The sequence below is a fragment of the Streptomyces sp. AV19 genome, from assembly GCF_015999245.1.
Classification (GTDB): Bacteria; Actinomycetota; Actinomycetes; order Streptomycetales; family Streptomycetaceae; genus Streptomyces.
In genome coordinates this window covers 56,616-113,588 of sequence record NZ_JAEAMR010000016.1, presented here as the reverse complement: position 1 = coordinate 113,588, position 56,973 = coordinate 56,616, and the positions used below count along the sequence as shown (strand labels likewise).

The window sequence follows — 56,973 nt, the reverse complement described above, 5'->3', positions numbered from 1 at the left end:
CGTCGGCTCACCGAACGGATCGAGGACCTGACCGCGCGCCGCGACACGCTGCACCGACTCGCCCACGGCGACCGGGTCCTGCTGCCCGACCGGGCCTGCGCGGTCCTGGACCGAATCGCCGGTCTCGGCTTCGGTCCCGGCTACCTGGCCACTCAACGGGAGGCCCTGGTGCTGGCCCGGGCGCTGGTTCCGGAGATCTTCGACAGCTTCCTGACCCGGCTCGAACATCTCCTCGACGATCCCGGGCACGTCGAGCTGACCAAGCGCGGTTGGGACGCGAGGACTTGGGATCCGGACGACCCGCGGATCGAGGAGCTGGCGTCCGCGCTGGCCGACAAGCTGCTGGCCGACCGCGCGCTGCTGGCGATGCCGACCGGGTTCGAGAACCGGTCCGACGCCGCCTCCCGGTACGGACTGGTCAACCACCACCGGGAAGACCAGGAGCCGTCCATCGCCCGGTTGAACGCGCTGGTCGAGGCGAACCTGCGCGCGGCCGGCATCGACGTCCCGTATCAGTGACGGCCGAGCGCCTCACGCGCTGTCCAGCAGTTGCGTGATGTCGAGCGGTAGCAGCTGTGACAGCTCGGTGCCGACGGCGGTCATGGCGGCGGCGTAGCAGGAGTTGCCGAGGAGGGACGTCATGGCGTCGGCGATCTCGCCGCGCTTCGCGGTGAGTTCCAGCGGCCGGCCGAGGCCGCGCCGGGCGAACGCGGCGACATTGTCGGGCTGGTCGGCGAGAACGCCCATGCCCAGGACGGGCGCGTTGCGCCCTGCACCGCGTCGAGCAGGGACGCCCGGCCCCCGTGTGTCACGAACAGGTCGGCATGACGCAGGAGCGCGGGCTGCGGTACGTGCTCGACGACCTTGACGCGGGGGTCCGTGCTGCGCAGGTCCTGCGCGAGGCCTCCCGCGGACACGATCGCGTCGCAGCCGATTTTCGGCGAGCGCGGCACAGTTCCCTGATCCGTCCGGGGCCGGGGCCGAAGAACCGTCCGAGGCCGGTGTGACCTCTCGGCTTGATGTGAAGGGTGTTGTGCGGGATCGGGTACGCGCCGCCGTGCGATGTGGTGACCGGTTCTGAACGGCGCGGGTGAGGATGCGTACAACCCCTTCCGGGTGTGGAGTGTCTGTGGGGGCACGGAGACGGCCGTCCCGTGTGCGTCCATCAACCGGCACCATGCGACTCGTCCACGGAGGAGAATGTGAAGCGTGCTGTAGGTACCCGTGCCGCGGGAGCCGCGCTGCTCGCCGCCACCACCGTCACCGGGCTGGTGGCGGGCACCGGGACGGCCGTCGCCGCTCCGGCCCGCGCCGCCGCCACGTACGGCAAGGAGTGCGGCACCGGATACGCGAAGGTCAACGAGATCCCGATCCCGGGCCGCGGGACGGTCTTCCTGGCCTACAACGCGGCCACCGGCAAGAACTGCGTGGTCACCAAGCGGAACAGCTCGGCCGGCGCGCCGCTGTGGGTGGGCTCCTGGCTTCAGCGCAACAAGGAACTGAAGTCGAAGCAGGAGCAGTACGGCTTCTTCACCTCGTACGCGGGGCCGGTCCACCTGGACGCCAAGGGCAAGTGCGTCGACTGGGGCGGCGAGATCGACGGCTATGTCGTGGCCCGCTACAAGACGAACTGCGGCGCCCTCGCCCGGACCGGGGCGCAGGCCGGCTGACCTGGAGGCAGCAGCGGTGGGCGGAACGGCCGCGGGACCTCCTCCCCGGGGAGCAGGTCCCGTGGCGGTCTTTTGAGAGGCCGGCCGACGCGAGCCGAAGACCGCCGACTCGCCGACGCCAGGAAACGGCGGGCACATGCCGTCGTCGGCCCGACGGCAGGATCAACGCCAAGACGTCATCGTCACCGACCGCGAGAGTACGGAGAACCGGCGAGCGGTCACGGACGTGCCGCATCCGCGCCGACGGCCTGCGTCGCCGCGTACGCGTCCTGCGGCCCCGACACCGCCCCCGCGGCGACGAGTTCCTCGAACAGGCCGTCCCCGAGGGACTCGCGCAGCACTCCCGCGATCCGTTCGACATCGCCCCGCTCCGCGACCGGCAACGGCGCCCCCGCCTCCCGCCGGGCCGCGTCCGCCGCGCCCAGCAGGGGCGCCGCCCGGCGCGCCTCGCCGGCCAGGGCCAGGGCGCCCGCGAGGCCCTCCAGGGCCAGGGCCACGGCGCGCGGGTCGCCGGTCGTGCGGGCGACGGCGAGGCCCTCCTCCTGGCGGGCGAGGGCGGCTGCCGCGTCGCCGCGGAGTTCGGCGACGAAGCCGAGTTCGGCCAGGACCAGCGCGTTGGCGCCGTCCAGGCCGACGTGGCGGTGCCAGGCCAGGACCTCCAGGAGGCCGGCCTCGGCCGTGCCGAGGTCGCCGGCGCGGCGGGCGGTCAGGGCCAGGCCGAGGTCCGCGTTGACCTGGCCGGCGCGGAACCCCTGGGCGCCGGCGAGATCGCGGGCGCGCAGGTGCAGGCCGCGCGAGGCGGCCGGGTCGCCCTCCAGGAGGGCGACCCGGCCCAGGCCCGCCGTCAGGTCGGCCGCCATGCTGGACAGGCCCAACTCCTCGGCCGTGCACAGCCCTTCGCGCAGGATCCGGCCGGCCGCGGCGTAGTCGCCGAGGATCTCGGCGTGGGCCGCGCGCACGGCCGCGGTCTGCGCCTGCCCCCACCGGTCGCCCAGCTCCGCGAACATCGCCGCGCTGAGCTCCCCTTCGCGCGCCACCCGGTCCAGTTCGCCGAAGGACAGGGCCTGGACCGCCCGGTCGGCCAGGGCCGCCGCCTCGCCCCAACGGTCCCCGAGAGCACGGAAATCGGCCAGCGCCGCATCCGTCAGCTCCCGGGCCCCCGCCATGTCGCCGATCCGGCACAGGGCATGGCCCAGGACGTACCGGGCCTCGGCCCGGCCGGCGGAGTCCCGCGCGTCGAAGTGCCGCAGCGCCAGGGCGATCCGTTCCGCCCGGTCGGTGCCGTCCCCCTCCAGCACGGTCACGGCCGTGTGCCAGGCCCCGGCGCGGGCGCGCGGCGCGGCCGGGGTGCCGTCGGCGACGGCCAGGGCCGAGGCCAGGGACCGGCGCGCGTGGCCCAGACGGCCGCGCAGCACCCAGTACCGGGCGAGCGCGCCCGCCAGATGGAGCGCCTCGGCGCCCCGGCGGGCGTCCACCAGCCCGTCGAGAGCCGCCCGCAGATTCGCGGACTCCGTGTCCAGCCGGGCCAGCAGCGCTCCCTGCTCCGGTCCGCGCAGCCCTTCGGCGGCGCGGACCGCGAAGTCGACGGCGTGCGCCGCGTGCCGGGCCCGGGCGGCGTCCGTCTCGCCCGCCTCGGCCAGCCGGACCGCGCCGTACGCCGCGACCGACTCCAGCATCCGGTAGCGCGGCTCGCCGTGGGCCTCGCCGGCCGACACCAGCGAGCGCTCCACCAGGCGGGCCAGCACGTCCAGGACGTCGTCCCGCACGACGGCGCCCCAGCCCGCCACGGCCTCGGCCGACGCCAGGTCCCACCCGTCCGCGTGCACCGACAGGCGGCGCAGCACCGTGCGCTGGTCCGCCGTCAGCAGGTCCCAGCTCCAGTCGATCGTCGCCCTGAGCGTCCGCTGCCGCTCCGGCATGCCCCGCCGCACCCCCGCCAGCAGCCGGAGCCGGTCGTCGAGCCGGGCGAGCAGCCCCGGCAGGCCCAGTGCCCGGACCCGCCCGGCGGCCAGCTCGAGCGCGAGCGGAATGCCGTCCAGGCGGCGGACGAGCTCGGCGACGGCCGGCGCGTTGCCGGGCCCTACGGCGAAACCCGGGGTGGCGGCGGCCGCCCGCGCGGCGAACAGCCGGACGGCGGCCTCGCCGTCCAACGGCCGTACCTCCCGGAGCCGTTCACCGGGCAGGGCCAGCGGCTCCTGGCTGGTCGCCAGGACGCGCAGCCCCGGTACCGCGCGCAGCAGCCGTCCTGCGGTCTCGGCCGCGGGGTCCACGAGATGTTCGCAGTTGTCCAGGACGAGCAGGAGTTCCCGGCCGCGCAGCGCCTCGGCCAGTGTGGCCGGCGCGTCCGGGACGGCGGCGCGCGGCCCCCAGGCGCCGTCGTCCCGGACGCCCAGGACGGACGCGATCTCCTCGGCGAGGCCGGCGGCGTCCACCCGGGGCCGGAGCCCGGCCAGTTCGACGAGCCAGACGCCGCCGGGATACGTACCGGACAGGCGGGACGCGGCAGCCAGGGCCAGGCGCGTCTTGCCCACCCCGCCCGGGCCGGTCAGCGTCACGAGGCGGTGCTCGCGCAGCAGCGCCAGGACGGCCTCGGTGTCGGCGCGGCGGCCGATCACCTCGTCGAGCGGGGCCGGCAGATTGGTGGGCGGGGCCGCCGGTGGTGCGAGGCCCGGATCCTGGCGCAGGACCGCGCGGTGGAGTGCGACGAGCTCGGGGCCGGGGTCCAGGCCCAACTCCTCGGCCAGCGTGGTGCGCAGCTCCTCGAACGCGGCGAGCGCCTCGCTCTGGCGGCCGGCGCCGTGCAGGGCCCGGATGTGCGCGGCGCGGAGCCGCTCACGGAGGGGGTGGCGGGCGGTCAGGTCCGCCAACTCGCCGAGGAGTGCGCGGTGTTCGCCGGACGAGAGGAGGACCTCGGCGCGGTCCTCGACGGCGGTGAGCCGCTCCTCCTCCAGGCGGTCCGCCGCCGCCCGCACGACCGGTATCCCGGTGAATCCCGCGAAGGCCGGGCCGCGCCAGAGGGCGAGGGCGTCCGTCAGCAGGGCGGCTTTGGAACGGGTGCCGGGCGTGGCGCGGGCCTCGGCCGCGAGGGCGGTGAACCGGGCCGCGTCCACGGCGGCGTCACCGTCGTCCGGGATCCGCAGCGCGTAGCCGGGCGACTGGGCGACGACCCACGACCGGGCGCCGGGCCGCACCCGGTCCAGGGCGGCGCGCAGTTGGGACACCTTCGCCTGGAGCGCCCGGTGCGGGGCGGAGGGGAGCGGGACGCCGTCCCAGAGCGCGTCGACGAGCACGTCGGCGGCGACGGTGGTCCCGGCGCGGGCGAGCAGTACGGCGAGCAGGGTGCGCACCTTCGCCTCGGGGACGGGGGCGGACCCTCCTTGCGCGGATATCACTTCGAGCGGACCGAGTACCCCGAATCTCATGGCCGCACCTTAATTGACCTGTGGATCCTTGCGACTCGTTACCCACACGGATGAACTTGCCGCCGGCCCCCTGCCCAAGAGGGGCGAATGTCGCCGATTCTTGCGCTATGGCCTGAAAGGGCCGCAGGAGCGGGAAGGGGGCAACAGCCATGGGCAAGAGGAATTCGAAGGGCTTGCGGTCGACGGCGGTGGCGGGCCTGAGCGCCGCCCTGCTCGCTTTCACTCAGGGAACGGCGTTCGCTGCCAGTGATTGGGGGGTCGGACCGGACAGCGCGCTCGAGGCCGGGAGTTCGTTCACCCTTTATCCCCGGGCGCTTTGCGGTTCAGGCCCCTGTGACTACGACAAGACTTGGGTGCTGAGCGTCCGGGCGCATGACGACGCCTTCTTCACCAATGAGAAAGGTTCGTCATTCGCACTGGTCAGGGGCGACTTCGGCAGCCAGGTCGGTACGTGCGAGGTGACCGGCTCGACGTTCATTTTCTGTCAGGTCGACGAAGGCGGCACGGTCGAAACGGACGACAGCCTGACCACCGGGAGCGCGGTCACCGGGATGGTCTCGCAGTCCACTTGCACGCTGTCGGTGGACGTCACCTGGGCCAACCTCGAATCCGAGGAGTCCTACACACAGCAGTTCACCACGCTCGGGCAGGGCTGCGAAGGGAGTTCCCACTCTCCCGGCGGAACGGGTAATTAGCGACGGCGCGGTCGTCAATGCGGGCCCTGCCGCCCGAAGAAGCCGTCGGAGGAGCACGCGGAAATCCACCGGGCGCTCCGGGAACAGCCGGGCCCGGGCAGATCCCCGAACATCACCCGAACCATTCCCGAACACCCGCCCACCACAGTGGAGGCAGCAACGAACGAAGCCACCCACCAGGAGTCCCCGTGACCGCCAACACCCCCCTCACCTCCCACGAGATCCACCTCGCCTCCCGCCCCACCGGCACCCCCACCCCCGAGAACTTCCGCCTCGTGCGGGCCGAGGTGCCCGAGCCCGGGCCGGGGCAGATCCTGGTGCGCAACACCTGGATGTCCGTGGACCCGTACATGCGCGGCCGCATGGACGACGCCGAGTCGTACATCCCGCCGTTCGCACTGGACGCCCCGCTGGAGGGCGGAGCCGTCGGCGAGGTCGTGGCCTCGCGGGCCGGCTCCGTCCCGGTGGGCGCCACCGTCTCGCACTTCCTGGGGTGGCGCGAGTACGCGGTGCTGGACGCCGACTCGGCCACGGTCGTCGACACGCGGCGGGTTCCCGCCCGGGCCCACCTCGGAATCCTGGGCACGCCGGGCCTGACCGCCTACGTCGCGCTCACGGAGACCGCCCCGGTGCGGCCGGGCGACACCGTCTACGTCTCGGCCGCCGCCGGGGCGGTCGGCAGCGCGGCAGGGCAGATCGCCCGCCGGCTGGGCGCCACGACCGTCATCGGTTCGGCGGGCGGAGCCGCCAAGACGCACGCGCTCACCGAGGACTTCGGCTTCGACACCGCACTCGACTACAGGACCGCCCCGATCGGCGAACAACTGGCCAAGGCCGCGCCCGACGGCATCGACGTCTACGTCGACAACGTCGGCGGCGACCACCTGGAGGCCGCGCTCGACGCGCTGCGCGTCAACGGCCGCGTCGCGGCCGTCGGGGCGATCAGCGGCTACAACGCCGTCGAACCCGCGCCCGGGCCGCGCAACCTCTACCACGTCGTGACCAAGCGGCTGTCGCTGCGCGGCGTGCTCGTCAGCGACCACTACCACCGCTTCCCCGAGTACCTCGACCGGGCGTCCGGCTGGCTCGCCGACGGCACGCTGCGCACCCGCGAGACCGTGCTCGACGGCATCGAACGCGCCCCGGAGGCGCTGCTCGGCGTCCTCGGCGGGGCCAACACCGGCAAGATGCTGGTCAGGCTGGGCTGACCGCGAGCGGACAGACAGGTCCTGCGGACCGGCGCCCGTCGCTTCCCCGGAACGCGGCGGGCGTTCGCGTCGGCGCGGAGCGGAGCCCCGTACCGGCCGGGGCGTCGACACGCGCTACTGCCGGGACTACGCCAACGACCGTGGCCCGCCGGCATGGACGCCGGCGACACCGTCGCGACGCGCGTCGCCGCCACGCTCACGGACCGGTGGGCCGGGACCGACAGTGGCCGGTACAGGACCCTCGACGGTCGTCACAACTCCCTTTCGGGAAAAGCGGAACGCGAACCGCGGACGCCCGAGTCGGGCACCGGGTTCAGGGAGCGATGGGCAGCTGCCGCTTGTGGTCGGTGAGGCGGTAGCGGCGGACGATCGTTTCGAAGGCGCGCTCGTCCACCGGCTTGCCCTCCAGGAAGTCGTCGATGTCGTCGTAGGTGACCCCGAGCGCGTCCTCGTCGGCCTTGCCCGGGTCGAGGGTCTCCAGGTCGGCCGTCGGGGTCTTCCACACCAGCTCGGCGGGCGCGCCCAGCGCGTCCGCGACGGCGCGCACCCGGCGCTTGGTCAGGCCGGTCAGCGGGACCAGGTCGGCGGCGCCGTCGCCGAACTTGGTGAAGAAGCCGGAGACCGCCTCGGCGGCGTGGTCGGTGCCGACGACCAGGCCGCCGAGCGCGCCGGCCACCGCGTACTGGGCGATCATGCGCTGCCGGGCCTTGATGTTGCCGTGCACGAAGTCCTGGTGGTGGGCGTCGCGGAAGCCCAGGCCGGCGGCCAGCGAGGCCTCCAGCGCGGCGTCGCTCGCGGGCTTGACATCCACGGTCAGCACCTGGTCGGCCCGGATGAAGGACAGTGCGAGCTGGGCGTCGCGCTCGTCGGCCTGGACCCCGTAGGGCAGCCGCATCGCGCAGAAATGCGCCTCGTGCCCGGCGGCCCGGGCCCGCTCGACGGCGAGCTGGCACAGCCGGCCCGCGGTGGTGGAGTCGACGCCGCCGCTGATGCCGAGCACGAGGGAGCGCAGACCGGTGGAGGTCAGCCGCTTGGCGAGGAAGGCCACCCGGCGCTCGATCTCCCGCTCGGCCTCGAAGGTCCCGGCGACCTGGAGTTCCCGGGCGATCTCCTGCTGCAGGGCGATGGACGCCGGCTCGCTCACTGATGCTCCTTGATCCGGTTCATGAAGTGCTGGCGCCCAGCCTACCCAGGCCGGTCAGGAGCTCCGCGGCCTCCTCGGCCCTTCGCCGCGGGAGGCCGGCACGGGTGCGGGATCCCCTCGGGCGAACTCCTCGCGGAGGAGCCGGGCCAGCGTGGCCAGCTGCGAGGTGGTGCGGTCGGTGCGCCAGATCAGGCCCATCTGGGAGGGCTGGTCGTGGCCGTCGATCACGAGGTAACGCAGGTCGCCACGGGTGCTGCGTTCGGCCAGGGGGCGGCAGACCAGCATCGCGTGGTCGCCGGAGGCCGCGAGCGCGAGGCCCTCCTGGACGGTCGCGATGCCCATGGACGAGCGGACGGGCGCCCCTGCGGGAGTGGAGCGCGGCACGCGGGCGGCCATCCAGTAGCCGGGAGCGTCCCCGGCCGGGTGGAGGAGGTCCAGGCCCGCCAGTTCCTCGACGTGCACGCGGTCGGTGCCGGCCAGCGGGTGGGAGGCGGCGACGGCGAGCAGCTGGTCCTGCGGAGGGAAGCGGAACCCGACGGTCAGCGCGGCTTCCCTGACGGGGAGCTCGACCACGGCGGCGTCGAGACGCCCGTCGAGCACGGCCGAGAAAGGCGAACCCAGGGGGATCTCGCTCAGCGCCATCGTGACCTCGTGGTGGGCGCGAAGCCGGCGGAAGGCCTCGGTGACCTCTTCGTAGACGCTGCCGTTGAAGCCGACGCGCAACTGGGACAGGCCGCCGCGGCCGGCGCGCTCACGAGCGCGGGCGAACACGGAGGCCAACGTCTCGTAGGCGGGGCGCACCTCGTCGACGAACTGCGCACCCAGCCGCGTCAGTTCCACGCGCCGGCTGGTGCGCTCGACGAGCCGCGCGCCGACGCGCCGTTCGAGGGCGGCGACGAGCTGGCTGACACGGCTCTGGGAGCAGCCCAGGCGCTCGGCCGTCCGGCCGAAGTGCAACTCGTCGGCGAGCGCGAGCAGGCACTCGATCTCCTGGACGTGAACCTGGTTCAACGCTTCCCCTCCCCGCTTTCCCCTCCCCGGCGCATCGATTCCCCGGCGGATCGATCAGCCTAGCTGATCGATCCTTGAGAAGATCATCGTTGTTCGCCCTCTGACCTGCTGTTTGGCTGGCGGCCATGGATAGTTGCCCGCCGGTCAAGGAATCCGGCTCAGGTTCGGCCCGCACCACGCCGTGGCAGTGGGTGGCGGTCGCCGTGTTGTCGTTGAGCACGTTCGTCGTCGTGACGTCGGAGATGCTGCCCGTGGGGGTGCTGACCCCGATGGCCGAGGGCCTGCGGATCAGCCCGGGTACGGCAGGGGCCAGCCTGACGATCACCGGCCTGGTTACCACCGTCGTCGCCCCGGCGGTCCCGCGCCTGCTGGGCGCGCTCGACCGGCGCGCGGTGCTGGCCGTGGCGATGGTGGTGCTGGCCGTCGGCAACGCGCTGACCGCCGCGGCGGACGGCTTCGGCCTGCTGGTCGTCTCCCGGGTCGTCATCGGGATCGGGATGGGAGCGGTGTGGGGCCTGGCCTCCGCGGTCGCGCCGCGGCTCGTGGCGCCCCGCAACGCCGCGCTGGCGGTGTCCTTCGCCGTCAGCGGGGTCGCGGCGGCGTCGGTCGCCGGCGTGCCCCTGGGCACGCTCGTCGGCAACGCCTTCGGCTGGCGCGTCGCGTTCGCCTCGCTGTCCGCCGCCGCGCTGCTCCTCACCGCCGGACTGCTGCTGACGCTGCCCCGCCTTCCCCGCCCGACCGCACCGGCCGGTACGGACGACCGCACCGGCCGGTACGGACGACCGCACCGGCCGTGAGCCGCTGCTGCGCACCGCTTCGGTGACCGTCGGTCTGGTACTGATCGTGTTCCTCGTCACCGCGCACTTCGCCGCCTACACCTACGTACGGCCCGTCCTCGAGGAACGCACCGGACTGGCGCCCGGGGCCGTCGCACTGTTCCTGCTGCTCTACGGAGCCTTCGGGCTGGTCGGCAACTTCGCCGCCGGCGCCATGGCGGCACGCCGCGCCCGGAGCACGGTCCTGGCCCTGACGGCCGGCATCGCCCTGGCGATCGCGCTGCTCGCGCTGTTCGGCACCACCACCGGCGTCACCGGCCTCGGCATCGCCCTGTGGGGCCTGGCCTATGGCGGGCTGTCGGTGGCCGGCCAGATGTGGATGACCCAGTCCGCACCACACCGCATCGAGCACATCACCGGGCTCTACGTGGGCGTCTTCACCGCGGCCATCGCCCTGGGCGCCTTCCTGGGCGGCATCGGCGTGGAGGCCGCCGGCGTCACACCACTGCTGTGGAGCGCCGCCGCGCTCGCGGTGGTGGCCCTCGCGGTGGGGCTGGCCGGTCGACGAGGACTTCCGCGGCAGGAGCCGTCCGGCTCCGCTCGCAGACCGATGTGATGCGCCTTCAGGGCGGGGTGTCCGTCGCCGGTTTTCCGGACGGTCGCGGGCGCCCCCACCGCGCGTTCGGTCTTGGCCCAGTGCCTGCGCCGGGTGATGATCTGCCACAGAGCACACTAACCGGCCGTGAAACAGAGATACATGCACAGACCGCCTTCCGGACCGGCAGGTCGTCGGTGCGGTGCCAATAGAGCAACGCCGAAACCAGACAGGCGGTAAAGGGCAGCGCTTGTCAGGCCAGGACGTTCAGCCACGCCGAGCCGGGCAGGAGGCCGGGCATTCCGGCGCCGTCCGCGTACAACGCGCGGATGACGGCGTAATGCCGGACGACCGAGGCGGGCAGGGTGACCAGGTACGGGACGAGCAGGTAGCCGGTGAGTTCGACGCGGCCCGGGAGACCGACGGCGGGCCGGGCCCAGCGTTCCGGCAGGTGTCCGATGGCGCTCATGTGGCCGTGGTACCAGCGGGTGCGCTGACGCAACAGGCGGCGTGGGCCGGTCAGTTCCTGCTGAGCTGTCCGCGCCGCGCGGCGCGGACAACGTCACCGATGAAAGTCAAGGGCTCGTCGCCGCTGTATGGCGTCGTCGGCGTACGACGTGACAGCCAAGCACTGTCCGGCACATCGCCAACCGATCCACAGTCAGGTCGTCGTCGGAAAACCGGAAGCCACGTCCCGGAGTAATCATTACGATCCCGGACCATGAGTACTCACCATGCCGGTCCTACGTTCGTGCTCGTCCACGGGGCCGGCTCCAGTTCGTTCATGTGGGCTCCGGTCCAGCGGGAACTCGCGCTGCTCGGACACCGAAGCCTCGCCGTCGACCTGCCGGGCCACGGCTTCGACGCGCAGTACCCGGTGGCCTACCAAGCCCCGCAGGATCTCGACGCGTGGGCGGCCGAGCCTGCGACGCTGGCCGAGGTCACCTTGCGGGACAACGTCGACATGGTGGTCGATGTCGTCCGCCGAGTGGCCCCGTACGGGCCCGTGGTGCTGGTGGGCGCCAGCCTGGGCGGAACCACCATCACGCAAGTGGGCAACGTGGTACCCGAACTGGTGAACAGGCTTGTCTACCTTTCCGCGTGGTCGTGCGTCCAGCGGTCCAGTCCCGTCGAGTACATGCAGGAGCCCGAGTTCGCCGACAGCCTGTTGGCTCCGCTGGCCGCGATGAACGTGGGCGATCCGGCCGGACTCGGCGTCGGGCGTGCCAACTACCGCACGGCCGACCCCGAACTGCTCGCCGCTCTCAAGGCGGCGATCATGGCGGATGGCACCGACGAACAGTTCCGCGCCTTCCTGAACATCCTGCAGCCCGACGAGTCCCTGGCCGTAATGACGGCTGATGCCCGAGGCCAGGCCGACACCTGGGGAACGATTGCCCGCACGTACATCCGGCTCACCGGCGACCGTACGCTTCCGGTGGCGATGCAGGACCGTCTGATCGCCGAGGCCGACGCGCTGACGCCCGACAACCCCTATGACGTTCACACCATGGACACCAGTCACGTGGGATTCCTCCTGCGCCCGGCGGAGGTGGCGGGAATTCTGGACCGTCTGATCGCCCAGGAACGCCGTGAACGGTCCGACGCGAGCTAGGCGCGGAACAGATCGTCACAGGATCGTGGGTCCGGCGCATCGGGCAGAGCCCACCCGCGGACCGCGTCGCGTCAGGAGCTCCGGGTCACTCACGCCTACGGCAGGTCTCCCGGCGTACGGCCCAGCACCAGCTGGTCGAACAGCGCGCCCCCGCCATTGCTGAGCAGGCTGAAACTGGTCACCTGCGGCAGCCGCCCGCCGGTGAGGGCCCACAGGTCGACCCGCACGGTCGTCCAGTCGACCGGCCCCCGGTACGCGGTGTTCCACCAGCACGCTGTCCGGCAGCCACGCGGCGTCCCCGACGGACACCACGACCGAGCGGGTCGGCCAGGCCACTCCGATCCGCACGCTCATCCCCGTCGTCCCCGGGCCGGCGGCCTTCCAGGCGAACTGGAAGTACCGGTACTGGCCCGGCTCGGGATGCTCCGTGATCGCGAAGTCCCAGTCGGGGACGGAGTGGCCGAACGTGCTGCCCATGTAGGCGGGGTGCACCTGCCCCGGTCCGCTCAGCCGGAGGCGGGTTCCGCCGGAGAAGGCGCCGCCGCGCTGGAAGCCGAACGCCGGGTTGTGGCCGTGCTGGAAGGACGCGCGCAGGTCCTCGACCCGTTCGTCGAAGAGGACCGCGCGCCCGCGCCGGGCGAGCACGTCGCGGTGGGAACCGCCCAGCGCCCGGCCGTGGAGGACGAGTTCGCCGAGGCGGATGTTGCCCGCGGGCCAACTGCCCCCGCCGGTGGTGGCGAGCCGGAACCTGGCCGCCCGGAGCGGCGGTTGGAGCCGATGGCTGTGCAGCGCCTCGTCCGACAGCAGCATCGGGCCGTCGTGCCAGACCTCGTCCTCGGCCTCCCACCACTGGAGCCGGACGTCACGCAGCCATGATTCGGGGTGCGCGGGATCCTCGGCGAAGGTGACGCCGGTGAGCTCCACCTGGGTGCGGAAGGTGTCGACGGTCAGCAGGAACTTGCCGTGCCATCCGCTGTCCAGGAGGTTGACCACGAGCCAGGGCAGCCAGGGCACCGCGGGCGGGTCGGGCCTGCCGTCGTACAGCGACGCGACCGGGTTCTGCTTCGTCAGGTCGATGACGAGCTGCGGGTCGGTCAGTTCGGCGCGGATCAGGGCATGGGTGTCCGTGATCAGGTTGGGCGTCAGGCCGAGGGGCGGGTGGGTGGCGTTGCCCCAGCCCGTCCTGCGGACCGTCGGCGTCGGATCAGGGGCCAGCAGCGGGGGGGCGGATGTCGGTCTCGGCCGGGGTCAGCCGGCTCTGCCAGCGCGGCCGCAGGCCGGTGTCGTAGCGGATCACGGTCCCCATCCAGGTGGCGGCCAGCAGATCGCCGCCCGGGAGCCAGGCCGGCACCGGGAGCGCCCGCAGGTCCGGGGCCGCCAGGACGGTGCCGTCGCGGTCCAGCACCACCAGGGTGCCCAGCTCGCTGCCGACGGCGACCCGCGTCCCGTCCGGCGAGACGCGGGGCCGCCGCAGGAGATCGTCGCCGGTGTACGTCCACAGCAGGCCGCCGTCGGCGTCGAACGCCCTGAGTTGCGAGCGGGAGGTCACGGCGATGAACGAACCGTCGTCCGAGACGGAGACCTCGTCGGCGGGCGTCGGAAGGGTGTTGGCGAGCACGCCGCCACGGATCACGAACAGGCGGCCGCCGTCGGCGTTCGACGGGATGACGACGGTGCGCCGGTCCCCGCTGACCGTACCGCCGCCGAAAACGCCCGAGTTGGTGACCGTGACCGACCAGAGCGTGGACCCGTTCGCGGCCGAGAGGCCGGTGATCGTGCCCCGGGCGAAAGCGACCAGTGTCGCGTCGTCGACGGCCAGCAGCCGCAGCGGCGTACGGCGGTCCGCCCACCACTCGTGCACCCACTTCTCCGTGCCCGAGTCGTCCCACAGCGCCAGGCCGAGGTCTCCGCACGCGGCGACCCACGAACCGTCCGGCGCCACCGCGAAGCTGTTGAGCGCGGTGTCTTGACGTACTCTCCGCCCTAATGGGCGAGGATTCTGGCCTGGGTCGTCTGACCCTTCCGGTGGTTTCCTGCTTCAACGCGCTGTGCCGGGACTTTCGCCCTGGTCTTACCGGCGCTCTGCGAGGCGTTTAGCCGGTCCGCTCGTCCAGCGGCCCGGATGTTCTTAGCTGCGTTCACGTCGCGGTCGTGGACGGTTCCGCACTCCTGGCAAGTCCACTCCCGGACCGTCAGAGGCTTGGGGCCGTCCTTGACGCCGCAGACCGAGCAGACCTGTGAGGTCGGCTCGAAGCGGCCGATCTTTCCGAAGTATCGGCCGTGTTTAGCGGCCTTGTAGTCCAGCATCGCGACGAACATGGACCAGCCCGCATCGTGCACGGACTTGGCCAGGCGGGTACGGGCCAGGCCCTTGACTGCGAGGTCTTCCACGTAGATCGCTTGGTTGTCGCGGATCAGGTCCGTGGAGAGCTTGTGCAGCCAATCGCGTCGCCGGTCCGCCACGCGGGCGTGCTGGCGTGCGACCTTGGCCCGCGCCTTGGCCCGGTTGTTGCTGCCCTTGGCCTTGCGACTCAAGGCCTTCTGCATCTTCTTGAGCTTCTTCTCGGCCCTGCGCAGGAAGCGGGGGCTGTCGACCTTGGTCCCGTCGGACAGCACTGCGAAATGGCCGAGGCCGAGGTCTACGCCGGTGTCGGTGTCCAGCACGGGCAGGTACTCGGGGTCGGTGTCCACTACGAAGCTGAGGAAGTACCGGCCAGCGCTGTCCTTGATGACGGTGACACTGGTCGGCGCGGCCGGGAGCGGCCGGGACCACTTCACCTTGAGGTTGCCGACCTTGGCCACGTAGACCGTTCCGTTGTCCTGTACAGAGAACGCGTTGGTGTTGAGACGGATCGACTGCCGGGTGTCCTTCTTCGACTTGCAGCGGGGCGCTCCCATGCGCGGGCGCTTGCCCTTGATGCCGTCAAAGAAGTTCTTGAACGCCATGTCGAGGTCCCGGAGGGACTGTTGCAGCACCACGGCGGATACGTCCGCCAGCCATGCCCGCCCGGGGGTGCGCTTGGCCTGGGTGATGTGGGTCTTGGACAGCTCCGCCGACGACACGTACGGCAGCCCGGCCGCGTGCGCTTCCTTCCGGGCGCGCAGGCAGTCGTTCCACACCACACGGGCACACCCGAACGCCTGGGCCAGCGCACGGCACTGAGGGGCGTCCGGGTCGAACTCCGGTACTCCCAGCGGACGCAGCCACACCCGGAACCGCGGTTCGTCCCGCCACCTGCCCCGTTCGTGGCGGATCGTCAGTGGCACCGGCCGCCCGGCCTCCCACACCTCGTCCGGGTAGCTCACCACGAGCTTCTCGACATTGGCGGGGACCGGCGGCCCGAGCGGCCCACCCGTGCGCTGGTCGTACACCTCGAACAGGGTCGCCGGATCGGACCGCTTCACGAAGAACTTCCCGTCACGCAGGCGCAGTTCCGTCACGGGCCGGTTGTCGGGCAGGGCCAGGATGACCGAACCGGTCTGCTGTCCGTCCAGGTCGTAGATCTTCACCTCGCGTGCGCCGCTGAGGACGTAGAGGCGGCCGTCGCCGTCCAGGTCGAACAGCCCGCGGCGGTCGATGCCCGCCGGCCCGGCCGGCACGCTCCACAGCGGCCGCCCGCCGAACTCCGAGGCCCACACCACCCCGGACGGCCCCGGCCACAGGGTGTAGAGCCGGGACCGCTCCTCCGCCACGCGCAGGCCCACCGTGCCGCGGTTCGCGGTGACGCCGAGCCGGTCGAGGTCGAACGCCTGCACCACGCCGCTCCGGTTGAGCCGGAGCACCCGCAGGACGTACTGGTCGACGGCGTAGAAGTCACCGGACGCGCCCGCCTCGATCGCCGAGGGCGCGGCGAAGCCCACAGCGTCGTTGTCGGTGAACTCGTCGATGTGCCCCAGCAGGTTGAACCCGGCGTCCCAGAAGGCGACCCGGGGGTGGATGTGCGCCTCCGCGGTCGCGATCACCCCCGCGGCGTTGGCCGCGATGGCGAGCACCGCGTACCCGACCTCCCCGGCCCTCGGCGCCGAGCCGTCAATGCCGACCCGCAGCACACGGCCGTCTCCCGGGCTCTGCCCGGAATCGGCCAGACAGACCTGCCCGTCCCGGCCGAGGCCCAGGCCCAGCCGGGCGTTGGCCACATCGAACTTCGGATCGTGCCGGGAAACGATTTGTTCCAGAGTCTTCACGATGGCACCTTCATTTCCCGAAAGGCCCGATGTGGCGGCTTTCAGGTTCCCAGCAGGGGAGGGGCCGGGGCAAGGGCCGGGCGGTCAGCGCCTGTGCCGGGGCAGGAGCTGCGCTCGGGGCGGGGGCAGGCGAGAATGACGCGATGCCGGATGTGCTGTGGGACGACGTGAAGGACTACTTCGGCCCGGAGACGGAAGGGTGTCTGCCCGACGTCTTCGTCCAGGGGACGAACGCCGGCGACTGCCAGGCGTTCCTCGGCCTGATCCCCGCCCGGGGCTGGTGGAGCGAGTACTCCGAGGGCGGCGTCGTCATGCCGCTGCCGGGCGCCGGGCAGGTGCTGTCGCGGCCGTCCGACGCCGAGTGCCCCCAGCTGCGGGTCCGGCCGGTACCGGGCATGGAGGCGATCTTCCGCTTCCTGCCGGACGAGGAGATCGACTTCGACGTGGACCTGCGCGAGCTCCGGGGCCAGGAACGGCTCGACCTGCTCTGCGACTTCCTGCGCACGATCGGGAGCCACCTGGGCAAGCCGGTGGTGATGACGCCCGAGGGCATGTACAACAGGGCGATCCTCGGCTACGACGTGGAGGCCGGCCGTGTGGTGTTCCTGGCCGGCCGGCGGATCGCCTGACACGGTCGCCCCAGGCTCGGGCCCAGGCCCGGGGCGACCACGGGTCAACGGACGAACTTCCAGGTGATTCCGTTGAGTACGCCGACCGACGTCGGGGCGAGCTTCTTGAAGGCCGCCTCGCTGAGGTCGATGTGGTCCGCGCTGCAGGACGGGCACTTGTCCTTCACTGGCACTCTGATGGTCCGGCCGTTGTAGCTGACCTCGACGGATACGCCGCCGCAGAGCGGGTCGTCGTTGGGGTTGGCGGACGTCCACCACGCCGCCGACACCGCGACCAGGTCCTCGGCGGCCGGGTCGACGTAGGTGCCGCAGGCGCCGTAGCCCCTGTCGTTGTAGTAGGTCGCCTTGCCGTTGACCGGCTGGCCGATCGGGACGTCGGCGGAGGCCGGTCCGGCGCCGAGGGCGATGCCGGTGACGGCGGCGGCCAGGGCGCAGGCGGAGGGCTTGAGGCGACGCGATCCACGCATGGGTCCTCCTGGACGAGGTGGTGGGGGGACGGGACGGCTGTCAGGCGGTCACCGCCCGCTCACCACCGGAGGACCGGGCTCTGGACGTAGTCGTACGGCTGGTCGCCGCCGCGCCAGTAGACGCGGAGCTCGCTCTTGTACGCGTGGCCCGAGGACGGGTCGGTCAGGTTCCAGTAGCCGTCGAACTGGGCGCAGGAACCGTTGAAGTGCCGCTCGACCCAGCCGGTCGTGTCGTCGATCGCCACCAGCTCGACCCGGCAGTTCGGATCGGCGTTGGCGAAACGCCCGTGCACCTCGAACTTGACGGTCCCGCCGTCCTGCGTGACGCACGCCTGCTTCCAGGTCTCCCCGGCGCAGCCGCCGCCGCTGGCGGCCGAGGCGCTTCCGGCGGTGAGCGTGAGCGCCGAGCCGGCCATGGCCAGGGCCCCGAGGCCGAGGGCCGCGCGCCGCATGAGTGCCGATGCCATTGTTGTGCTCCCTTCGCGGTCGGTCGGGAGCACTTTCCCGTGGTCCGTTCACCGCGCGATAAACGCGGGATCAGGAGGAGCTGTGAGGCACCTGGTCCCTGCTGATGGCCCGGGCGGTGTCCAGGAGTCGGCGGCCCGGTGCGGCCAGGCGGGGAGCGAGGCCGGAGCCGGAGCGCCGCGGGAAGCGGGAGTCAGCGCATGGCCGGCGCGGGCTCCCGCACGTGGTTGGCGCAGGCGAGGAGCAGGAACAGCCCCGTGAGGGCGAACAGGGGGGCCAGCGGGCCCCGCCAGTCGGCCATGGCCCCGGCTCCCATGGTGAAGAGCCAGGTCAGGCTGCGCGCCGCCGTCATGGCCGTCATCGAGATCCGTCCCGTCAGTGATTCCGGGACCGTTCCGACCAGGTGGTTCATGAACGAGACGTTCACCGCGGGAGTGAGGAACAGGGCGGCGGCGTAGGCGAGTCCGGTGACGGGCGCGTCGGCGGGCACGGCCATGGCGGTCGCACCGGCGACCAGCATCCAGGAGGCCGCCTTGAGCAGTTGCGCGCCGGTCATCCGGGCCGTCAGCCATTCGCAGGCCAGCGCTCCCAGGACCGCCCCCGCCGATCCGACGCCCTGCGCGGTGCCCACCGACGCCGCCGATGCGCCGCGGTCGTGGCAGAGAACGACGAGCAGCAGCCCCAGCCCGGCGAACGCCCCGTTGACGAGGGCGAACCACACCACCATGTAGCGCAGGCAGGGGCTGTCGCAGACGTAACGCAGCCCCGCCAGGGGGCGGTTGCGCGGTGCGCGGTCGTGGGCAGGTGCGAGGGGGACGCGAAGGACGAGGGCCGCGACCGTCATGCCCACGAAGGAGGCGGCCGCGGCGAGGAAGGGCGCCGCGGGGGACCAGGCGGACAACAGGCCGCCCAGCGGCGGGCCGACCAGCTGCGCGGCCGTCTTGCGCGCCTGTTCCCGGGAGAGCGCGGACCGGTGCTGGGCCCCGGGCACGATCCTGCGCAGGAGGGGCAACTCGGCGGCCGTGTGGACGGAGTAGCCCAGGCCCTCCGCGGCCGCTGCCGCCATCAGGAGGCTCAGGCGGGCGTGTCCCGACGACTCCGCGAGGAGGATCGAGGCAGCCGCCAGCAACTGGACTGCGGAGGCGAGCAGCAGCAGTGGCCGCCGGGGGCAGAGGTCCACCAGCATTCCGGCGGGCGACGAGCCGGCGAACTTCGCCATCGCCGCGGCACCGGCGACAAGACCGGCCCGGGCCGCCGAGCCGCTGGTCTCGAGGACGAGCAGCGGCAGCGCCACGGTCAGCAGACAGCTGCCGATGCTGGACGCCACCGCCCCCGACCACCACACCTGGTAGTCACGGTTGCGCCGGAGGGGCCGCTCCGGCGCCGTGCAGCATGTCCCGGACGTCAACTGACCACCTGCCAGGGGACGATCACGGCGTCAGCAGGCGCGCAGACGCGGTACGAGGGCCGCGGCGACGCGCCGCGCGCGCTCGTCCGGTTCCAGCTCGGAGGAGTCGACAACAAGGTCGAAGCCGCCCTCCTGGGCGCACACGTCGTAGTGACCCCTGCTGAGACCGCGGAACCTCTCCGGGAACCGCTCCGCCTCCCTGGCCTCCAGAACCGTCAGCGGAGCGTGCACCCGCACCCACAGCACGCGGTGCCCCGCCAGGGCGGCGCGCCAGGCCGGCACGACCGAGGCGTCGATCGGCATCTCGTCGACGATGACGTTGTTGCCCTCCTCCAGCAGGGCGACGACGGCGTGGCGCATGCCGGCCAGCAGCCGCGCGCCCACGGGCCCGTAATCGATCCGCAGCCGCACCCGGCCGTCGGCCTCGGTGGTGCGGACGTAGGAGAACCCCTCGGCGCTCTTCTCGCCCTCGCTGGTCCAGCGGAACGGGAGGGTGCCGAAGAACGTGTCCAGCCCGAGGACGAGGAACGGCTCCGGAAGGATCTTCTGCAGCTCCGCCGCCGTGGCGCTCTTGCCCGCCCCGGAGGTCCCCACGAGCACGATCGCCTGACCTGGTCCGTGCATGCCGGTGCTTCCCTTCTGTCGCGTCCGCGGCCCCGCGGACGGGGAGGCCCCGCGAGCAGGGAGGCCCCGCGGACGGAGAGGGAAGGATAGCGTCCGGTGATCAGTCGGCCAGGCCGAGCGCGACGAACGCGCGCCCCGCGATGTCGTCCGCCGGGTCCGTGTACGACGTGCCGTCGGCGGCGATCGCGGGCCGGTGGCGGAGGACGGGCGGAAGACCCTCCACGCTCTTCCCCCAGAGCACCGATTCGTAGGTTTCCGCCAGTTCCCGCATGTGCCGGGGGTTCTCGTGCGGTTTGCGCTGCCGCTCGCGCCCGGCGAGGTTGGCCAGCGCGGTCTCCGGCGGGACGTCCACGTGGATCACGAGATCGGGCAGGTACACCCCGTGGCGGCGGTAGAGGGCGAAGGTCTCCGCGGCGGGGATGCCGTCCAGGGCCTGGAGGTACACGATGTCACTGACCAGGGAACGGTCGCCGATGACCGGGACCTCCTGGAGCACCCGCGCCAGGATGTGCTCGCCCTGGGTCCTGCGGTCGTCGAGATACGCCAGTTGGATGCGCTCGGGTGGGTGTGCGCGACGACGTTCCTTGACGTCCAGGATGACGCGCGCGGCACCGGGGGACTGCCAGGAGTGCTGGCCGATGGTGTAGACGTTCATGCCCAGGGCCCAGAAGGACTTCTCCAGGCTGTTCCTGAGCGTCGACTTGCCCGCCCCGTTGAGCCCTTCCAGGGCGACATAGGGGAACCGCCGGCCTTCCGCGAAGCGTGCCCCGCCGTCGGCACCGGTACGGGCGGGCGTCCGCCTGCCCGACAGCGTTCGCCGCATGTTCTCCGCCTTTCACCGCTTCTCTCCACAGCGACCTGCTACAGCGACCCGCTACAGCGACCTGAGCCCGTCGAAGGGGGAATCGAGACAGAACCGCACCCGGTCCCACAGGGGATAGGACAGCGACAGCAATTCGTTGACGACGGAACCCTGCACGCCGCCGGGCAGGTTCTCCCGCAGCACCGAGGGAGGGGGCAGCGCGTCGGCGGCCTCCGCCATCAGCACCGCGGCCTCCTGCCGCTGTCCGTCCGTGAAACCGGGCTCTTCGCACACCCTGCGGCAGAACTCGTGGCGCACGGAGGCGGCGAAGACGCCGTGTGCCCAGTCCGGGGGCGGCAGGGCGGAGGCGTCCGCGTCTCCGTGTGCCCGGCGGTGGGCGTCGTACCACTGGGCGAGGAGTTCGCGGGCCGTGGACGCCAGGAGGCCCGCCGCGCGGGAGACGGGCTCACCGCGCGGGACGGCGGCGGTGAACGGCGTCCGGCTCTCCGGCACTTCCTTCGTTTCCGGGGCGGAGCGGATGACGCCGATCGCCAGTTCGCAGAGGTATCCGCTGTGCGTCCGCCGGATCAGGTCGAAGGCTTCGTCCTCCGGGTCGCCCCCGGCCACGGCGGTCACCCGGGACAGAAAGGTCCGGGAGGTGGAGACCAGCGAGGGCAGGGGCCGCGGGGCCGACGGGCCGAGGCGCGCGGCGCCGAGCCGTAGCGCCCGGTCGCGGTTGACGTCGGGGTCGTGCCGGTCGCCGCCGTACAGCCGTTCCAGCTCGGGGTCGATCCAGAGGGAATGCGCCCAGGTCACGCGACCCGCGACACCACGGGAGCGACGGGCGTTGCGCTCGGCCACGGGCCGGGTCAGCCGGTCACCGCGGAAGTCCTGGGAGGGGAAATAGGGAAAGGCGGTCGCCACGGGTTCTCCGCACCTCCGGGGTCGGGTGGCTCAGGAACCGAGGAATCCGATGAACTTGCCGGTTCTGCCGGACGTCACCGGCTCGGTGCCGTGGACGAGTTGGGTTCCCCAGCACAGCGCGTCGCCCGCCCGGCAGGTGACGCGCCAGCGGGTGCGCCGCATGGCGGCGAACCACGGGCTGTGCAGGGTCGCGTTCTCCTTGACGCTGCCGTCCTCGTTCCACAGCGATCCTCCGCCTCCGGTCTCGACGAAGAACTCACCACCGGAATCCGCCTCGCTCAGGACGATCCCTATGGCCGCCACCTTGGGCCGTTCCGGGGCTATCTCGTTGAACGGGTAGTCGATGTGCGGCGTGACGTACTGGCCGGCTCCGTATTCGACGTACAGCCAGTCCATGGAGCGCCGCGCGCTGGGAAAGACCCTGCGCAATTCGTCCATTCGACGGTCGACGGCGCTGTCGAGCAACTCCGTGATGTCCACGGGAAGTTCGTCGTATTCGATCCTGCCGCGCGGCTCGTACACCTCCTTGACCCGTGCCAGGTCCTCGCCCGCGAGCGAGTGCACCGACCGCTTCCGGCCCGTGACGTCGAATGCGGCACCGTTCCCCAACTCCTGGGCGATGCGGGCGCTCAGATGGGCGATGTGCTCGGGGCCGAGGAGTTCCTCGACGCTTCCGATCTTCACGGAGTCGTGCAGCATGTCCGCGTCCTCTCCTCGCCCGCGGCCTCAGTCCGAGGGTTTGCGGAACTCGGCGAAGGCCAGGTCGCCGACGCCGACCAGTACGCGGCGGCTCGCCGGGACGTCGGCGAAGAAGTCGTCGCACGCCTTCTTCACCCCGGGCAGACCGTCCCAGGCCCGGGGGCTGAGCTCCCGGTCGCAGTAGTCGTCCACCAGGAGGGAGCCGCCGGCGGACAGCCGGGGCCAGACGTGCGCGAGGCCGGTGCGGATCGATTCGTAGAAGTCGCCGTCGAGGTAGGCGAAGGCCACGCGGTCCGGCAGGTGCCGCGGCAGCGTCTCCTCGAACCAGCCCGCGTGCACCCGGGGCGGCCGCAGGTTCCAGCGCTCGAAGGTGGCCAGGACGTCCGCCTCGGTCGCCCTGCAGTCGCCCTGCTTGAGGTAGCGGTCCGCCTCCGAGGGGGCCGGAAGGCCGTCGAACGAGTCGTAGAGGTGAAGCGTGCGGTCCGCGCCCTCGGCCTCCAGGACCATTTCCAGCAGAACGCTGGTGCGCCCGGCATTGCATCCCAGCTCCACCACGTCGCCCGGTGTTCCCGAACGCACCACGGAACACAGCGCCCAGTAGAGATTCGTGAGCCGGTCCAGGTCCGACATGTTCGGGTTCTCGGCCGCGAGATCGTAGATCACCGAGTTGGAAACGGACAGGCGCGCCATGGAGTTTCCCCTCACGACCGGTGTCGTCGGCTCGATCCTCAGCAGCGTAGGCGCGGTATCCGGCGAGCGGAAGAGGGCCTCGCGGCCTCCTCGTCAACGGGCCCGGCGAAAACGCCTGTTCTCTGTCCAGTGAACCGTCCGGCGCGAAACCGCCATGATCCGGCCCTTGCCGCCTGCGGTGACGAGGCCGGCCAGGGGCCACGGTTGTCCGGAACGCTCACTGACGGAATATCTACATGGTGCCTACATTGATCTAGGGTCGGCCCGTCCTGTACCCACGGATCACCTTTGTGGATCTCACCCCCCAAGGGCTGCCTGATCACCGGCAGTTCCGTGACCTTTCCCGGACCGGCGCGCACCGCTTCTCCCAGCCGTGCAGGGAGGCGAACGATGGACCACGCCACCACTCGCGACGAGAAGATCGAGCGGATGTACCGCAGCCTCGTACCGGAGGACAGTACGAACGCCGTGTCCGTCATCATGAAATTGCGCGGCGAGACCTGTGACATCGACTGCCTCTACTGCTACGAGAAACGCAAGGAGGCGCCGGGGGGAGCCCGTATAGGACCGGGCCAAGTACGCGACCTCGCCCGGATCTTCCACGGCCGGCCGCTGGCCGTCGAACTCCACGGCGGCGAGCCGCTCACCGTGGGCAGGGAACAGATGGCGGACATCCTGACGGAACTGGCCCGCCAGCCCTCGGTCGTCCGGGTGAACCTGCAGACCAATGGCGTCCTGCTGGACGACGCCTGGCTCGACCTCTTCGACGAGCTCTGCCCGGGCATCCGGATCGGCGTCTCCCTGGACGGGGACGCCCGGGGCAACGCCTGGCGGGTGGGCTACGACGGCGAGCCGGTCTATCCCCGGGTGGCCGCCGCCCTGCGCCTGCTGGCCGAACGCGGCCGCCGCGCCGGGGTGATCGCCGCGGTCACCCCGGCCGTACTGGGGCGGGCCGAGGCCGTCCTGGACCACATCGCCGGCTTCGGATCGGTGGACTCGGTGAGCTTCGTACCGTGCTTCGACTCCGCGGTCCGGCGCGGCACCGCGTCCGCGGGACGCCGCACGGCCGCAAGCCGGCTGCTGCAACAGGCCAACGTCGCCGGGGACAAGGCGCCGAACTGGGCGATCCGCCCCTCCGAGTACGCGGACTTCGTCCTGGCGGCGGCCGCCCACTGGATCTCCGCGGGCCACTTCTCCCGCCTGAAACTCGAACCGGTCGTGTCCGCCATCCGCCGGCTGAAGGGGCTGGACACCGGCTTCTGCCACTTCTCCGACCTGAAGTGCGACCACGTCTTCACCCTCTACCCGGACGGCCGCCTCGGCAGCTGCGACGAACTCCCCTGGCCCCAGGCGCGATTGACGCTCCTGCACGAGACCCGCGACCAGCACGCCGTGGCCGGGGCCCAGCGCTCCTCCCGCCTGCTCCAGCAGGGCAGATCCCTCATGGAGCGCTGCACGACCTGCGACTACCGGGACACCTGCGGCGGCGGCTGCGTGGCCACACGATGGCGCTACGACCTGGCGGGGGGCCAGGACGCCTACTGCGACCACCGCATGCGCCTGGTCGACGGCATCGCGGCCCTGCTCGCCCAGCCCTCCGCTCCCCGGGGCGCCCGGTGCCGCACCCTGCGGTGGCGCCCGCGCCGGCCCAACTCCATGGCGGACGTCGAGGGCTTCCTCGCCCGCTGGCACGATCCCCGCATGCCCCGCCCGGACGTCCGGTTGCGCGTCGGCGAGCACGGGAACATCAACACCGCCGGCCTTCCCGGGGTCCACGAGGCCGACGACCTCGATCCGCACCACCCGCTGTGGGAGCAGGCGATCGAACCGGGCGCCAAGCCCCTGGTGGCCGCCTGCACCCGGCAGTGGGGCTGCGTGACGTACGACAGCTGCGCAGGGCACGCGTACGAGGGCACCACTCTCGCCCCCGTGCCGCGCAGGGTCGGCCTGCTGCCCCGCGACCGCCACGAGTACGCCGCCGTCGCCGCCGCGCTGTGCCGGGTGGTCCACGCGGTCACGCCCCTCCTCCCGCCGACGGTCGAGGCGGTGGCCGGCCGGGCCGACCTGACCTGCGAGAAGAGCGGCCGTACGGTCCCGGTGCTCGACCTGGTCCTGCGCCCGGTGCCCGGGACGTCCATGGACCGCTACTTCGCCGAACTGGACGCCGCGACGGCGTCGTTGGCCGAAGCACTGGCCGCCGAGAGCCCGGACGCGGACGAGCCCTGCGCCTGCGTGACGTCGCCCGGGGGAAGCCGTCGGGCGACGGCAGTCGTGCCATGACGCCCCGGACCACGGCGCGCGCTCCCACCGCACGCCGGGCCAGAGCCCCGCCGGGCGGGGGCCGCGACCACCACATCCACCGCTCCCTCCGCACCCGGACGAATCCGCACCCGGACGAAAGGCAAGGGCATGGGCACCAACGACCGCATCACGGACTTCCTGTCGGCCGTCGACGAACTGCGCGCGGGCGACGAGACGGTGCGCAGCACCGCGCACACCTCCAGCGTCTCCGCCGAGGGCTGGCCGGCCACCGAGGAGGCGCGGCCGGAGTCCTGACCGACACGCACGGCACACCCCGGGGCCGGGCCGCCGCACCGCGACCCGGTCCCGGCTTTCCCGGGAGGTCTGCCATGCAACCGCTGTCCCGCATCTTCGACTTCGCACCCGTTCACGCCCTGCACCACGACCGCACCCGCCGGCTGCGCGAGATCGTCAACCCCGACGCGCCTCCCGCGGAGAAGTACGACGCCCGCCAGTACGCGTTGTCCCACCACGTCTTCGAGGGCGCCGAGGCCGCCGCCCGGGCCGGGGACACCGGGACGTTCGACTGGTACCGGTCCCACGCGGACGCGGGTGTCGAGCGCCTCGGCGCCCGGGCGAGCGGCGGCCCGCCGGCCGTCCTCGCTCCCGGTGTGGGCGGGCTCGTCCGCTCGCCGGCGTCGGAGACCCCGTACTACGTCCTGGGACCGCGCACGCCCGCCGCCGCGCCGGAACTGCGGGACCTCGCGGCGAGGGCCGCGGCGTCCGCCGCCGACGCCGACACGGGCCTGGGCGAACTCGTCGCCGACCACGCCGTGGTGGTCTGCCTGCTGCGGCACAAGCGCCTCGGCGAGACCCTGGACAGCTGGTCCATCACCCGGCTTCCGGGGACCGTCTTCTGCGATTACACCGACGAACCCGCCGTCCTGGCCCGTGACCTCGTCCACGAGGCCGGACACAGCTGGCTGAACGACGCGCTGACCGCGGTCCACGCGAAGATCGACGACGAGGCCCGGTTCTACTCGCCGTGGAAGGACGCCGCCCGTCCGGCCTACGGATTCCTCCACGCCTGCTGGGCCTTCCCGCTGATGATGCTCTACACCTCGGCCGTTCTGGAACGCCGGAGCGGGGACGTCCGCCGTTTCCTCGGCGCCTACCTGGACGAACAGCGCGGCCTGTTGGCCCCCACCGCCGACGACCACGCCCAGGCGCTGGCCCTCGTCCCCGACGCCGGGCTGCGGGAACGTCTGCGCGCCGTCCATCGGGAGGCCCTCGCCCTGTGAACCACGACGCGCCACCGCCGAAGCCGGGCCTCGCGGTCCTCGTCCAGCAGCCCGGAGCACCCGACGCGCGCGTGCACCACGGCCTCGCGAACCTGGAGCTGTCCGCACCCATCGGGCCCGGCACCACCTTCAACGCCGGCTCCCTCGGGAAACAGATCACCGCTCATCTCGTCGTCCTCGCCGCCCGTCAGGGGCTGCTCGGCCTCGACCGGCCGGTGTCCGCGTTCCTGCCGCGCTTCCGGCTCACCTCCGTCACCGTCGCCGACCTCGTCCGGCACCAAGGCGGCGTGCGCGACGCCGAGTCGCTCCTCTCCCTCGCCGGCCTGCGCGACCTCGACCACTACACGTCCCACGACCTGCTGGAACTCGCCTTCCGCCAGACGCGCCGCTGCACGGAACCGGGCCGGTTCCTCTACAGCAACACCGGCTACCTCCTGCTCGCCGCCGTCCTGCGCACCGTCCACGGCACGGACCTCACGGAACTCGCCGGGCGACAGGTCTTCGCACCACTGGAGATGACATCGGCCCGGTTCGTCCCCGACCCCCTGCGGGTCGTGCCGGGCGCGGCGAGCAGTTACGCCCCGACCCCCGACGGCTGGGTGCGCTGCCAGCGGCCGGTGGCCCTGCCCGGCCCCGGAACCCTCTGGTGCTCCACCACGGACCTGGGACGCTGGCTGACCCACCTGTGGGAGACCTGGCCGACGGCGCGCCGACTCGTCCACGACCAGGACATCCCCTACTGCCCCAGCGACCACCCGCCCCACCTCTACGGCCCGGGCCTGTACGCGGACCCGCGCCGACCGGGCGACGAAGCCGTCTTCCACTACGGGCACGAGCAGGGATTCTCCGCGGCGGCGCTGCTCTTCCGGTCCGGACTGCGCGTCGTCTGTCTGAGCAACCACGCCGCCGTCCACGCCGGCCACGTCGCCGACAGGATCATCAAGGAGTTCAGGAGCGCCGGCTGCCAACTCGACGCGCTGCAACGCATCGTCGAGGGAGCCCGGGCAGCCGGCGCCGACGGGAAGCCGCCACAACCCGGGCCGGACCACCGGTCCGACCACACCGCCCTGGGCACGTACACCTGCGCAGACGTCCCGGGCGCCCTCCGGCTGACCGTGGCGGACGGCCGGCTGTTCCTCTGGCGCCGTGGCACGAGCGACCTCCTCGTCCCCGACGGCCCCGCCACTTTCCACGCGAACGGACTCCGCCTCGTCGCACCGCACCCCGTGGACCCCACGACGCTCCGCCCCGGGCACCCCGAACACTTCACCCTCCACCTCGACCGCGCCCCCGACCTGCGCTACCACCGGACCACGAGCTGAGGAGACCCCACGATGCGCGCCGCCGTGCTGCACGGGCCCCGGGACGTCCGTGCCGAAGAAGTCCCCGATCCCTCGCTCGTCGAGGAGGAGGACGCCGTCGTACGGGTCGTGGCCGCGGCGGTGTGCGGATCGGACCTGTGGGCCTACCGCGGCATCACGCCCCTGTCCGGCCCCGCACGGTCGGGGCACGAATTCGTCGGCACCGTCGAAGCGGTCGGATCCGCCGTGCGCACCCTGCGCCCCGGCGACTTCGTCGTCGCACCCTTCAACATCAGCGACAACACCTGCCCCAACTGCCGCAACGGCATCCACACATCGTGCGACCGCATCGCACACTGGGGCGTCCCCGGCCCCGACGGACGGGCCATGGACGCGGGGCAGGGAGAGGCGGTACGCGTCCCCCTCGCGGACGGCACGCTGGTGCCCACACCGGGCCCGCCGGCACCCGAGCGGATCCCCGCTCTCCTCGCCCTGTGCGACGTGATGGCGACAGGACATCACGCGGCGCGGATCGCACGTGTCGGACCGGGCGACAGCGTCGTGGTCGTCGGCGACGGGGCCGTGGGACTCTGCGCGGTCCTGGCCTCACGGGCCGCCGGCGCCGAGCGCGTCGTCGTCATGTCACGGCACCCGGCGCGACAGGCGCTCGCCCTGGAATTCGGAGCCACCGACATCGTGGCCGCCCGCGGGCAGGAGGGCGTCGCCGAGGTCCGCGGAACGCTCGGCGGACCGGCCGACTGCTCCCTGGAATGCGTCGGGACCGACCTGTCGCTGCGGCAGGCCGTCGGCACGGTACGCCCCGGCGGACGCGTCGGCTGCGTCGGCCTTCCCCTGGGCATCACACGGTTCCCGCACCGGGAACTGTTCACCCACAACCTGTCGTTCTCGGGCGGCGGCGCTCCGGCCCGCGCCTATCTGCCGGAGCTGCTCCGACGCACGTGGGACGGCGAGCTCGCCCCCGGCCGCGTCTTCGACGGCGAGTTCCCCCTCCACCGGGTCGCCGACGCCTACGCCGCGATGGACGACAGAAAGGTGATCAAGGCGCTGCTGCGCCCCTGACCGCACCCACCGGATGTCGTATGCAACCAGATCCGGATTTCGTTGGTCTCACCGTTCATGACAACCCAACGCAGCACAGTGAGGACGCGGCTCGGCGTCGTCCTCGCCGCCGCCGGCATGACGGTCCCCCTCGTGGTGGCCACCGGCGGCGCCGCCGACGCGGCCCCGGCCAAGGCGCCCGCGAAGACCCCGGCCAAGGTGACCTGCCCGACGAACAAGGGCCGGATCGCCTGCGTCGACCTGACCCGCCAGGTCAGCTGGATCCAGAACGGGAAGAAGGTCACCTACGGCCCGGTGCACATACGCTCCGGCAGAAAGGGTTTCGCGACCCGCACCGGACTCAAGCGCGTCTACTGGCGCGACAAGAACCACCGGTCCTCGATCTACAACGTGAGCATGCCCTACAGCCAGTTCTTCGACGGAGGACAGGCGTTCCACGCCATCAGCGGCAGCGTCTACTCGCCGCCCGGCTCCCACGGCTGCGTCAACATGCGGACGAAGGACGCCCAGGCGTACTGGAAGCAACTGCGCCAGGGCGACCCGGTCTTCGTCTACGGGCGCAAGCCCGGGACCTGACGGGCCGGAGTGCCGCGGGCCGGGCGGTGTGGCACCGCCCGACCCGCGGCACTAGGCTGCCGGCAGCGACGATGGGGGAAACGATGCCCGGCCCGTCCGCACAACCGCCGGAACTGATCCACCTCTTGCCCGCCCACTGGGCGGCCCGCACGCCCGACGGCGAGGCCCTCGCCTGCGGCGACCGCCGGTGGACCTGGCGGCAACTCGCCGAGCGGGCCGACCGGTTGCGCGGGGCGCTGCACACCCTCGGCGTCCGCCGCGGCGACCGCGTCGCCTACCTCGGCCGCAACGACCCCGCCTGCGTGGAGACCTTCCTCGCGGCCGCCGGCGCCGGCGTGGCCACCGCCGTCCTCAACTGGCGCCTGGCACCCGGAGAACTCGCCTACGTCGTCGCGGACTCCGGAGCCACCGTGCTCCTCGCCGACGCCGGCCGGGCCGCCGCCGCGCGCACCGCGCTCGCCGGCCTGACCGACCCGCCGCTCCTCGTGGTGACCGGGGGAGCGGACGACGCGTACGAACCGCTGCTCGCCCGGTCCGCCCCCGTGCCCCCGGCGGCCGACGTCACCCCCGACGACACCTGCCTCGTCCTCTACACCTCCGGCACCACCGGCTTCCCGAAGGGGGCCGAACTCACCCACCGCAGCATGCTGTCCGGCGGCACCGCGCTGCGGACCGTGGCGCCGATGGAACCCGCGGACCGCAACCTCGTCGTCCTCCCGCTCTTCCACGTCGGCGGCATCGGCTACGGCCTGCGCGGCCTGGTCGCCGGCGCGCCGACGGTCCTGCTGCGCGAGCCGACCCCGGAGGCCATCTGCCGCGCCGTCGCCGACGGCGCGACGCAGACGCTGCTGGTGCCCGCCATGCTGCCGGGCGTGCTGCGCGCCGACGCGGCGTCCACGGCGGCCTTCGCGCGCCTGCGCTACTGCCTGTACGGCGCCTCGCCCATGCCCCTGCCCCTGCTGCGCGAGGCACTCGACCGCTTCCCCGAGGTCCGCTTCGTCCAGCTCTACGGCATGACCGAACTCTCCGGCGCCGTCACGGCGTTGGACCACGCCACCCACCGCGACCCCCGGCAGGCCCACCGCCTCGCCTCCGCCGGCCGCCCCCTGCCCGGTGTGGAGACCCGCGTCGCCGACCCCGCCACGGGGGCCGCCGTGCCGCTCGGACGCACCGGCGAGCTGTGGGCGCGTACCCGCCAGCGGATGAAGGGCTACCTCGGCCGGCCCGACGCCACCGCGGAGACGGTCACCGCCGACGGCTGGCTGCGCACCGGCGACGTGGTCCGCGCCGACGCCGACGGTTTCGTCTTCGTCGAGGACCGGCTCAAGGACCTCATCATCAGCGGCGGCGAGAACATCTACTCGGCGGAGGTCGAACGCGTCCTGGCCGAGCACCCGGCCGTCGCCGAGGTCGCGGTGATCGGCGTGCCCGACGAGAAGTGGGGCGAGTCGGTGCTGGCCGTGGTGGCGGCACGGAACGGCACGCGCATCGAGGAGGCCGGGCTCGACGCGTTCTGCCGCCGGCACCTTGCGGGCTACAAGTGCCCGCGCGGCGTGGCGGTGGTGACGGCGCTGCCGCGCAACGCGTCCGGGAAGGTGGACAAGAGCGCGCTGCGGGCGGCGCACGGGGTGCGGATTCCCCGGCAGCTTCCCCGTCAGCGGTAGGGGGTCAGCGGTAGAGGCGGTCGGCGTACTCCGTGCGGTAGCGCTCCTCCAGCTCCTCCCGCGGCTTCTCCGGGACCTTGCGCCCCTCGGCGGCCCGGACCCTCGCCATCATCGCCTCGGGCTGCCAGGACTCCGGCTTCCACAGCTTGGAGCGCAGGAACGCCTTCGGGCAGTGGTGGTAGATCTCGTCGATCTCGACGACGAGCGCGAGCACCGGACGGTGGCCCTTGACCACCATCCGGTCGAAGAACGGCGCTTCGCGCACCAGCCGGGCCCGGCCGTTGACACGCAGGGTCTCCCCGATGCCGGGGATCAGGAAGACCAGCCCGACGTGCGGGTTGGCCAGGATGTTGTGGAAGCCGTCCGCCCGCCGGTTGCCCGGGCGTTCGGGGAGGGCGATCGTCGTGTCGTCCAGGACGAGGGCCAGGTGGCCGGCCGGGTCGCCCTTGGGGGAGACGTCGCAGTTGCCGTCCGCGTCCGCGGTGGCCACCAGGCAGAACGGCGACTGCTCCAGCCACTCCCGGTCGAGGTCGAGGAGACGGGTGCGGACCTTCTCCACCACCCGCCGCTGCGGCTCCCCGAGCAATTCCCTCAGTTCGCCCGCGTCGGTCACCTCGACCAGGCCCGCCGTGTCCACGATGCCTCCCCCGTCCTCGCGTCGATCGTCCAGTTGTTTGATCCTACGCCCGGAGGGGGCGCCGGGGTCAGTGCCCGCGGGCGATCCATTCGTCCAGGTGCGGGGCCTCCTCGCCGACGGTCGTCGGCTCCCCGTGCCCGGTGCGCACCACGGTCGCGGGGTCCAGCGGCAGCAGCCGCTCCCGGATCGAGCCGATGATCGTGGGGAAGTCGGAGAACGACCGGCCGGTGGCGCCCGGTCCGCCGCGGAAGAGCGTGTCCCCGGTGAACACCGTGCCGAGCGCGGGCGCGTACAGGCAGACGGCGCCCGGCGCGTGGCCCGGGGTGTGCAGCACGGTCAGCTCGATCCCCGCCACGGTCAGTACCTGACCGTCCGTCAACTCGCCGTCCGGTGCCCGGTCGGGGTGGGTGCGCTCCCACAGCGGCAGGTCGGCCGGGTGGAGGAGGACGGGCGCGCCGGTGCGGTCGGCGAGTGCCGGGGCGGCGTTGACGTGGTCGTCGTGGGCGTGGGTGCACACGACGGCGAGCAGCCGGCGGCCGCCGAGCGCCGCCGCGACGGCGTCCGCGTCGTGCGCGGCGTCGATGACGATCGCCTCGTGGTCGTCGCCCACGATCCAGACGTTGTTCTCGACCTCCCACACGCCCCCGTCGAGGGAGAAGTAGCCGGACGTGGTGAGGTGTTCGACGCGGGCGGCCATCACAGGACCACCACCGAGCGCAGCACCTCGCCGCGGTGCATGCGGTCGAAGGCCGGCTCGATGTCGTCCAGGCCGATCGTCTCGGAGACGAACGAGCCCAGGTCCAGGCGGCCCTGGAGGTGGAGGTCGATGAGCATGGGGAAGTCCCGCGAGGGCAGGCAGTCGCCGTACCAGGAGGACTTCAGCGCGCCGCCGCGGCCGAAGACGTCCAGCAGCGGCAGGTCGATGCGCATCTCCGGGGTGGGGACGCCGACCAGGACGACGGTGCCGGCCAGGTCGCGGGCGTAGAAGGCCTGTTCGTACGTCTCCGGGCGGCCGACCGCCTCGACGACGACATCGGCGCCGAAGCCGCCGGTCAGTTCGCGGATGGCCTCGACCGGGTCCGTGGCACGGGAGTTGACGGTGTGGGTGGCGCCCATGCGCAGGGCGGTCTCCAGCTTGCGGTCGTCGATGTCGACGGCGATGATCCGCGCCGCCCCCGCGAGCCGGGAACCGGCGATCGCCGCGTCGCCGACGCCGCCGCAGCCGATGACCGCGACCGAGTCGCCGCGGGTCACGCCGCCGGTGTTGATGGCGGCGCCGATGCCCGCCATCACGCCGCAGCCGAGGAGCCCGGCGACGGCGGGGGAGACGGCGGGGTCCACCTTGGTGCACTGGCCGGCGGCGACGAGGGTCTTCTCGGCGAACGCGCCGATGCCCAGGGCCGGGGTGAGCTCGGTGCCGTCGGTGAGGGTCATCTTCTGCTTCGCGTTGTGCGTGGCGAAGCAGTATTGCGGCCGGCCGCGCCGGCAGGCCCGGCACTGGCCGCAGACGGCACGCCAGTTGAGGACGACGAAGTCACCGGGAGCGACCTCGGTGACGCCCTCGCCGACGGACTCCACCACGCCGGACGCCTCGTGGCCCAGGAGGAAGGGGAAGTCGTCGTTGATGCCGCCCTGCTTGTAGTGCAGGTCCGTGTGGCACACGCCGCACGCCTGCACCTTGACCACGGCCTCGCCGGGCCCCGGGTCCGGCACGACGATCGTCTCGACCCGCACCGGCTGGTTCTTCCCCGGCGCCACGACGCCCCGGACTTCCTGTGCCACGGCACTGCCCTTCTCTCTGGTCAATACGTGTACGGGCCACTCTTGCACGGGCGTCGTCGGCGGCCAAACAGCGGGCTGGTGTGCCGGGACGCCGCGCCGGGCGGGGTTGTGGGGCCGCGGCTCCCGCTCGTGGCGTGCCGTCGGAGTCCCGCCGCTTCCGGGCGGATCCGTCGCTTCGGGCGGAACCTCGGGGCCGGGCCGCGCGGGCGGGCCCGTCGACCGCTGTACGGGACGGAGCCGGCCGGCCTGTGCCGTCGAGGACCGGCTGCTTCGGACATCGTGCGGGCGTACCGTATCGCCCGCAAAGGCGGGCGGCCCCGGCCCGTTCAGCCCACCGGCCGGTCGGCCGCCAGCTCCAGGACGAGGCGGGCGGTCGCGTCCGTGACCTCGGGACCGGCCGTTTCCCCGAAGGCCAGGGGCCGGTAGTACAGCGGGCCGAGCAGCACGTCGGTCAGCCGGTCGGCGGTGCGCTCGTCCACGGCCCGGCCGGTGTGCCGTTCCAGGACGGCGCGCAGCCCGGCCACGTCCCGCTCCCGCTGCTCGCGAAGGAAACCGCTGCGCAGCGCCTCGGCCGCCTCGGCGTCGAGCTGGGCGTGCCCCAGCAGCGCCCGCAGAACCAGGCCGGCCGGCTGCTCGAAGAAGGCGGCCACGCGCCGCAGATGGGCCCTGAGGTACTCCTCGGGGCCGTCCCCGCCGGGCGCCTGCCAGTCCAGGGCCTCGTGGGCGTCCTGGGTGACGGCGTCGAGGAGGATGTCCACCTTGGAGCGCCACCAGCGGTAGATGGTCTGCTTGGCGACACCGGCCCGGGCGGCGATGCCCTCGATGGTCAGCGCGGCGAACCCGCGTTCCGCCAGGAGGTCGTCGGCGGCGTGCAGCACCGCCTGACGCGCGCTCTCGCTGCGCCGGGGGCCCGTCCTGCTGATGACGGGTGCGGGGGTGCGGGGGCGTTCGGGCTTCTGCGGGGCGCTGATGGCCTTCACCTTCCGGGTCGTACGGGCACAGGGATTCTGGCACAGCGGTGGGGCCGGACGTCCGCCGCACCGGGGCCGGTTCGGGCTCCGTGCCCAGCCGTCACGTCCGGGCGTCGCGCCGGGTACGGACCAGGCTGAGCAGGACCGCGAGGGCCAGGGCCGCGACCACCGCGCTGAAGATCTCGCCCGCCGGGCGCAGGCTCGACTCCCGGATCAGCACGCCCACGCCGATGGCCGGCAGCGCGAGCAGCGTGTAGAGGATGGCGAAGAAGGTGGAGACGGAGGCGCCGCGGTGCTCGGGGGCGCTGCGGGTGGTGATGCTCCCCAGGCCGTGGCCGATGGAGACGCCGGTGGCCAGGCCGTTGACGGCGGCGCCGACGACCAGGGGCGCGAGGGTGCGGGTGGCCATGGCGGTGGCGATCAGCGCCGCCGCCAGGACGAGCCCGAGACAGGCCGCGGGCAGGGCGGCGGCGGGCCGCAGGAAGCGCACCAGGAGCTGGCCCAGGGCGGTGCAGGCGAACGCGGTGAAGACCACGAGCCCGGTGAGCGAGTGGCTCGTCTCGTGCACCACCGTGTCCATGAACAGGCCGGTCACGGCGGTGAGGACGCCGAGCACGGCGAAGCCCGCGCCGGCCGCCATCGCCGAGCGCAGGAAGTCCGAGCGGATCTCGCCGGGGACGTGCAGCGGCTGGAGGCGGAGGGTGAACCCGGAGCGGTGCGCGGAGCTCTCGGGGGTCAGGGCGACGCCGATGAGGCCGACGACGGCGAGGGCGAGCATCACGGCCCAGGGGGTGCGCAGCGGGGCCGGCGCGGTGTCGGCGAGGATGCCGGCCAGCAGCGTGCCGCAGGCCAGGCCGCCCATGTTGGCGAAGAGCGCCAGGGTGGCCGGCCTGATCCGGCGGCCGGGACCGAGGACTTCGGTGAGCGCCGCCGTCGCCGCGCCGGTGACCAGGGCGGCGGAGAAGCCGGAGAGGACCCGGCCGACGAGCACGACCCCCAGGTTCTGGGCGCACAGGAACACCAGTGCGGCGGCCGCGGAGAGCAGCGTGGACAGGACGAGCACCGGGCGCCGCCCGATCTGGTCGGAGAGCCGGCCGAGGACCAGCAGACCGAGCACGACCCCCAGGGCGTAGACGGCGAAGACCACGGTGACGGTGAAGGGCGTGAAGCCGAAGTCCTCGCCGTAGACCGGATACAGCGGTGTGGGCGCGGTGGTGCCCGCCATGGTGATCCAGAAGGCGAAGGTGACGCTCGCCGCGGCGAGGCGGCCGCCGCGCCCGAGCGCGGGCGCCTGCGGCCGGTCGGCGGAGCGGAGGGCGGGATCGACCACGGGCGGGCCTCTCGTGAGTGCGGTGCGGGGAGACGATCGATCCAGACGTGACGCCGCGTCCAGTCCGGAGAGTGGACGAGTCGTTGCGTCTGTTCAATGCGTCCGTTCCATGGTCGTGGAGACACTCCCTTCGCCGTTCGCCATGAACGCGTGGCCGCCGGAGCCCGGCTGTCGTACGGTGTCCCGCGGGCCCGAGGAGGATGCCGTGGACGCGACGATGAAGACCGTGATCGGCGGGGAACTGGTCGAACTGCCCGGCACCATCGCCGGGATCCGTTCGGCCCTCGACGAGGACCAACTGCGCGATTTCGACGAGGAGATCCCGCACGTGCCGACGGCCGAACTCCCGGCCGCCCTGGTCCGCTGGGCCCTGGCGGCCACGGAGGCGGACCGGGAGGACGAGGAACTCTTCGACCGCCTCGCACGGGGCGAGGACGTCGGCGCCGTCCCCACCGCCGCCGGCCGCCCGGGGGCGGTGTGAGCGGGTACCGGATCCAGTATGCGCCTCCGGCCGACCAGGCGTGCACCGGTATGGACCCCGCCCTGCGGGCCCGCTTCGACCGCGCCGTGCGGCTGGTGGCCGACCACCCCTACGGCTGCGGCTCCGCCTCCATCGGCCGGGAGCACGACCGGCGCGAGGCCACCGTCGCGGACGTCCTGATCCGCTACTACGTCAGCCGCAGCGTCCTGACCCTCACCATCGTGCGCGTCGTCTATCTCTGAACGGTCACCGTCCGTCCCGTCACCCGTCCGGCCGTACCCGTCCTGCGCCGCGCCCCGCCCGTTGGGACGCTGGGTCCGGCACCGTGAAGGGACAGCTGCTGTGGGCATATCGAGCACCTGCCGGACCAAGGCGATCGGAGGCGCCCTCGGCGCCGTGCTCCTCCTCGCCGCGACCCAGGGATGCGCCGACGACGCGCCCGCGACCGGGGCGGGAGGCGGCGGGGGAGGGGGAAATCCGCCCGCCGTCGAAACGTCCGGCGCCACCTACCGAATACCCCGGCCGCTCGCCCCCGCGCCCGCCGGGACGCCGATCGCCGCCACCGACCGGGGGCCGGACGCCACGTTCGGCCGGGCCCGGCGCTGGACCGTGCTCCACCACTCGGCCGACGCCCACGGCGCCGACATCGCCGTCAGCGCGACCCTGCTCGTCCCCGACGGCCCCCCGCCGGAGGGAGGCCGCCCGGTCGTGGCATGGGCGCACGGCACCACCGGCGTCGCGGACGCCTGCGCGCCCTCGCACGCGGCGAACCTGGGGGACGCCGTCTACGTCCAGGAGATCCGCGCCTTCCTCCGCGCCGGCTACGCGGTCGCGGCCACGGACTACCCGGGGCTCGGAACCCCGGGCATGCACACCTACCTCGTCGGGGCGGACGAGGGCAACGCCGTGGTCGACAGCGTCCTCGCCGCCCGGCGGATCCTGCCCGGGCTCTCGGCGACCTGGTTCGCCGCCGGACACTCCCAGGGCGGGCAGGCGGCCCTGTTCGCCGCCCGCGCGGCACAGCGGGCGCCCGGGCTGCGCTTCGGAGGGGCCGTGGCGGTCGCCCCGGCCAGCCACCTCGACACGATGCTCCCGGGAGTCATCGCCGCGCACCAGCCCGCCCAACTCACCTTCGCGCTCTACTCCCTGGCCGGGCTGACCACCACCGACCGGTCGCTGAGCCTGGACCGGCTTCTCGGGCCGACCGCGACCCGCACCGCCACCCGGGTCTTCGGCGAATGCCTGAAGGACCGGCACCCGTCCCTGAACGGCGTCACCACGGAACAGGCCCTGCCCTTCCCCCCGGCCCGCCTCGCGGCCCTCGGCCGGACCATGGCCGCCTACGGCAACCCGGACCGGGCCGCCGTGCCGTCCCCCGTCCTGATCGTCCAGGGCGGCAACGACCTGGACGTACCGGCCCAGTGGACCGCCCAGGTCGCCCGGAACCTCCGGGCCCTGGGCTCCCCGGCGGTGGCGGAACGGACGTACCCGGGCCGCGGGCACGACGACGTGCTCGGCCAGTCGATCTGCGACGTGCTCACGTTCTTCGGCGAGCACGGGGGACGGCCGGCGGGGAAGTGCACGCCGTTCGCCGTACCACCGGGCTGACACTCCACGCGCCCGCCAATGCGCCGGGTCCCGCCGCAGCCGGTGATCCGTCCGGACGGGCCCGGAGGCCGGGCCCGGTGCTCAGCACTGCGGCCGCTTGCCGTGGTTGGCGCCCTTCATACGGGCTTTCTTCTTCTTGCGGCGCCGTTTCGAGGACATGCCATATCTCCTCTCGTGTGCGCTTCCACCCAATTTAGACCTCTTGGTTGGGATGCGCCGGTTGAGCGGGGACGGTGCGGCACGGTGTACGCAGCCCAGGCGCCGGAGTGCGAGCGTGAGCCGGTGCGGGATGTGCCGTGCGCAGGTCGAGGGGAGCGTTATACGTGAGCGCATCGGTCCGCCGTTGCCGCTGCTCGGCTTCGAACAGGACCGGGGGCCCGGCGTACTGCCGTGCCCCGCAGGCCCGTTGGCGTCCGGAAGGACGTCTACGCCTCGACCCAGCCGTGGTTGGCCGCGAGGCGCACCATGCGCTGCCGCACGAGGAGGATCTGCTCACCGGTCATCGCCGGCGCGGCGCTGAGCAGCAATTCGGTGACCTCGTCCAGGAATTCCTTGCCGGAGAGCACGTCGCAGTCGCCGTCGTCGCCCGACGTGTGCACGCCGAAAGCCTGCACCGGTGAATCCACCGCCCGCGCGCCCCGGTCGATCAGACGCACCTGGGAGGCCTTCAGCCCCCGCTCGCCCTCCTCGACGACGAATTCCACGAACGCACCCGGCACGATCAGGCGTTTGTCCGCGTGCACGTCGTTGACGTGCATGAAGACATCCTCGCCGCCGGTGTCCGGGGCGACGAAACCGTACCCGCGGAACTCGTCGAACCGGATTATTTTTCCCGTAACCACAGACAATTCCCCACCTACACCACGTGACATCGCGGCCTTGTCCCAGGCCCGTCCGGACGATACGCCAGCGCAGGAGGCGGACACAATCCCCCTGTCAACCCCCTGCCATTCCCCCTAATGGCGGAACCCGGCAGGGGAGTTCCCGGTCGCCGCCGGTCACCCGCGCGCCGACCACCCGGGTGGCATGTCCCCGCCGTCCGGTCCGCCGTGCGGGCGGCCGGGAAGACGTCTACGGTGCGTGATCTCCCCGAACCCCTGACGAGCCTGGTCCGCCGCGGCCGGGAACCCGCGGTCGCGCAGACGGTCCGTTCGACGGCCGCCGCCGTCATCTCCTACGTGGTGGCCCTGTCGCTCAGCAGCGAACCCGCGCCGCTGACCGCGCCGCTCACGGCCCTGCTCGTCGTCCAGGTGACCCTCTACTCCACGCTGACCACCAGCGTCCGGCGGGTCAACTCCGTCGTCGCGGGTGTCCTGATCGCCATCGGCTTCAGCTGGCTGGTCGGCCTCACCTGGTGGAGCCTCGGGCTGATCATCCTCGCGTCCCTGGTCATCGGACGGTTCGTCCGCGTGGGGGAATTCGTCCCCGAGGTGGCGATCAGCGCCATGCTCGTCCTCGGCGTCACCCGGGTGGCCGACACGGCCTGGGACCGGGTGCTGGAGACGCTGATCGGCGCGGTGGTCGGGCTGCTGTTCAACGTGCTGTTCGTGCCGCCCGTCTGGGTCGAGCCGGCCGGCGAGGCCATCCAGGACCTGGCACGCCGGATGAGCACGCTGCTGCGGCACGTCGGCGCCGAGGTCGGCCGGCCCGTGGCCGTCGCCGAGGCCGCCGCACGGCTGCACGAGGCCCGCCGGCTCGACCACGACATCGCCGAGGTGGACGTCTCGCTGCGGCAGGCCGAGGACAGCCTGCGGCTCAACCCCCGTGTCAAGGAGGGGCTGCTCTCCCGCATCGTGCTGCGGACGGGGCTGGACGCCCTGGAGATCTCCGCCGTCGTCGTGCGCGTGATGTGCCGCTCGCTGACCGACCTCGCCCGCGAGCGCACCGACGAGCCGCTCTTCCCGGCGGACGTCGCCGACGCCCTCGCGGACGTCTTCGAGCACCTCGCCCGGGCCGTCCGCAGCTTCGCCGTCCTGATCACCACCCAGGTCAGCACGAACGCCGAGGACGCCGAGTCGCGCCTCCTCGAGGACCTGGCCGCCGGCCGCCGCAGCCGCGACCGCGCCGCCCACCTGCTGCTCGACAAGGTGCGCGAACACCCCCGCCAGTGGCAGCTGCACGGCTCCCTGCTGGCCGAGGTGGACCGGATCCTCGACGAACTCGACGTGGAGAAGCGCACCGAGCGGCTCACCAACGAACTCGACCGCGCCTCCCGGGAGTTCCGCGAACGCTTCCCGCTCCTCAGCGGCATCCGCCGCCGGCTGATCCGCAGCCGCTTCGGCAGCCGCAGCAGCCGGGGGTGAAGGCCGCGAGGCGGTCCCGCCGTGCCGATGCCGCGGCGCGGCGGGACCACCGGCCGGCCCTATCGGCCGGCGGCCGCGGAGGGACGGTCGTGGTGCCGCGAGATGTTCTTCTCCAGCAGGGCCAGCGACCGGTCCACCCCGATGCTCGACGACGTGAACTCCGGCAGCCGGCCGTCGTCCCGCTTGAGCACCGTGAGCGCCTCGTCCATCGCGCTCTGCGCCGCGAACAGGCACGGCGTGCTGTAGATCGCCACGTCCACGCCCAGGTTCCCGAGTTCGGGCAGCGACAGCCGGGGCGACTTGCCGCCGGCGATCTGGTTGAACAGCAGCGGCTTGTCCCCGATGACGTCGCGCACCTTGCGGATCCAGTCCACGCTGCGCACCCCGTCCACCAGGATCACGTCGCAGTCGGTGGCCGCCAACGCCTTGGCGCGGCGCAGGATCTCGGGCTCCTCCGTGGCGTCGGTGCGCGCGACGACCACCATGTCGCGCCGCGCCTCCAGCACCATGGTGAGCTTCTCCAGGTACTCCTCCAGCGGCAGCACCTGCTTGCCGTCCACGTGCCCGCACCGGCGCGGGCGCTTCTGGTCCTCCAGGATCACCCCGGAGGCGCCGACCTGCTCCAGCGAACGCACCACGTGGCAGGCCGTCTCCGGGTCCACGTAACCGTCGTCGATGTCCACGAGCAGGTGCTGCAGCGGGAACGCCTGGCGTAACCGCTGGACGAAGTGGACGAGGTCGGGCCAGGCGATGAACCCGATGTCCGGCAGCCCGTAGTGGGAGGCGGCGAAGCCGAAGCCGGAGACGAACATGCCGTCGTAGTGCTGCGCCGCGACGGAGGCGGAGAACATGTCGAAGACGCCTATGAGTGGGGTCGTGCCGTCTTCCGCTATCGCGTCACGTAGCCGATTCGGATAGTTCACGGTACCCTCCGGGGTGAGTTGGACGACGCGCTCGCCAACCACGCACTCCCCGCGCGTGCGGGGGGTGATCCTCTCGTGAACGGCTGCTGCGCGTCGATCTGTTCAGGACCCGGGTGTGCGCCGTGGCGACGGCGTACCCCGGGTTCTTTCGTGGTGCTCCGGGCTGTTCCGGACTCGGAGATTAGTCAAGTCTTGGTCATGGAGCAATGATTGGAAGGTAAAGCCCCGGGTCGTGCGATGTTTTTGCGCCGATGTCGTCGCATGGTCCGGGGCCCTCGGAGTCTGCCGTCAGCCGCGGGTCGGCACCCGGTGCGCCACCGCCGTAACGTGCAACTCCCCGAAATCAACGGCGTCGTTGAGCGGTATCACGCGGTACGTGCGCGCGGCCGGCGGCGTCACCCTCAGATACGACCCCGACCGCGCCTCCGTCCCCGTGTGCGTCCAGGCGACGTTGGCCTGCGCCGCTTGGCCCGGCTTCAGCAGGACGAGCTGGTTGCCCGGGTCGTCCGCGTACCAGGTGTTGCCGCGCACCGTACGCGTGGGCAGTGCCTTGTGCCGCGCGTCCTCCAGGCCCAGCCCGGGGTAGCCGCGCAGCGCGCACGTGCGGCCCGTGGTGTTCTTCAGCTCCAGCGTCCCGCCCGCGTGGTTCATCCCCCCGCCGAGGCGTTCGGCGAACGAGATCCGCAGGTCGGCCGTGCCGCAGGTGGGCGTCCCGCGCCCGGCGGCGGCCTGGACGGTGCCCGGTGCGGCGACGGTGAGCGCGATCCCCGCGGCCGCGGCGGCCCCTGCGATTCGCATGACGGTCAGGCGTGTCACGAATTCGTCCTTTCCCCGGAATTCACGTGTGCTGTCTGCCTGCTGCGCCTACCCGTGCCCGCACGCCGGCGAACGCGCCGTGCGCCCCCGGATTTCCCCTTGCGGAGGCCGAGTTGGCCGGCCTGTAGCCGAGGCGCTACGGAGACGGCCCGAAACGGACGTGCCTCTTCCGTGGTTTCGGTCAAGGGCGTTAGGCTGCTCGCCTGCAACGCGAGGTGTGTCCTCTGCTGCGGCGGGAGCGTCCTGGGGCCGCTGACGCGCGCGAAGGGTGTGTCCCTTTACCCGACATGACCAACCCCTAATCGTCCCGCGGGGCTTGACCACCTGGATGAGCGGGAAGGCCCCAACGGCCTTGTTCGTCACGCTCCGTATCTGCCACGATCCCCACGGTATGCCTGTCGGCCGAGTCCACCGGGGGAGGGGCTATGGATCAGGGCGACGAACCCATCGCGATCGTGGGAACCGCCTGCAGGATGCCCGGTGGGATCGACGACCTGGCCGGCCTGTGGGCCGCCCTGGACGGCGCGCGTGACCTGGTGACGACCGTACCCGTCGACCGCTTCGACCTCGCCGTCTTCATCGACGCGCGTCGCCGCCGGGCGGGCAAGGGATACAGCGCGGCCGGCGGCTTCCTCGCCGACATCGCCGGATTCGACGCGGAGTTCTTCGGCATCTCGCCCCGCGAGGCGTCCCGCATGGACCCCCAGCAGCGGCTGCTGCTGGAAATGACGGTCGAGGCGCTCGACGACGCGGGCATCGACCGCGGCAGCCTGGCCGGTTCGGACACCGGGGTGTTCATCGGCGTCTCCAGCCACGACTACGGCGATCTGCAGTCCGCCGGGCCGGAGAGCGTCAACCCCTATTCCATGTCCGGCGCCGCCATGGCCAACACCGCCAACCGGCTCTCCCACGCGATGGACTGGCACGGGGAGAGCACGGCCGTCGACACCGCCTGCTCCTCCGCGCTCACCGCCGTCCACCGCGCGTGCGAGCACCTGAGGGCCGGCCGCTCCCGCACGGCCCTGGCAGGCGGCGTCAACATCCTCATCAACCCCTTCGGCTTCGTGGGTTTCTCCGCCGCCGGCATGCTCTCGCCCACCGGGCGATGCCGGGCCTTCGCCGCCGACGCGGACGGCTATGTGCGCTCCGAGGGCGGCGGCATCGTCCTTCTCAAGCGGCTGTCCGACGCGATCGCCGACGGCGACCGGGTGCACGCGGTCATCCTGGCATCCGCGGCCAACAACGACGGCCGCACCACGGGCATCGCGCTGCCCAACGGGGCCGCCCAGGAAGCCCTGTTGCGGGAAGCGTACGCCCGGGCCGGAGCCGTACCGGACGACCTCGCCTACTTCGAGGCGCACGGCACCGGCACGCCCTCCGGCGACCCCATCGAGTGCGCGGCGATCCACCACGCCCTGTCGGCACGCCGCACCGGGGGCCCGCTGCCGATCGGCTCGGTCAAGAGCAACCTCGGCCACCAGGAAGCGGCATCCGGCATGGCCGGGCTGTTCAAGGCCCTGCTCGTGCTGCGGCACCGCCGGGTGCCGCCGACCCTGTACGCCGAGCCGCCGAACCCGCACATCCCCTTCGAGAGCTGGAATCTGGCACCGGTCGTCCGCCCCCGCCCCATCGTGGAGACAGGCCGCCCGCTCGTCGGGGTGAACTCCTTCGGATTCGGCGGAGCCAACGCCCACCTGGTCCTCGCCGCGCCGCCCACCGCCCCCGCCCCGGTGCGGGGCGCCGCCCCGGCCGCCCTGCCGGTGCTGATCACCGCCCGCACCCCACAGGCCCTCGTCACGACCGCCGGCCGCACGGCCGACCGGCTGGCCGGCGCCGGCCGGTCCGAGTTCCACGACGTGGCCTATACGCTGGCGTGCCGCCGCGGCCGCCATGAGCACCGTGCGGTGGTCCTGGCGGCGGATCCCGCCGATGCCGTCCGCGGCCTGCGGGCCCTGGCCGAAGGCCGGGAGCCGCCCGGCGCCACCGCCGCCGGGGAAGCGGTCGCCCGGGGGAAGGCCGCGTTCGTCTACTCCGGGAACGGCTCGCAGTGGGCCGGCATGGGAGCGGACCTGCTGGCGGCGGAGCCGGTCTTCCGCGCGGCGGTGGACGAGGCCGACGCCGCCCTCCGCCCGCACCTGGGCTGGTCCGTCCGGGCCGAACTGTCGGCCGCGGCGCCGCACCACCCGAGCACGGCCGAGTACGCCCAGCCGCTGCTGTTCGCCGTCCAGGCCGGTGTGACCGCCCTGTTGAAGCACCTGGGCATCACACCCTTTGCCGTGCTCGGGCACAGCGTCGGGGAGATCGCCGCCGCGTTCGCCGCCGGCGCCCTCGACCTCCCCGCCGCGGCTCTGGTGGTCGCCGCGCGCAGCCGTGCCCAGGCCCCCACCGCCGGGCAGGGCACCATGGCGGCCGTCGGCCTGCCCGTACGCGAGGCGCGCGAGGCCGTCGCCGCGTACCCCGGCACCATCGAGATCGCCGGGATCAACAGCCCCACGGACGTCACGCTCTCCGGGACGGAGCACGACCTGGAAGCCCTGGGCCGTCAACTCGCCGCCCGGGGCGTGTTCTTCCGCATGCTCGACATCCGGCACGCCTACCACAGCCGCGCCATGGACCCCGTCGAGCCACACCTGCGCGCGGCCCTGTCCGGCCTGCGGCCGACGCCGGGCCCCGTCCCCTTCGTCTCGACCGTCAGCGGCGGCCTCCTGCCCGGGGAGCGGCTGGACGCCGGCTACTGGTGGCGCAACGTCCGCGAACCCGTGCTCTTCACCCAGGCCACCGAGACCCTGCTCGACGAGGGCTGCGACATCCTGGTCGAGATCGGCCCGCACCCCGTCCTCACCCCCTACCTGAAGCGGATCACCGACCGGAATCCGGAACCGGTGGTCACGGTGCCGACCTGCACCCGCACCGGCGACGGCCCCACCACCGTGCGCCGGGCGGCGGCCCGGGCCCTGGCCGCCGGCGCGGAGACGGACTGGCGCGCCCGCTTTCCCGACGGCGGGCGCGTGGCCGACCTGCCCGCCTACCCCTGGCAGCGCGAGCGGCACTGGAACGGCGACCCCGCCTGGTGGAACCGCAGCGACACCGGACGGCCCGCCCCGCACCCCCTGCTGGGCCCCCGCCTGCCCGCCTCCGAACCCGCCTGGTCCGGGCCCCTGGAGCCCGCTCGGCTCCCCTGGCTGGCCGACCACCGGGTGGACGGAGCCGTCGTGATGCCCGCCGTGGGCTACGCGGAGATGGCCCTCGCCGCCGTACGGCAGACCGCCGAGGGCCCCGCCGAGATCGAGCAGCTGAGCATCACCCGCGCCATGACCGTGCCCTGGGACGACGACACCACGGGCCTGGAGGTCCACATCTCGCTGTCCGACGAGTCCCAGATCCTGCGGGTGGCCGCCCGCCCGGCCGGAACGGACGGCGCCTGGCAGGAGCATGCCCGGTGCCGTGTCCGCCGGCTGCTGTGCCCCCGTCCCGCCCCGCTCGACATCGAGGGCATCCGCAAGCGCGTCCACCGCGACATCTCCGTCGCCGAGGCATACGCCCGCGCCGCCGGCCGCGGCCTGTGCCTGGGGCCCGCCTTCCGCACCCTCGCCGAGGTCACGGCGGGAGACGGCGAAGCACTCATCGCCTACCGGGGCGAGCCCCCCGCCACCGGTCACCGGGCCCATCCGCCGCTGCTGGACGCCGGGGTGCAGGCGGCCTCGCACCTGGCCGCCGTCCTCGGCGGGCAGGAGGCGCTGTACCTCCCGGTCGCCGTGGACGCCCTCCGGTCCTGGCGTGAACTCCCGTCGGCCGGCCGGGTCCACGCCCGTTGCCGTGAGCTCGGCGCCCTGGGGGCGACCTGGGATCTGACCGTCACCGACGAGGACGGCGCGGTGGTTCTCGAGATGACGGGCTGCCGCCTGCGGCGTGTCGTCGGCTCCGCCGTCCCGGTCCAGCACCTGGAGACCGTGCTGCGTGCGGCCCCGCGACCCGACGACGAGGTCCCGCCCTCACCCCTGCCCGGCCCCGACGCCCTGCTCGCCGCGACCGCCGCCCGGCGCGCCGCGCTGACTGCCGCGTACGCACGGGAGCACCCCGACGCGGCCACGCGGCTCAACGAGGCGGTCCAGGCACACTTTTTCGTCCGCGCGGTGACCGAAATCCTGCCCGGGACCGGCGAGTTCACCCTCGGCGAGCTGCTGGCCGCCGGACTGCTCCCCGCCTACGCGGCGCTCGCCCGGCTGCTGCTCTCCCTCGCGGAGGACGAGGGCCTCCTGGAGCGGGCCGGCCGCACGGAGGGCGACGAAGCCCGCTGGCGGCTCCGGGGCCGGCCGGACCCCGCCGCGGCGGTACGCTCCGCCCCGGCCGGAGGACCGCCGGTCAACGCCACGGCACTGGCCCTGCTCGCCCGTTGCGGAGACCAGCTGACGGACATCCTGCGCGGCCGGGCGGATCCCCTGACGGCGGTCGTCACCGAGGCGGACCGGCACCTTCTCGACGACCTCGACGACACCCTGCCCGACTGCCGGTTCGCCCGCCGCACCACCCGGGAACTGCTGCGGGCGGCGGTCGCGGCATGGCCGGCCGACCGGCCGCTGCGGATCCTGGAAGCGGGCGGCGGCACCGGCGGCCGCACGGCCGAGCTGCTGACCGTCCTGCCGCCCGAACGCACCCACTACGTCTTCACCGACCCCTCGGCCGCCCTGCTGCCCCGCGCCCGCGCCCGCTTCGCGGACCACACCTTCCTCACCTGCCGCCCCCTCGACCTGAACGCCGACCCGGCCGCCCAGGGATTCACCGAAGGCACCTTCGACCTCCTCGTCGCCACCGACGCCCTGCACACCACCGCCGACCTGCGCACCGCGGTGCGGCACTGCGCATGGCTCCTCACCGACGGAGGACAGCTGCTGGCGGCCGAGCCGCACGACCCGCGGCCCGGCGCTCTCGTCCCCGGCCTGTTGGACGGCTCCTGGTCCCGCACCGACACCGACCTGCGCCCGGACTCCCCCCTGCTGACGGCCGCGCGCTGGGCCACGCTGCTGGAGGAGAGCGGGTTCACCGAGGTACGCCTGGCCGGCGACGCGCCCGGAACGGCCTCCCGCACCCGGTCCGTCCTGCTCGGCCGCCGCGCCCGGCGCCCCGCCCCGGCCACCGCGCCCGGGGCCCGCCCCACCCCGTCGCCGGTGCGCTGGATCATCGCCGCCGAGCAGCCCGAGGACGCCCTGCCCCGCGCGCTCGCGGCCGAACTGGAACGGGACGGCGCGGCCGTCCCCGTCATCCGCCCGCCCGCCCGCGCCGAGGACTGGGACGCCCTGCCGGCCGCCGCCGGTACGCACCCGCACGTCGTGCTGCTGTTCGGCGAGGACCCGGCCGCGGCCGCCGATCCGTCGGCCGCGCTGGACGAAGCCGTGGCCCGCATCGGCACGTTGGCCGCGCTGGCCGGCCGCGCCCGGTTCACCGCCGCCGCGCACCCGGCCCTCTCCCTGGTCACCCGCCCCTGCGGGGTGCTGCCCGCGCCCGAGGCCGCCACCCACCCGCGCGACGCCGCCGCATGGGGTGCCGCCCGGACGTTCGCCAACGAGCATCCGTCCGTCGCCGTCCGCCGCATCTCCTTCCCACGCGGCCCGGACCCCGCCCGCGACGCCCGCCGCCTCGCCCGGGAGCTCACCCGGCCTCCCGAGGACGACGAGGTGGCGCTCACCCCGGGCGGCCGGTTCACCGCCGCGATCGTCCCCGGGCGCCCGCCCGCACAACCACCTGACCCCGGGGAACCTGGCGAGTTCCGGCTGGAGTTGCGCGAGTCCGGGCTCTCCCCCCGGCTCGCCTGGGTGGCCGCGCCTCCCGCCGGCCCCGGTCCGGGACAGGTGGCCATCGACGTACGGGCCGCCGGGCTGAACTACCGTGACGCGCTGTTCGCTGCGGGCCTGCTGCCTCCGGGAGCGGATCCCGGCGCGGCCTCGGCCGCGCAGCTGGGGCTGGAATGCGCGGGCGTGATCACTGATGTCGGTGCCGGAGTCGACGGACTCGCCCGCGGTGACCGGGTGTTCGCCGTCGTCGGCGGCTCCCTCGCCTCCCGGGTACGGGCGGACGCCCGGCTGGTGGGGCGGATACCCGACGGGATGGGCTTCGCCGAGGCCGCGACCCTGCCCGTGGTCTTCCTGACCGCCCAGCAGGGCCTGACCCGTCTCGCCCGGCTCACCCCCGGCGAGACGGTTCTGGTGCACGGGGGAGCGGGCGGGATCGGACAGGCCGTTCTCCAACTCGCCCGCCGGCAAGGCGCGACGGTGATCGCCACCGCCGGCACTCCGGCCAAGCGCGCCCTGCTCCGGCTGCTGGGCGTCGAACACGTCCTGTACTCGCGCGGCCTGGACTTCGCCGACGAGGTCCGCCGGCTCACCGACGGCCGGGGCGTCGATGTCGTGGTCAACTCCCTCGCCGGCGAAGCGCTCCTGCGCGGCGCCGGGGCGCTGCGCGCCGGAGGCCGCTTCGTCGAGCTGGGCAAGCGCGACGTCTATGCCAACACCCCGCTGCCTCTCGGCCTGCTGAGGGACAACAACGCCTTCTTCACCGTCGACGTCGCCAGGCTCCTCCTCGATCCGGAAGCCGCCGCCGCCCCTTTCCGGGAACTGGCCGGCCACGTCACCGCCGGCCACTACCGGCCGCTGCCCCACCGGTGCCTGCCGGCCGCCCGGGTCGCCGAGGCCCTGCAGACCCTCCGGCACTCCCGTCACCTGGGCAAGGTGGTCATCGACCTCACGGAGCCGCCGCCCGTCGAAGCCGCCGCGCGCCCCGAACGCCTCGACCCCGACGCCACCTATCTGGTGGTCGGCGGCCTGAGCGGACTCGGTGCCGCCACCGCCGGCTGGCTCGTCGAGCTCGGCGCCCGTCATCTGGCCCTGGCCGGCCGCCGGGGCCCGGCCACCCCCGGCAGCGCCGACCTGGTCGCCGCGCTCGGCCGGGCGGGCGCCCAGGTCACCACGCACGCGCTGGACGTCACCGACGCCGCCGCCCTCGGCCGCCTGTTGGCGGCCTCCGACACCGCCGGGCACCCGGTGCGCGGCATCGTCCACAGCACGATGGGTGTCGACGACGCCGCGCTCGCCGAGCTGACGCCGGAGCGCATCCGGCCCGTCCTGGCCCCCAAGCTGCTCGGCGGACTCCTGCTGGACCGGCTCACCACCGGCCGGCCCATGGACCTCTTCCTCGCCTATTCCTCGATCGCCGCGGTCGCCGGCACCCAGGGGCAGGCCGCCTACGCGGCGGGCAACCTCGGCCTCGAAGCACTGGTCCGCGCCCGCCGCCGCGCCGGAGCGCCCGGGCTGGCCGTCGCCTGGGGCGCCGTGGGCGAGACGGGCTTCGCGGCCCGGATCCGGCAGGCGGGCGAACGGCTGGCACGGGCCGGCCTGCGGTCCGTGAGCCCCGCCGAATGCCGGGCGGCCGTCAAGGAATTCCTCGCCACCGGGGCGGAGCAGATGACCGCCGGGCGCTTCGACTGGGAACGCCTGCGGGAGGTCCTGCCCGCCCTCGACCGCTCCCGCTTCGCCGCCCTGCTGATCACCGGCGAGGTCCGGGCCGGCCCCGGCCCCGGGGAACTGCGCCACCGCGTCGCCGCGCTGCCCACGGACGACGCCGTACGGCTCCTGGCCGACGTCCTCACCGAGGAGCTCGCCACCATCCTGCAGACCGACGCCGCCCGCATCGACCGCTCCCGCCGGCTCGACCGGCTCGGACTGGACTCGCTGATGGCCGCCGAGCTGGTCGTCGCCGCCCGGCGCAGGCTCGGCTGCACCATCCCGTCCGTCGAGGTCGTCACCGCGACCGGCATCACCGACCTCGCCCGACGCTCCCTGCCCAGGATCGGCCGCCCCACGGCCCCGGACCACCCCTGAACTCCTTTCGGGAAGGACTGTGAAGAAGAGCTCGTGAACGAAGAGCCGGCGAACGAAGAGTCAACGAGCGAAGAGCCAACGGGCGAAGAGCCAGCGAACGAAGAACGCGTCGAGACCGGAAGGCTGACCTACGAGGGCTACGGCATCGAATGGCGCGTCGTGCGGAGCGAGCACCCCCGCCTCGATCCCGTCCTCCTCGTGGGCGGCGCCTTCCAGAACAAGGATTCCTGGACGGTCCACCAACGGTTCCTCGCCCCGTACGCCGACGTCATCACCGTGGACCTCCCCGGCTCCGGAAACACCGGCAGGCTCCCCGTTCGCCACGGCAGCGGCTTCTACACCGGTGCACTCGGCCATCTGCTGACCGAACTCGCCCTGCCTCGCGTCAACCTGGCCGGTGTCTCCTACGGCGCCTTCATCTCCTACGGCTTCGCCCGGCACGGCGCGGACCGCGTCGCACGGCTGGCGCTGTCGGGCGTGGCCGACCGGATGCCCGCGGAGACGAGGGAGGTGTGCGCCAGGATGGCGGCCCTGCTGCGCGCCGGACGGACGGTCGAGTTCGCCGAGGCCGTCGTGGGCCAACTGCTGCCGACGACCGGCGCGTCCGGCCGGTCCGGCCGCGACGAGGCGCTCGCCTTCATGCTGCGTTCCCAGTTCGGCGGCCTGTCGCGGGAGACCACGGAGCAGTACGCGGACCACTACGAACGGCTTCTCGCCCATCCACGGCTCCGCCCCGGCGTCCGGGACGTACCGACGCTGGTGTTCACGGGCGAACACGACGTCTGCACCCCTCCGCACGCCGGGCGGCGGGTGGCCGACGCGGTCCCCGGGGCGGTCTTCGCGACGGTGGCCGACGCGGGCCATCTGCTCTGCCTGGAACGACCGGAGGAGTTCTCCGAGATCCTGCTCCGCTTCTTCTCGGGACGACGGATCGACGAACTCCCCTACTGCACCGCTGAAACGTACCGCTGAAAAAGCTGAAACGCACCGCTGAAAAAGGGGAGAGATGAGAGCTGTCAGAGCCCTGCTGGCCGCCGTGCTGGCGGCGGTACTCGTCGCGCTGTCCTCGGCGGCACCCGCCGCCGGGCGGCCGTCGGCGGGCGGGCCGCTCCTCACCGCCATCAGGACCGCGCCCGGCGTATGGCTGCGCGCCGAGGTGTACCGGCCGCCCGGCCCCGGTCCGCACCCGCTGATCGTGATGCCGGGGCCGTTCCTGCTGCCCGCCGACATCTACGCCGTCCCGGCACTGCGGTTCGCGGCCGCCGGATTCGTCGTCGTCACCTACCAGCCACGCGGCTTCCTGGGGTCGAGCGGCAGCTTCGGCCTGGCCGACGCGGAGGACGTCGCCGACGCCTCCCGGGTGATCGACTGGGCCGTGCGGCACACTGCCGCCGACGCCCACCGGGTGGGCTTCTGCGGCGTCTCGTACGGAGCCGGCATCAGCCTGCGGACCGCCGCCACGGACCGACGGGTGCGAACGGTGGCCTCGCTCGCGGGCTGGAGCGACCTCTTCGAGGTGATGTACGGCGGCGGAACCAGACGACTCGAGGCATCCCTGCTCCAGGGCGTGGTCGGGCTCGTCGAGGCCCGGCCCGGACCCGAAGTCCTCAGAGCGGTACGCGACTTCCTGAGCGGCCCCGCCCCGACGCCCTATCTGCGTTCCTTCGCCCGCGCCCGGTCCCCGATGACCTATCTGGACCGGCTCAACGAGAACGGCCCGCACATCCTGATGGCCCAGACCTGGCTCGACCCCGGCCAGTCGCCCAACGGGATCGGCCGCTTCTTCGAGGGCCTGACCGCGCCCAAGCGCCTGGAGTACCGGCGGGGCGACCACGCGACCCAGGTGCTTCCCGGCCTCGTCCTGCCGGGCACCCCGACCTGGGAGAGCGCCCGACGCTGGTTCGAGCGCTGGCTGCAGGGACGGCGCAACGGCATCGACGACCAACCACCGCTGCTCCTCGAAGTCCGCGGACACGGCCTCGGGCATCCCGAGGAGCACCACGCCGCCGCCTGGCCGGCCACCGCGGGCCCGGACGCGCCCCCGCTGGAACCGCTGACGGGCGCCGACCCCACCATCAACGCCCGGGCCGACTCCGGAGCGAACGGCGGAGTGATGCTCGCGAGCGGACTGCTCGACCAACTGCTCGGCCTGCCTCCGCTGGCCGTGCCACGCCTGCTCGCGCCGGGGGCCGCCGCCGTCTGGCAGACGGCCCCCGGACGCCGGGCCCGGCACCTCAGAGGCATCCCGGCCCTGCGCACCGTGGTGACTCCCTCGGCCCCCGAGGGGACCCTCATCGCCTACCTCTACGACATGGGCCCCACCGGCGTCGGTCAACTCATCTCCCACGCCCCGTACTCGTTCACCCACCACACACCGGGCACGGACCTGGAGGTCGGCCTCGACCTCTTCGCGACCGCGTACGACGTCCCGGCCGGCCACCGCCTGGCCCTGGTCATCGACGGGGCCGATCCCCTGTACATGTCACGCAACCCGGTCGGCTCGACCCTGACGGTCCACACGGCCCGGACGACGCTGGCCCTGCCGGTCCGTCAGGCCCTCGCGAGCAGCCCGAGCACCGCACGGATCCGGTCGCGAACCTCCGGATCAGTGATGACACCGTCCCCGCCCACGAGTTGACGGCCCACCGGAACCCGCACACACGCCTCCTCCACGACGGCACCCCCGGTGTACCCGAGCACCGTCCGCAAGGTGGCCTCCGCCCCCTGCCCGCGCCCGGGCGCCGCCGCGTTCACCCACGCCACGGGCTTGTCACAGATCTCCGTCCCCCCGACCGTCCAGTCGAGCAGATTCTTGAACGAACCGGGCAACGTCCCGGCGTACTCCGGCGTGCAGATCAGCACCGCCGTCGCCGAGGCGATGGCCGCGCGCAGCTCGACGACGGGCGCGGGCAGGGGCTCCACGTCGTCGTCGGGGTTGAAGTGCGGGAGGCCGGCCAGGCCGTCGTAGCGCACGGTGCGTATGTGCGGGGGAGCCACGGCCTCGGCGGTGCGCAGGACGGAGTCGTTGGAGGAGCCGTTACGCAAGCTTCCGGAGAGCAGCAGGATGACGGGTGAAGTGGACATCCGTTCAACCTACAACGGAGCAGAAGAGCAGGGCGCGGCTATTTCACCGCCGGCGGGATGTGCGCCCGGAACTTGTTCTCCAGGTCCGCGCCCCGGATGACGCCGCCCGTGTGGTACGTCAGCCCCCACGCGTCGATGGCCGAACCGTCCGCGAACATGCACATGTTGTGCAGGTGGCCGCGGTCGACCGGGTCGCCCTTCCTGATCCAGCCGCCCACGTCCGGCTTGCCCTCGCCGAATTGGGTCGTGCCGCCGAGCTTGGCGCAGTAGGCGGCCGAGGGGTTGCCCACCGGGTGGGCGGGGAGGGGCGGCTTGCGCTTGTAGGCGAGGGACGCGAGGGTCGGGGCGTCGGCGGCGAGGGTGTCGGTGGGGAGGACGATCCGGCTGCCGTCCTTGGCCCGGAAGTGGCAGAGGTCACGGATCGTGCCGAGCGGGGTGAGGCGGGCGCCGTTGTCGTAGTAGGCGCGGTACGCCCCGGGGCTGCCGCCTTGGCGGGTGCACCAGGACGACGGTCCGGCGGACTCGTCCGCCGTGGCCTGGGTGATGATCAGGAGTGCGGCGCCGGTGGTGAGGGCCAGGGCGGCGGCGGTGACGCGTGCTCGCATGACGTCCTCCCGGGATCCGAGTTCGGCAGTGGGACGGGGGACAGCCTGGGGGAGGGGCGCGGGGGCGTCAACGGGGCCTGTCAGGTCAGTTCGTCCGCCAGGAGGTCCATCAGCAGGCCGTCCTGCCACTTGCCCGTGCGGAGGTCCCGGGAGTAGGCGCGCATCACTCCCACCGGCTTGAAGCCGACCTTCGCGTAGCTGCGGACCGCCGCCGTGTTCGCCGCGGCCGGGTCGATGGTCAGGCGGTGGTGGCCGCGGTCGTGGACCAGCCAGCGGGCGAGCGTGCGGACCGCGTCCGTGCCGAGGCCCTGCCCGTGGTGAGCCGTCGTCAGGAAGAGGTCGATGCCCGCGTGGCGGAACTCGGGGTCGGTCTCCTCCGCGTACTGGATCGCGCCGATGACCTCGCCGTCCAGGACGACGGCCAGCATGCCGGCGTAGTCCTCCGGGGGCGACCACCACGCCGCCACCGCCGGCTCCCGGACGATCCGGTCGAGGGTCCCGGCGTCCTCGGCCGTCGTCGGGCGCAGGGCCACTCTCTCTCCGTGCAACTCCATACCGGTCATTGTCGCCGATTGCCGAGACTGATCATTTTGTATCGAATGGGTGAATGCCCGGCCTGGCTCAGGTAGGAGTGGTCCGGCCGGAAATGCCTTTCGGAGGGCGGGAGTTCCCCCTTCGCTGCCGAGCATGCCCGGCAATGGTCCTGCCTCCGCGCCGTCCTCCGTGTTCCTCCGCCTGCGGCCGTCCGATCGAAGGAGTCCCCGACATGACGACCCGTACGCAGCCGGAGGGCCGGACGGCGTGGAAGAGGGCCGCCGCGGTCGCCGTGCCGGCGGTGGCGGCCGTCGCCGTCATGGCCGTCGCCATGGGGCAGGGCGCCCTCGCCTCGTCCTTCGCCGTGTCCGGGGCCGCCCTCCAGGTTTCGGCGGGGCGGCTCACCAGCAAGGGGCTGGCCTCCTACGTCACCGTCGACCGCGCCGCCGACGGCAGCGGTCACCCGGTGGCGCTGCTCGGCCTCGGCGAGGCCATGCTCTCCGACCTCTGCCAGTCCGCCCGCGTCCCGACCCCTGTGGGAACCGTCGTCTTCAAACTGACGGCCGGCGGAAAGGCCGGGCCGATCGCGGCGAGCGACCTGGTCATCGACGGCGAGGACCTCTCCGGCGACGCCCGCTTCGACCAGGTCGAGATCGGCCGGGACGCCGCCGCGCTCGACACCGTGCCCGGCGTCCGGGGGCAGCCCGGCCCCTTCGGCCTGCAGGCCACCGGCGTCACCGTGACGGGCGTGCGGTCCCACGCCCGGTCCGCCACCGGCGGGGACCTCCGCCTCAAGGGGCTGACCCTGAACGTCGCGCTGAACGGGAAGGCATGCTTCTGACCGCGTCCTCGCACGGCCGGTGGCGCACCTGGCGCCGGACCCGCCCCTTCTGGGCCGGCACCCTGCTCCTCCTCGCGGGCGCCGAGCTGGCCGCGCCGCTGGCACCCGTACGGATCCTCCTCGGGCTGGGCACGGGCGGGATCGCGGCCCTCGGTCTCGGGGCGGCGCTCGTCCTGGCCGGCCTGAGCCTGTGGTTCGTGCCCCATGCCCACCACTACGTCACCACCGACGGCCTCGAACTGGGGACGGACACATAGCGGCGGCCCGCCCGTCGCACCCGGGGCAGGCCGCCGACGCATGACGAAGCCGGATTACAGCGCGCGTTCCAGACGGTCCGCCATCAGCTTGACGAACCGGGCCGGTTCCTTCGGCTGACCGCCCTCGGCGAGCACGGCCAGGCCGTGCAGGAGCTCGGCGGTCCCGGCGAGTTCCGTGCGGTCCTCGCGCTCCTTGTACGCCTGGTTGAGGCCCTTCACCAGCTGGTGGTCCGGGTTGAGTTCCAGGATCCGCTGGGCGCGGGGGACCTCCTGGCCCATCGCGCGGTACATGTTCTCCAGGGCCGGGGTCAGGTCGTGCGCGTCGGAGACGACGCAGGCGGGGGAGACGGTGAGGCGGGAGGACAGCCGCACCTCCTTGATGTCCTCGTCCAGTTGCTCCTTCATCCAGCCGAGCAGCCCGGCGTACTCCTCGGCCTGCTGCTCCCGCTCGCCGTCGGCGGATTCCTCGTCCTCGGTGTCGAGGTCGATCCGCCCCTTGGCGACGGACCGCAGCTTCTTGCCGTCGTACTCGCCGACGGCGTCGGCCCACATCTCGTCGACGGCGTCGGTGAGCAGCAGCACCTCGATGCCGCGGTCCCGGAACGCCTCCATGTGCGGGGAGTTCTCGATGGCCTGCCGGGACTCGCCGGTCAGGTAGTAGATGTCGTCCTGCCCGTCCTTCATCCGCTCGACGTACTGCTTGAGCGTGGTCGGCTCGGTGTCGTGGTGCGTGCTCGCGAACGACGCGACGGCGAGGAGGGCCTCGCTGTTCTCCGGGTCGGTGACCAGTCCCTCCTTCAGGACCGCGCCGAACTCCCGCCAGAACGTGGCGTAGCGGTCCTGGTCCTTGGCCATCATGTCCTTGACGGTGGACAGGACCTTCTTCGTCAGCCGTCGCCGCATCATCTCGATGTGGCGGTCCTGCTGGAGGATCTCGCGGGACACGTTGAGCGAGAGGTCCGCCGCGTCGACGACGCCCTTGACGAAGCGGAGGTACGGAGGCAGCAGCGCCTCGCAGTCCTCCATGATGAACACGCGCTTCACGTACAGCTGCACGCCGCGCTTGAAGTCCCGCGCGAACAGGTCGTGGGGAGCGTGAGCGGGGAGGAACAGCAGGGCCTGGTACTCGAAGGTGCCCTCCGCCTGGAGCCGGATCGTCTCCAGCGGATCGCGCCAGTCGTGACCGATGTGCTTGTACAGCTCGTGGTACTCGTCGTCGGACACCTCGTCGCGCGACCGCGCCCACAGCGCCTTCGTGGAGTTGAGCGTCTCGGGGCCGGGCGCCTCGGCGTTCCCGTCGCCCTCGTCGGCCGTGGCGGACGACTCGGGCACCATCCGGATGGGCCAGGTGATGAAGTCCGAGTACCGCTTGACGATCTCCTTGATCTTCCACGGGGAGGTGTAGTCGTGGAGCTGGTTCCCGGGATCGGCCGGCTTGAGGTGGAGCGTGATCGAGGTGCCCTGCGGCGCGTCGTCGACCGTCTCCAGCGTGTACGTGCCCTCGCCGCGCGACGTCCAGAGGGTGCCCTGGTCCTCGCCGGCGCGCCGGGTCACCAGGGTGACTTCGTCCGCCACCATGAAGCCGGAGTAGAACCCGACGCCGAACTGGCCGATGAGCCCCTCCGCCCCGGCCTCGTCCTTGGCCTCCCGCAGCTCCTGGAGGAACTTGGCCGTGCCCGAGTTGGCGATGGTGCCGATGAGCTGCCCGACCTCGTCGTACGACATCCCGATGCCGTTG

The 56,973-nt window shown here is 73.0% G+C and carries 51 protein-coding genes and 1 pseudogene (2 of these 52 running past the window's edge); 24 read left to right on the top strand and 28 right to left on the bottom strand.

Annotated elements, in window-relative coordinates:
- A protein-coding gene (locus I5Q34_RS25000; protein WP_199894659.1) for a MerR family transcriptional regulator crosses the window boundary here: on the top strand, window positions 1–519 show its 3' portion. Its footprint begins 258 nt before the window's first position; the window shows 519 of its 777 coding nt (coding positions 259–777); its start codon lies beyond the left edge, outside the window; the stop codon is at window positions 517–519.
- A 12-nt stretch (window positions 520–531) separates the two neighbouring features.
- Here the strand turns inward: I5Q34_RS25000 and I5Q34_RS35005 are convergent, their stop codons facing one another.
- The gene (locus I5Q34_RS35005; protein ID WP_234429507.1) at window positions 532–747 is read right to left on the bottom strand and encodes a hypothetical protein; all 216 of its coding nucleotides are present in this window, start codon (window positions 745–747) and stop codon (window positions 532–534) included.
- A gap of 455 nt (window positions 748–1,202) precedes the next feature.
- Here I5Q34_RS35005 and I5Q34_RS24990 point away from each other — a divergent pair, with 455 nt between their 5' ends.
- Window positions 1,203–1,670 carry a spore-associated protein A gene (locus I5Q34_RS24990; RefSeq protein WP_199894658.1) on the top strand — a complete coding sequence of 156 codons (468 nt, stop codon included), beginning with the start codon at window positions 1,203–1,205 and terminating at the stop codon, window positions 1,668–1,670.
- A 218-nt stretch (window positions 1,671–1,888) separates the two neighbouring features.
- Here I5Q34_RS24990 and I5Q34_RS24985 read toward each other — a convergent pair whose 3' ends face one another.
- Window positions 1,889–5,092 carry a BTAD domain-containing putative transcriptional regulator gene (locus I5Q34_RS24985; RefSeq protein ID WP_199894657.1) on the bottom strand — a complete coding sequence of 1,068 codons (3,204 nt, stop codon included), beginning with the start codon at window positions 5,090–5,092 and terminating at the stop codon, window positions 1,889–1,891.
- Between the two features lie 149 nt (window positions 5,093–5,241).
- Between I5Q34_RS24985 and I5Q34_RS24980 the strand changes: the two genes are divergently transcribed.
- Both I5Q34_RS24980 and I5Q34_RS24975 read left to right on the top strand, forming a co-directional pair.
- Window positions 5,242–5,787, top strand: a complete 546-nt coding sequence (locus tag I5Q34_RS24980; protein ID WP_199894656.1) for a hypothetical protein — start codon at window positions 5,242–5,244, stop codon at window positions 5,785–5,787.
- Between the two features lie 188 nt (window positions 5,788–5,975).
- Entirely contained in the window at window positions 5,976–6,995 is a 1,020-nt protein-coding gene (locus I5Q34_RS24975; protein ID WP_277965448.1) for an NADP-dependent oxidoreductase, read from the top strand.
- A gap of 313 nt (window positions 6,996–7,308) precedes the next feature.
- Here the strand turns inward: I5Q34_RS24975 and nadE are convergent, their stop codons facing one another.
- Both nadE and I5Q34_RS24965 read right to left on the bottom strand, forming a co-directional pair.
- Window positions 7,309–8,139 (bottom strand): ammonia-dependent NAD(+) synthetase, encoded by an 831-nt coding sequence (gene nadE / locus I5Q34_RS24970; protein WP_277965449.1) that lies wholly within the window; start codon window positions 8,137–8,139, stop codon window positions 7,309–7,311.
- Window positions 8,140–8,193: 54 nt separating this feature from the next.
- Complete coding sequence (locus I5Q34_RS24965) at window positions 8,194–9,150, bottom strand: LysR family transcriptional regulator (protein WP_199894654.1); 957 nt, start codon at window positions 9,148–9,150, stop codon at window positions 8,194–8,196.
- A gap of 125 nt (window positions 9,151–9,275) precedes the next feature.
- Between I5Q34_RS24965 and I5Q34_RS35000 the strand changes: the two genes are divergently transcribed.
- Both I5Q34_RS35000 and I5Q34_RS34995 read left to right on the top strand, forming a co-directional pair.
- Window positions 9,276–9,947 carry an MFS transporter gene (locus I5Q34_RS35000; RefSeq protein ID WP_234429506.1) on the top strand — a complete coding sequence of 224 codons (672 nt, stop codon included), beginning with the start codon at window positions 9,276–9,278 and terminating at the stop codon, window positions 9,945–9,947.
- Between the two features lie 22 nt (window positions 9,948–9,969).
- Window positions 9,970–10,542, top strand: a complete 573-nt coding sequence (locus tag I5Q34_RS34995; RefSeq protein ID WP_234429505.1) for an MFS transporter — start codon at window positions 9,970–9,972, stop codon at window positions 10,540–10,542.
- Window positions 10,543–10,774: 232 nt separating this feature from the next.
- Here I5Q34_RS34995 and I5Q34_RS24955 read toward each other — a convergent pair whose 3' ends face one another.
- Window positions 10,775–10,990: a hypothetical protein gene (locus I5Q34_RS24955; protein WP_199894653.1), complete on the bottom strand. Its 216-nt coding sequence runs from the start codon at window positions 10,988–10,990 to the stop codon at window positions 10,775–10,777.
- A 252-nt stretch (window positions 10,991–11,242) separates the two neighbouring features.
- Between I5Q34_RS24955 and I5Q34_RS24950 the strand changes: the two genes are divergently transcribed.
- Window positions 11,243–12,136 carry an alpha/beta fold hydrolase gene (locus I5Q34_RS24950; RefSeq protein WP_199894652.1) on the top strand — a complete coding sequence of 298 codons (894 nt, stop codon included), beginning with the start codon at window positions 11,243–11,245 and terminating at the stop codon, window positions 12,134–12,136.
- 15 nt (window positions 12,137–12,151) lie between these two features.
- Here I5Q34_RS24950 and I5Q34_RS24945 read toward each other — a convergent pair whose 3' ends face one another.
- The 3 genes from I5Q34_RS24945 to I5Q34_RS24935 all read right to left on the bottom strand — a co-directional run bounded on the left by I5Q34_RS24945 (window position 12,152) and on the right by I5Q34_RS24935 (window position 15,340).
- Window positions 12,152–13,150, bottom strand: coding sequence for a hypothetical protein (locus I5Q34_RS24945; protein WP_199894651.1), 999 nt, complete (start codon window positions 13,148–13,150; stop codon window positions 12,152–12,154).
- 190 nt (window positions 13,151–13,340) lie between these two features.
- The gene (locus I5Q34_RS24940) at window positions 13,341–14,078 is read right to left on the bottom strand and encodes a PQQ-binding-like beta-propeller repeat protein (RefSeq protein WP_199894650.1); all 738 of its coding nucleotides are present in this window, start codon (window positions 14,076–14,078) and stop codon (window positions 13,341–13,343) included.
- Window positions 14,079–14,119: 41 nt separating this feature from the next.
- Complete coding sequence (locus tag I5Q34_RS24935; protein WP_199894713.1) at window positions 14,120–15,340, bottom strand: RNA-guided endonuclease TnpB family protein; 1,221 nt, start codon at window positions 15,338–15,340, stop codon at window positions 14,120–14,122.
- A gap of 1,124 nt (window positions 15,341–16,464) precedes the next feature.
- On the opposite strand from I5Q34_RS24935, the gene I5Q34_RS24930 reads away from it, so the two are divergent.
- Entirely contained in the window at window positions 16,465–16,950 is a 486-nt protein-coding gene (locus I5Q34_RS24930; RefSeq protein WP_199894649.1) for a hypothetical protein, read from the top strand.
- 44 nt (window positions 16,951–16,994) lie between these two features.
- On the opposite strand, the gene I5Q34_RS24925 is transcribed toward I5Q34_RS24930, so the two are convergent.
- From I5Q34_RS24925 to I5Q34_RS24890, 8 genes are all read right to left on the bottom strand, one after another.
- Entirely contained in the window at window positions 16,995–17,417 is a 423-nt protein-coding gene (locus I5Q34_RS24925) for a cysteine/serine endopeptidase inhibitor (protein WP_199894648.1), read from the bottom strand.
- Window positions 17,418–17,476: 59 nt separating this feature from the next.
- Complete coding sequence (locus I5Q34_RS24920) at window positions 17,477–17,884, bottom strand: hypothetical protein (RefSeq protein ID WP_199894647.1); 408 nt, start codon at window positions 17,882–17,884, stop codon at window positions 17,477–17,479.
- Window positions 17,885–18,075: 191 nt separating this feature from the next.
- Window positions 18,076–19,290 (bottom strand): MFS transporter, encoded by a 1,215-nt coding sequence (locus tag I5Q34_RS24915; protein WP_199894646.1) that lies wholly within the window; start codon window positions 19,288–19,290, stop codon window positions 18,076–18,078.
- Between the two features lie 30 nt (window positions 19,291–19,320).
- A complete protein-coding gene (locus I5Q34_RS24910; RefSeq protein WP_199894645.1) occupies window positions 19,321–19,914 on the bottom strand; it encodes an AAA family ATPase in 594 nt (197 codons plus the stop codon).
- A gap of 100 nt (window positions 19,915–20,014) precedes the next feature.
- Window positions 20,015–20,737 carry a deoxynucleoside kinase gene (locus tag I5Q34_RS24905; protein WP_199894644.1) on the bottom strand — a complete coding sequence of 241 codons (723 nt, stop codon included), beginning with the start codon at window positions 20,735–20,737 and terminating at the stop codon, window positions 20,015–20,017.
- Window positions 20,738–20,788: 51 nt separating this feature from the next.
- Complete coding sequence (locus tag I5Q34_RS24900; RefSeq protein WP_199894643.1) at window positions 20,789–21,640, bottom strand: hypothetical protein; 852 nt, start codon at window positions 21,638–21,640, stop codon at window positions 20,789–20,791.
- Between the two features lie 30 nt (window positions 21,641–21,670).
- The gene (locus I5Q34_RS24895) at window positions 21,671–22,339 is read right to left on the bottom strand and encodes a phytanoyl-CoA dioxygenase family protein (RefSeq protein WP_199894642.1); all 669 of its coding nucleotides are present in this window, start codon (window positions 22,337–22,339) and stop codon (window positions 21,671–21,673) included.
- 27 nt (window positions 22,340–22,366) lie between these two features.
- Window positions 22,367–23,029, bottom strand: a complete 663-nt coding sequence (locus I5Q34_RS24890; RefSeq protein WP_199894641.1) for a TylF/MycF/NovP-related O-methyltransferase — start codon at window positions 23,027–23,029, stop codon at window positions 22,367–22,369.
- Between the two features lie 390 nt (window positions 23,030–23,419).
- On the opposite strand from I5Q34_RS24890, the gene I5Q34_RS24885 reads away from it, so the two are divergent.
- From I5Q34_RS24885 to I5Q34_RS24855, 7 genes and pseudogenes are all read left to right on the top strand, one after another.
- Window positions 23,420–25,309, top strand: coding sequence for a radical SAM/SPASM domain-containing protein (locus tag I5Q34_RS24885; protein WP_199894640.1), 1,890 nt, complete (start codon window positions 23,420–23,422; stop codon window positions 25,307–25,309).
- Window positions 25,310–25,438: 129 nt separating this feature from the next.
- A complete protein-coding gene (locus I5Q34_RS24880; protein WP_199894639.1) occupies window positions 25,439–25,585 on the top strand; it encodes a hypothetical protein in 147 nt (48 codons plus the stop codon).
- A 74-nt stretch (window positions 25,586–25,659) separates the two neighbouring features.
- Window positions 25,660–26,571, top strand: a complete 912-nt coding sequence (locus I5Q34_RS24875; RefSeq protein ID WP_199894638.1) for an HEXXH motif-containing putative peptide modification protein — start codon at window positions 25,660–25,662, stop codon at window positions 26,569–26,571.
- A complete protein-coding gene (locus I5Q34_RS24870) occupies window positions 26,568–27,893 on the top strand; it encodes a serine hydrolase (RefSeq protein ID WP_199894637.1) in 1,326 nt (441 codons plus the stop codon). The genes I5Q34_RS24875 and I5Q34_RS24870 overlap by 4 nt, the downstream gene beginning before the upstream one ends.
- 12 nt (window positions 27,894–27,905) lie before the next feature.
- Window positions 27,906–28,952: a zinc-binding dehydrogenase gene (locus tag I5Q34_RS24865; protein WP_199894636.1), complete on the top strand. Its 1,047-nt coding sequence runs from the start codon at window positions 27,906–27,908 to the stop codon at window positions 28,950–28,952.
- Between the two features lie 171 nt (window positions 28,953–29,123).
- Window positions 29,124–29,528 (top strand): annotated as a pseudogene (locus tag I5Q34_RS24860) (L,D-transpeptidase); the annotation flags it as partial.
- 83 nt (window positions 29,529–29,611) lie between these two features.
- Window positions 29,612–31,192: a long-chain-fatty-acid--CoA ligase gene (locus tag I5Q34_RS24855; protein ID WP_199894634.1), complete on the top strand. Its 1,581-nt coding sequence runs from the start codon at window positions 29,612–29,614 to the stop codon at window positions 31,190–31,192.
- Window positions 31,193–31,196: 4 nt separating this feature from the next.
- On the opposite strand, the gene I5Q34_RS24850 is transcribed toward I5Q34_RS24855, so the two are convergent.
- The 5 genes from I5Q34_RS24850 to I5Q34_RS24830 all read right to left on the bottom strand — a co-directional run bounded on the left by I5Q34_RS24850 (window position 31,197) and on the right by I5Q34_RS24830 (window position 35,912).
- Window positions 31,197–31,829 (bottom strand): pyridoxamine 5'-phosphate oxidase family protein, encoded by a 633-nt coding sequence (locus I5Q34_RS24850; RefSeq protein ID WP_199894633.1) that lies wholly within the window; start codon window positions 31,827–31,829, stop codon window positions 31,197–31,199.
- Between the two features lie 67 nt (window positions 31,830–31,896).
- A complete protein-coding gene (locus tag I5Q34_RS24845; RefSeq protein ID WP_199894632.1) occupies window positions 31,897–32,526 on the bottom strand; it encodes an MBL fold metallo-hydrolase in 630 nt (209 codons plus the stop codon).
- The gene (locus I5Q34_RS24840) at window positions 32,526–33,611 is read right to left on the bottom strand and encodes an S-(hydroxymethyl)mycothiol dehydrogenase (RefSeq protein ID WP_199894631.1); all 1,086 of its coding nucleotides are present in this window, start codon (window positions 33,609–33,611) and stop codon (window positions 32,526–32,528) included. The genes I5Q34_RS24845 and I5Q34_RS24840 overlap by 1 nt, the downstream gene beginning before the upstream one ends.
- 326 nt (window positions 33,612–33,937) lie before the next feature.
- On the bottom strand, window positions 33,938–34,591 hold the full coding sequence (locus tag I5Q34_RS24835; protein ID WP_277965450.1) for a TetR/AcrR family transcriptional regulator: 654 nt from the start codon (window positions 34,589–34,591) through the stop codon (window positions 33,938–33,940).
- Between the two features lie 91 nt (window positions 34,592–34,682).
- The gene (locus tag I5Q34_RS24830; RefSeq protein ID WP_277965451.1) at window positions 34,683–35,912 is read right to left on the bottom strand and encodes an MFS transporter; all 1,230 of its coding nucleotides are present in this window, start codon (window positions 35,910–35,912) and stop codon (window positions 34,683–34,685) included.
- 205 nt (window positions 35,913–36,117) lie between these two features.
- Between I5Q34_RS24830 and I5Q34_RS24825 the strand changes: the two genes are divergently transcribed.
- From I5Q34_RS24825 to I5Q34_RS24815, 3 genes are all read left to right on the top strand, one after another.
- Window positions 36,118–36,393: a hypothetical protein gene (locus I5Q34_RS24825; RefSeq protein WP_199894630.1), complete on the top strand. Its 276-nt coding sequence runs from the start codon at window positions 36,118–36,120 to the stop codon at window positions 36,391–36,393.
- Between the two features lie 50 nt (window positions 36,394–36,443).
- On the top strand, window positions 36,444–36,635 hold the full coding sequence (locus I5Q34_RS24820; protein WP_234429503.1) for a hypothetical protein: 192 nt from the start codon (window positions 36,444–36,446) through the stop codon (window positions 36,633–36,635).
- Window positions 36,636–36,735: 100 nt separating this feature from the next.
- On the top strand, window positions 36,736–38,001 hold the full coding sequence (locus tag I5Q34_RS24815; protein ID WP_277965452.1) for a S9 family peptidase: 1,266 nt from the start codon (window positions 36,736–36,738) through the stop codon (window positions 37,999–38,001).
- A 425-nt stretch (window positions 38,002–38,426) separates the two neighbouring features.
- On the opposite strand, the gene I5Q34_RS24810 is transcribed toward I5Q34_RS24815, so the two are convergent.
- Window positions 38,427–38,873, bottom strand: a complete 447-nt coding sequence (locus tag I5Q34_RS24810; RefSeq protein WP_234429501.1) for a cold-shock protein — start codon at window positions 38,871–38,873, stop codon at window positions 38,427–38,429.
- Window positions 38,874–39,077: 204 nt separating this feature from the next.
- Here I5Q34_RS24810 and I5Q34_RS24805 point away from each other — a divergent pair, with 204 nt between their 5' ends.
- A complete protein-coding gene (locus I5Q34_RS24805) occupies window positions 39,078–40,304 on the top strand; it encodes an FUSC family protein (protein WP_277965453.1) in 1,227 nt (408 codons plus the stop codon).
- A 59-nt stretch (window positions 40,305–40,363) separates the two neighbouring features.
- Here I5Q34_RS24805 and I5Q34_RS24800 read toward each other — a convergent pair whose 3' ends face one another.
- Together I5Q34_RS24800 and I5Q34_RS24795 are read right to left on the bottom strand one after the other, a co-directional pair.
- Window positions 40,364–41,227, bottom strand: a complete 864-nt coding sequence (locus tag I5Q34_RS24800; RefSeq protein ID WP_199894627.1) for an oxaloacetate decarboxylase — start codon at window positions 41,225–41,227, stop codon at window positions 40,364–40,366.
- A gap of 288 nt (window positions 41,228–41,515) precedes the next feature.
- Window positions 41,516–42,043, bottom strand: coding sequence for a DUF4232 domain-containing protein (locus I5Q34_RS24795; protein ID WP_277965454.1), 528 nt, complete (start codon window positions 42,041–42,043; stop codon window positions 41,516–41,518).
- A 425-nt stretch (window positions 42,044–42,468) separates the two neighbouring features.
- Between I5Q34_RS24795 and I5Q34_RS24790 the strand changes: the two genes are divergently transcribed.
- The 3 genes from I5Q34_RS24790 to I5Q34_RS24780 are packed head-to-tail and all read left to right on the top strand — an operon-like array spanning window position 42,469 to window position 52,552.
- Window positions 42,469–49,914 (top strand): type I polyketide synthase, encoded by a 7,446-nt coding sequence (locus I5Q34_RS24790; RefSeq protein ID WP_199894626.1) that lies wholly within the window; start codon window positions 42,469–42,471, stop codon window positions 49,912–49,914.
- A 33-nt stretch (window positions 49,915–49,947) separates the two neighbouring features.
- A complete protein-coding gene (locus tag I5Q34_RS24785) occupies window positions 49,948–50,886 on the top strand; it encodes an alpha/beta fold hydrolase (RefSeq protein ID WP_199894625.1) in 939 nt (312 codons plus the stop codon).
- Window positions 50,887–50,920: 34 nt separating this feature from the next.
- On the top strand, window positions 50,921–52,552 hold the full coding sequence (locus tag I5Q34_RS24780; RefSeq protein ID WP_199894624.1) for a CocE/NonD family hydrolase: 1,632 nt from the start codon (window positions 50,921–50,923) through the stop codon (window positions 52,550–52,552).
- Here the strand turns inward: I5Q34_RS24780 and I5Q34_RS24775 are convergent.
- The 3 genes from I5Q34_RS24775 to aac(6') all read right to left on the bottom strand — a co-directional run bounded on the left by I5Q34_RS24775 (window position 52,465) and on the right by aac(6') (window position 54,157).
- Window positions 52,465–52,998 carry an NADPH-dependent FMN reductase gene (locus I5Q34_RS24775; protein ID WP_199894623.1) on the bottom strand — a complete coding sequence of 178 codons (534 nt, stop codon included), beginning with the start codon at window positions 52,996–52,998 and terminating at the stop codon, window positions 52,465–52,467. The two genes, I5Q34_RS24780 and I5Q34_RS24775, sit on opposite strands and share 88 nt — an antisense overlap.
- Before the next feature lie 38 nt (window positions 52,999–53,036).
- Complete coding sequence (locus I5Q34_RS24770; RefSeq protein ID WP_199894622.1) at window positions 53,037–53,603, bottom strand: hypothetical protein; 567 nt, start codon at window positions 53,601–53,603, stop codon at window positions 53,037–53,039.
- Between the two features lie 80 nt (window positions 53,604–53,683).
- Window positions 53,684–54,157, bottom strand: a complete 474-nt coding sequence (gene aac(6') / locus I5Q34_RS24765; protein WP_199894621.1) for an aminoglycoside 6'-N-acetyltransferase — start codon at window positions 54,155–54,157, stop codon at window positions 53,684–53,686.
- Window positions 54,158–54,369: 212 nt separating this feature from the next.
- Between aac(6') and I5Q34_RS24760 the strand changes: the two genes are divergently transcribed.
- Complete coding sequence (locus I5Q34_RS24760; protein WP_199894620.1) at window positions 54,370–54,978, top strand: DUF6230 family protein; 609 nt, start codon at window positions 54,370–54,372, stop codon at window positions 54,976–54,978.
- Window positions 54,969–55,235: a DUF6114 domain-containing protein gene (locus tag I5Q34_RS24755; protein WP_199894619.1), complete on the top strand. Its 267-nt coding sequence runs from the start codon at window positions 54,969–54,971 to the stop codon at window positions 55,233–55,235. The genes I5Q34_RS24760 and I5Q34_RS24755 overlap by 10 nt, the downstream gene beginning before the upstream one ends.
- Before the next feature lie 54 nt (window positions 55,236–55,289).
- Here I5Q34_RS24755 and htpG read toward each other — a convergent pair whose 3' ends face one another.
- Window positions 55,290–56,973 carry the 3' portion of a molecular chaperone HtpG gene (htpG, locus tag I5Q34_RS24750; protein ID WP_199894618.1) on the bottom strand. The gene runs 236 nt beyond the window's last position, so only the last 1,684 of its 1,920 coding nucleotides appear in the window; its start codon lies off the right edge, out of view; it ends in the stop codon at window positions 55,290–55,292.

Bases quoted from the DNA above. Each gene is read 5' to 3' on its own strand.
- I5Q34_RS24875 (WP_199894638.1), top strand. From the start codon at position 25,660: ATGCAACCGCTGTCCCGCATCTTCGACTTCGCACCCGTTCACGCCCTG.
- I5Q34_RS24820 (WP_234429503.1), top strand. From the start codon at position 36,444: ATGGACCCCGCCCTGCGGGCCCGCTTCGACCGCGCCGTGCGGCTGGTG.
- I5Q34_RS24930 (WP_199894649.1), top strand. From the start codon at position 16,465: ATGCCGGATGTGCTGTGGGACGACGTGAAGGACTACTTCGGCCCGGAG.
- I5Q34_RS24790 (WP_199894626.1), top strand. From the start codon at position 42,469: ATGGATCAGGGCGACGAACCCATCGCGATCGTGGGAACCGCCTGCAGG.
- I5Q34_RS24985 (WP_199894657.1), bottom strand. From the start codon at position 5,092: ATGAGATTCGGGGTACTCGGTCCGCTCGAAGTGATATCCGCGCAAGGA.
- I5Q34_RS24890 (WP_199894641.1), bottom strand. From the start codon at position 23,029: ATGGCGCGCCTGTCCGTTTCCAACTCGGTGATCTACGATCTCGCGGCC.
- I5Q34_RS24910 (WP_199894645.1), bottom strand. From the start codon at position 19,914: ATGCACGGACCAGGTCAGGCGATCGTGCTCGTGGGGACCTCCGGGGCG.
- I5Q34_RS24865 (WP_199894636.1), top strand. From the start codon at position 27,906: ATGCGCGCCGCCGTGCTGCACGGGCCCCGGGACGTCCGTGCCGAAGAA.
- I5Q34_RS24980 (WP_199894656.1), top strand. From the start codon at position 5,242: ATGGGCAAGAGGAATTCGAAGGGCTTGCGGTCGACGGCGGTGGCGGGC.
- I5Q34_RS35000 (WP_234429506.1), top strand. From the start codon at position 9,276: ATGGATAGTTGCCCGCCGGTCAAGGAATCCGGCTCAGGTTCGGCCCGC.
- I5Q34_RS24920 (WP_199894647.1), bottom strand. From the start codon at position 17,884: ATGGCATCGGCACTCATGCGGCGCGCGGCCCTCGGCCTCGGGGCCCTG.
- I5Q34_RS24955 (WP_199894653.1), bottom strand. From the start codon at position 10,990: ATGAGCGCCATCGGACACCTGCCGGAACGCTGGGCCCGGCCCGCCGTC.
- I5Q34_RS24810 (WP_234429501.1), bottom strand. From the start codon at position 38,873: ATGTCACGTGGTGTAGGTGGGGAATTGTCTGTGGTTACGGGAAAAATA.
- I5Q34_RS24845 (WP_199894632.1), bottom strand. From the start codon at position 32,526: ATGGCCGCCCGCGTCGAACACCTCACCACGTCCGGCTACTTCTCCCTC.
- I5Q34_RS24770 (WP_199894622.1), bottom strand. From the start codon at position 53,603: ATGCGAGCACGCGTCACCGCCGCCGCCCTGGCCCTCACCACCGGCGCC.
- I5Q34_RS24855 (WP_199894634.1), top strand. From the start codon at position 29,612: ATGCCCGGCCCGTCCGCACAACCGCCGGAACTGATCCACCTCTTGCCC.
- I5Q34_RS24905 (WP_199894644.1), bottom strand. From the start codon at position 20,737: ATGCGGCGAACGCTGTCGGGCAGGCGGACGCCCGCCCGTACCGGTGCC.
- I5Q34_RS24760 (WP_199894620.1), top strand. From the start codon at position 54,370: ATGACGACCCGTACGCAGCCGGAGGGCCGGACGGCGTGGAAGAGGGCC.
- I5Q34_RS24895 (WP_199894642.1), bottom strand. From the start codon at position 22,339: ATGCTGCACGACTCCGTGAAGATCGGAAGCGTCGAGGAACTCCTCGGC.
- I5Q34_RS24925 (WP_199894648.1), bottom strand. From the start codon at position 17,417: ATGCGTGGATCGCGTCGCCTCAAGCCCTCCGCCTGCGCCCTGGCCGCC.
- I5Q34_RS24885 (WP_199894640.1), top strand. From the start codon at position 23,420: ATGGACCACGCCACCACTCGCGACGAGAAGATCGAGCGGATGTACCGC.
- I5Q34_RS24755 (WP_199894619.1), top strand. From the start codon at position 54,969: ATGCTTCTGACCGCGTCCTCGCACGGCCGGTGGCGCACCTGGCGCCGG.
- I5Q34_RS24880 (WP_199894639.1), top strand. From the start codon at position 25,439: ATGGGCACCAACGACCGCATCACGGACTTCCTGTCGGCCGTCGACGAA.
- I5Q34_RS24775 (WP_199894623.1), bottom strand. From the start codon at position 52,998: ATGTCCACTTCACCCGTCATCCTGCTGCTCTCCGGAAGCTTGCGTAAC.
- I5Q34_RS35005 (WP_234429507.1), bottom strand. From the start codon at position 747: ATGGGCGTTCTCGCCGACCAGCCCGACAATGTCGCCGCGTTCGCCCGG.
- I5Q34_RS24780 (WP_199894624.1), top strand. From the start codon at position 50,921: ATGAGAGCTGTCAGAGCCCTGCTGGCCGCCGTGCTGGCGGCGGTACTC.
- I5Q34_RS24950 (WP_199894652.1), top strand. From the start codon at position 11,243: ATGAGTACTCACCATGCCGGTCCTACGTTCGTGCTCGTCCACGGGGCC.